52 protein-coding genes and 1 pseudogene (2 of these 53 cut by a window edge) are annotated in these 57671 nt (G+C 61.8%); 23 read left to right on the forward strand and 30 right to left on the reverse strand.

Going from position 1 to position 57671, the window contains the following annotated elements; translation table 11 throughout:
* The 6 genes and pseudogenes from J2045_RS19025 to J2045_RS19050 form a co-directional block, all read right to left on the reverse strand.
* A protein-coding gene (locus tag J2045_RS19025) for an ABC transporter substrate-binding protein (protein WP_307375812.1) crosses the window boundary here: on the reverse strand, window positions 1-454 show its 5' end (the start). It extends 815 nt beyond the left edge of the window; only the first 454 of its 1269 coding nucleotides appear in the window; the start codon lies at window positions 452-454; its stop codon lies off the left edge, out of view.
* Between the two features lie 155 nt (window positions 455-609).
* Complete coding sequence (locus J2045_RS19030; RefSeq protein WP_307375815.1) at window positions 610-1680, reverse strand: LacI family DNA-binding transcriptional regulator; 1071 nt, start codon at window positions 1678-1680, stop codon at window positions 610-612.
* 178 nt (window positions 1681-1858) lie between these two features.
* Window positions 1859-2482 (reverse strand): class I SAM-dependent methyltransferase, encoded by a 624-nt coding sequence (locus J2045_RS19035; RefSeq protein ID WP_307375817.1) that lies wholly within the window; start codon window positions 2480-2482, stop codon window positions 1859-1861.
* A 10-nt stretch (window positions 2483-2492) separates the two neighbouring features.
* The gene (locus tag J2045_RS19040) at window positions 2493-3287 is read right to left on the reverse strand and encodes a sulfite exporter TauE/SafE family protein (RefSeq protein WP_307375819.1); all 795 of its coding nucleotides are present in this window, start codon (window positions 3285-3287) and stop codon (window positions 2493-2495) included.
* Window positions 3284-4153: pseudogene (locus J2045_RS19045) on the reverse strand (MBL fold metallo-hydrolase); the annotation flags it as partial. The pseudogene J2045_RS19045 and the gene J2045_RS19040, both read right to left, overlap by 4 nt.
* Before the next feature lie 324 nt (window positions 4154-4477).
* Window positions 4478-5233, reverse strand: coding sequence for a DeoR/GlpR family DNA-binding transcription regulator (locus J2045_RS19050; RefSeq protein WP_307375821.1), 756 nt, complete (start codon window positions 5231-5233; stop codon window positions 4478-4480).
* A 241-nt stretch (window positions 5234-5474) separates the two neighbouring features.
* Between J2045_RS19050 and J2045_RS19055 the strand changes: the two genes are divergently transcribed.
* The 8 genes from J2045_RS19055 (at window position 5475) to J2045_RS19090 (ending at window position 17782) form a co-directional block, all read left to right on the forward strand.
* A complete protein-coding gene (locus J2045_RS19055) occupies window positions 5475-6437 on the forward strand; it encodes an ABC transporter substrate-binding protein (protein ID WP_370873176.1) in 963 nt (320 codons plus the stop codon).
* Window positions 6438-6557: 120 nt separating this feature from the next.
* Window positions 6558-7574: a quaternary amine ABC transporter ATP-binding protein gene (locus tag J2045_RS19060; RefSeq protein ID WP_307375822.1), complete on the forward strand. Its 1017-nt coding sequence runs from the start codon at window positions 6558-6560 to the stop codon at window positions 7572-7574.
* 7 nt (window positions 7575-7581) lie between these two features.
* Window positions 7582-9597 carry an ABC transporter permease gene (locus J2045_RS19065; RefSeq protein ID WP_307375824.1) on the forward strand — a complete coding sequence of 672 codons (2016 nt, stop codon included), beginning with the start codon at window positions 7582-7584 and terminating at the stop codon, window positions 9595-9597.
* Entirely contained in the window at window positions 9594-10499 is a 906-nt protein-coding gene (locus J2045_RS19070; protein ID WP_307375827.1) for a choline/ethanolamine kinase family protein, read from the forward strand. Before J2045_RS19065 ends, J2045_RS19070 begins: the two co-directional genes overlap by 4 nt.
* Window positions 10496-12937, forward strand: coding sequence for a GcvT family protein (locus tag J2045_RS19075; protein ID WP_307375829.1), 2442 nt, complete (start codon window positions 10496-10498; stop codon window positions 12935-12937). Before J2045_RS19070 ends, J2045_RS19075 begins: the two co-directional genes overlap by 4 nt.
* A 9-nt stretch (window positions 12938-12946) precedes the next feature.
* A complete protein-coding gene (locus J2045_RS19080; RefSeq protein ID WP_307375830.1) occupies window positions 12947-15364 on the forward strand; it encodes a GcvT family protein in 2418 nt (805 codons plus the stop codon).
* Entirely contained in the window at window positions 15361-16293 is a 933-nt protein-coding gene (locus J2045_RS19085) for a choline kinase family protein (RefSeq protein ID WP_307375832.1), read from the forward strand. Before J2045_RS19080 ends, J2045_RS19085 begins: the two co-directional genes overlap by 4 nt.
* A 343-nt stretch (window positions 16294-16636) precedes the next feature.
* A complete protein-coding gene (locus J2045_RS19090; protein WP_307375835.1) occupies window positions 16637-17782 on the forward strand; it encodes a GGDEF domain-containing protein in 1146 nt (381 codons plus the stop codon).
* A gap of 78 nt (window positions 17783-17860) precedes the next feature.
* Here the strand turns inward: J2045_RS19090 and J2045_RS19095 are convergent, their stop codons facing one another.
* From J2045_RS19095 to J2045_RS19125, 7 genes are all read right to left on the reverse strand, one after another.
* Window positions 17861-19480, reverse strand: coding sequence for a dihydroxyacetone kinase subunit DhaK (locus tag J2045_RS19095; RefSeq protein ID WP_307375838.1), 1620 nt, complete (start codon window positions 19478-19480; stop codon window positions 17861-17863).
* Between the two features lie 11 nt (window positions 19481-19491).
* Complete coding sequence (locus J2045_RS19100) at window positions 19492-20487, reverse strand: ABC transporter ATP-binding protein (RefSeq protein WP_307375842.1); 996 nt, start codon at window positions 20485-20487, stop codon at window positions 19492-19494.
* The gene (locus J2045_RS19105) at window positions 20480-21577 is read right to left on the reverse strand and encodes an ABC transporter ATP-binding protein (protein ID WP_307375844.1); all 1098 of its coding nucleotides are present in this window, start codon (window positions 21575-21577) and stop codon (window positions 20480-20482) included. The genes J2045_RS19100 and J2045_RS19105 overlap by 8 nt, the downstream gene beginning before the upstream one ends.
* A gap of 3 nt (window positions 21578-21580) precedes the next feature.
* Window positions 21581-21769: a hypothetical protein gene (locus J2045_RS19110; RefSeq protein WP_307375847.1), complete on the reverse strand. Its 189-nt coding sequence runs from the start codon at window positions 21767-21769 to the stop codon at window positions 21581-21583.
* Window positions 21766-22707: a carbohydrate ABC transporter permease gene (locus tag J2045_RS19115; protein WP_307375849.1), complete on the reverse strand. Its 942-nt coding sequence runs from the start codon at window positions 22705-22707 to the stop codon at window positions 21766-21768. Before J2045_RS19115 ends, J2045_RS19110 begins: the two co-directional genes overlap by 4 nt.
* Window positions 22704-23651, reverse strand: coding sequence for a carbohydrate ABC transporter permease (locus J2045_RS19120; RefSeq protein WP_307375853.1), 948 nt, complete (start codon window positions 23649-23651; stop codon window positions 22704-22706). The genes J2045_RS19115 and J2045_RS19120 overlap by 4 nt, the downstream gene beginning before the upstream one ends.
* 104 nt (window positions 23652-23755) lie before the next feature.
* Window positions 23756-25090, reverse strand: a complete 1335-nt coding sequence (locus J2045_RS19125) for an ABC transporter substrate-binding protein (protein WP_307375855.1) — start codon at window positions 25088-25090, stop codon at window positions 23756-23758.
* Window positions 25091-25391: 301 nt separating this feature from the next.
* Here J2045_RS19125 and J2045_RS19130 point away from each other — a divergent pair, with 301 nt between their 5' ends.
* The 7 genes from J2045_RS19130 to J2045_RS19160 all read left to right on the forward strand — a co-directional run bounded on the left by J2045_RS19130 (window position 25392) and on the right by J2045_RS19160 (window position 35208).
* A complete protein-coding gene (locus J2045_RS19130) occupies window positions 25392-26414 on the forward strand; it encodes a LacI family DNA-binding transcriptional regulator (protein ID WP_307375956.1) in 1023 nt (340 codons plus the stop codon).
* 149 nt (window positions 26415-26563) lie between these two features.
* Entirely contained in the window at window positions 26564-27070 is a 507-nt protein-coding gene (locus J2045_RS19135) for an RNA polymerase sigma factor (RefSeq protein ID WP_307375858.1), read from the forward strand.
* 109 nt (window positions 27071-27179) lie between these two features.
* A complete protein-coding gene (locus tag J2045_RS19140; protein ID WP_307375860.1) occupies window positions 27180-28163 on the forward strand; it encodes a FecR family protein in 984 nt (327 codons plus the stop codon).
* A 132-nt stretch (window positions 28164-28295) separates the two neighbouring features.
* Window positions 28296-31151 carry a TonB-dependent receptor gene (locus J2045_RS19145; protein WP_307375862.1) on the forward strand — a complete coding sequence of 952 codons (2856 nt, stop codon included), beginning with the start codon at window positions 28296-28298 and terminating at the stop codon, window positions 31149-31151.
* A 132-nt stretch (window positions 31152-31283) separates the two neighbouring features.
* Window positions 31284-32003 (forward strand): calcium-binding protein, encoded by a 720-nt coding sequence (locus J2045_RS19150; protein WP_307375864.1) that lies wholly within the window; start codon window positions 31284-31286, stop codon window positions 32001-32003.
* Between the two features lie 108 nt (window positions 32004-32111).
* A complete protein-coding gene (locus J2045_RS19155) occupies window positions 32112-33902 on the forward strand; it encodes a type I secretion system permease/ATPase (protein ID WP_307375866.1) in 1791 nt (596 codons plus the stop codon).
* Window positions 33889-35208 (forward strand): HlyD family type I secretion periplasmic adaptor subunit, encoded by a 1320-nt coding sequence (locus J2045_RS19160; protein ID WP_307375868.1) that lies wholly within the window; start codon window positions 33889-33891, stop codon window positions 35206-35208. Before J2045_RS19155 ends, J2045_RS19160 begins: the two co-directional genes overlap by 14 nt.
* Before the next feature lie 82 nt (window positions 35209-35290).
* On the opposite strand, the gene J2045_RS19165 is transcribed toward J2045_RS19160, so the two are convergent.
* The 4 genes from J2045_RS19165 to J2045_RS19180 all read right to left on the reverse strand — a co-directional run bounded on the left by J2045_RS19165 (window position 35291) and on the right by J2045_RS19180 (window position 39442).
* Window positions 35291-35722 carry a GlcG/HbpS family heme-binding protein gene (locus J2045_RS19165; RefSeq protein WP_307375872.1) on the reverse strand — a complete coding sequence of 144 codons (432 nt, stop codon included), beginning with the start codon at window positions 35720-35722 and terminating at the stop codon, window positions 35291-35293.
* Between the two features lie 78 nt (window positions 35723-35800).
* A complete protein-coding gene (locus J2045_RS19170; RefSeq protein WP_307375874.1) occupies window positions 35801-36889 on the reverse strand; it encodes a substrate-binding domain-containing protein in 1089 nt (362 codons plus the stop codon).
* A 28-nt stretch (window positions 36890-36917) separates the two neighbouring features.
* Window positions 36918-37940 (reverse strand): ABC transporter permease, encoded by a 1023-nt coding sequence (locus J2045_RS19175; protein ID WP_307375877.1) that lies wholly within the window; start codon window positions 37938-37940, stop codon window positions 36918-36920.
* An 8-nt stretch (window positions 37941-37948) separates the two neighbouring features.
* Window positions 37949-39442, reverse strand: a complete 1494-nt coding sequence (locus tag J2045_RS19180) for a sugar ABC transporter ATP-binding protein (protein ID WP_307375880.1) — start codon at window positions 39440-39442, stop codon at window positions 37949-37951.
* Window positions 39443-39592: 150 nt separating this feature from the next.
* Between J2045_RS19180 and J2045_RS19185 the strand changes: the two genes are divergently transcribed.
* The gene (locus J2045_RS19185) at window positions 39593-40588 is read left to right on the forward strand and encodes a LacI family DNA-binding transcriptional regulator (protein ID WP_307375883.1); all 996 of its coding nucleotides are present in this window, start codon (window positions 39593-39595) and stop codon (window positions 40586-40588) included.
* A gap of 15 nt (window positions 40589-40603) precedes the next feature.
* On the opposite strand, the gene J2045_RS19190 is transcribed toward J2045_RS19185, so the two are convergent.
* From J2045_RS19190 to J2045_RS19200, 3 genes are read right to left on the reverse strand one after another with little or no spacing between them, the layout of a single operon-like run.
* Window positions 40604-41494, reverse strand: coding sequence for an SMP-30/gluconolactonase/LRE family protein (locus J2045_RS19190; RefSeq protein WP_307375885.1), 891 nt, complete (start codon window positions 41492-41494; stop codon window positions 40604-40606).
* Between the two features lie 32 nt (window positions 41495-41526).
* Window positions 41527-42561: an L-idonate 5-dehydrogenase gene (locus J2045_RS19195; RefSeq protein ID WP_307375887.1), complete on the reverse strand. Its 1035-nt coding sequence runs from the start codon at window positions 42559-42561 to the stop codon at window positions 41527-41529.
* A complete protein-coding gene (locus J2045_RS19200) occupies window positions 42561-43508 on the reverse strand; it encodes a 2-hydroxyacid dehydrogenase (protein WP_307375890.1) in 948 nt (315 codons plus the stop codon). Before J2045_RS19200 ends, J2045_RS19195 begins: the two co-directional genes overlap by 1 nt.
* A 97-nt stretch (window positions 43509-43605) precedes the next feature.
* Between J2045_RS19200 and J2045_RS19205 the strand changes: the two genes are divergently transcribed.
* From J2045_RS19205 to J2045_RS19225, 5 genes are read left to right on the forward strand one after another with little or no spacing between them, the layout of a single operon-like run.
* A complete protein-coding gene (locus tag J2045_RS19205; RefSeq protein WP_307375893.1) occupies window positions 43606-44361 on the forward strand; it encodes an SDR family oxidoreductase in 756 nt (251 codons plus the stop codon).
* The gene (locus tag J2045_RS19210; protein ID WP_307375896.1) at window positions 44358-44855 is read left to right on the forward strand and encodes a gluconokinase; all 498 of its coding nucleotides are present in this window, start codon (window positions 44358-44360) and stop codon (window positions 44853-44855) included. The genes J2045_RS19205 and J2045_RS19210 overlap by 4 nt, the downstream gene beginning before the upstream one ends.
* Window positions 44852-45739 carry an NAD(P)-dependent oxidoreductase gene (locus tag J2045_RS19215; protein WP_307375900.1) on the forward strand — a complete coding sequence of 296 codons (888 nt, stop codon included), beginning with the start codon at window positions 44852-44854 and terminating at the stop codon, window positions 45737-45739. The genes J2045_RS19210 and J2045_RS19215 overlap by 4 nt, the downstream gene beginning before the upstream one ends.
* Window positions 45736-46071: a hypothetical protein gene (locus J2045_RS19220; protein WP_307375903.1), complete on the forward strand. Its 336-nt coding sequence runs from the start codon at window positions 45736-45738 to the stop codon at window positions 46069-46071. The genes J2045_RS19215 and J2045_RS19220 overlap by 4 nt, the downstream gene beginning before the upstream one ends.
* Window positions 46072-46123: 52 nt before the next feature.
* A complete protein-coding gene (locus tag J2045_RS19225; protein WP_307375906.1) occupies window positions 46124-47140 on the forward strand; it encodes a LacI family DNA-binding transcriptional regulator in 1017 nt (338 codons plus the stop codon).
* Between the two features lie 57 nt (window positions 47141-47197).
* Here the strand turns inward: J2045_RS19225 and J2045_RS19230 are convergent, their stop codons facing one another.
* The 3 genes from J2045_RS19230 to J2045_RS19240 are packed head-to-tail and all read right to left on the reverse strand — an operon-like array spanning window position 47198 to window position 49967.
* Complete coding sequence (locus tag J2045_RS19230; RefSeq protein WP_112241577.1) at window positions 47198-48172, reverse strand: TRAP transporter substrate-binding protein; 975 nt, start codon at window positions 48170-48172, stop codon at window positions 47198-47200.
* 26 nt (window positions 48173-48198) lie between these two features.
* The gene (locus J2045_RS19235; protein WP_307375910.1) at window positions 48199-49479 is read right to left on the reverse strand and encodes a TRAP transporter large permease subunit; all 1281 of its coding nucleotides are present in this window, start codon (window positions 49477-49479) and stop codon (window positions 48199-48201) included.
* Complete coding sequence (locus tag J2045_RS19240) at window positions 49476-49967, reverse strand: TRAP transporter small permease (protein WP_307375912.1); 492 nt, start codon at window positions 49965-49967, stop codon at window positions 49476-49478. The genes J2045_RS19235 and J2045_RS19240 overlap by 4 nt, the downstream gene beginning before the upstream one ends.
* Window positions 49968-50049: 82 nt before the next feature.
* On the opposite strand from J2045_RS19240, the gene J2045_RS19245 reads away from it, so the two are divergent.
* Together J2045_RS19245 and hpaR are read left to right on the forward strand one after the other, a co-directional pair.
* Window positions 50050-51084 carry a LacI family DNA-binding transcriptional regulator gene (locus tag J2045_RS19245; protein ID WP_307375914.1) on the forward strand — a complete coding sequence of 345 codons (1035 nt, stop codon included), beginning with the start codon at window positions 50050-50052 and terminating at the stop codon, window positions 51082-51084.
* Between the two features lie 253 nt (window positions 51085-51337).
* A complete protein-coding gene (gene hpaR, locus J2045_RS19250; protein WP_307375917.1) occupies window positions 51338-51781 on the forward strand; it encodes a homoprotocatechuate degradation operon regulator HpaR in 444 nt (147 codons plus the stop codon).
* Window positions 51782-51963: 182 nt separating this feature from the next.
* Here the strand turns inward: hpaR and hpaI are convergent, their stop codons facing one another.
* The 7 genes from hpaI to J2045_RS19285 form a co-directional block, all read right to left on the reverse strand.
* Window positions 51964-52770, reverse strand: coding sequence for a 4-hydroxy-2-oxoheptanedioate aldolase (gene hpaI / locus J2045_RS19255; RefSeq protein WP_307375920.1), 807 nt, complete (start codon window positions 52768-52770; stop codon window positions 51964-51966).
* 14 nt (window positions 52771-52784) lie between these two features.
* On the reverse strand, window positions 52785-53588 hold the full coding sequence (gene hpaH, locus J2045_RS19260; protein ID WP_307375922.1) for a 2-oxo-hept-4-ene-1,7-dioate hydratase: 804 nt from the start codon (window positions 53586-53588) through the stop codon (window positions 52785-52787).
* Between the two features lies 1 nt (window position 53589).
* On the reverse strand, window positions 53590-54465 hold the full coding sequence (locus J2045_RS19265; RefSeq protein ID WP_307375925.1) for a fumarylacetoacetate hydrolase family protein: 876 nt from the start codon (window positions 54463-54465) through the stop codon (window positions 53590-53592).
* A gap of 64 nt (window positions 54466-54529) precedes the next feature.
* Window positions 54530-55510, reverse strand: a complete 981-nt coding sequence (hpaD, locus tag J2045_RS19270) for a 3,4-dihydroxyphenylacetate 2,3-dioxygenase (protein ID WP_307375927.1) — start codon at window positions 55508-55510, stop codon at window positions 54530-54532.
* Between the two features lie 105 nt (window positions 55511-55615).
* A complete protein-coding gene (gene hpaE, locus J2045_RS19275) occupies window positions 55616-57133 on the reverse strand; it encodes a 5-carboxymethyl-2-hydroxymuconate semialdehyde dehydrogenase (RefSeq protein ID WP_307375930.1) in 1518 nt (505 codons plus the stop codon).
* Between the two features lie 45 nt (window positions 57134-57178).
* Window positions 57179-57565 carry a 5-carboxymethyl-2-hydroxymuconate Delta-isomerase gene (locus tag J2045_RS19280; protein ID WP_307375932.1) on the reverse strand — a complete coding sequence of 129 codons (387 nt, stop codon included), beginning with the start codon at window positions 57563-57565 and terminating at the stop codon, window positions 57179-57181.
* 96 nt (window positions 57566-57661) lie between these two features.
* Window positions 57662-57671, reverse strand: the 3' portion of a protein-coding gene (locus J2045_RS19285; RefSeq protein WP_307375935.1) for a flavin reductase. Its footprint extends 503 nt past the window's final position; 10 of the gene's 513 nt are visible here — the last part of the coding sequence; the start codon falls outside the window, past its right edge — the gene reads right to left on this strand; the stop codon is at window positions 57662-57664.

Below are 57671 nucleotides of genomic sequence, written 5' to 3' on the forward strand. Positions count from 1 at the left end.
CCTTGCGGTAGTAGAGGCCGGTCACGCCGGAATCGAAGGGAACACCATAGACCTGGCCCTCGAGGGTCATCAGGTCGACCTTGTATTTGGCAAAACCGGAATAATCGATCTTGTCGGTCAGCGCAGCGAACGAGCCGGGGAAGGACTGCAGATATTTCTGCGCGCCGTAATCCTCGATAAGAACGATATCCGGCAGCGTGTCGGTCATGCCGGACGCCAGACCCGTCTGCAGCTTCTGTTCGACATCGGCCTTGGCGAAGTCGACGATGTTGAATGTCGTGCCGGGATTCTTGGCCGTATAACGCGCCGCAGCTTCCTGCATGATGGCGACGTTGAAATTCGGATCCCAGCACCAGATGGTGACTTCGCCGGCAAATGCGGCGGAACTTGCGAAAAATGCAACGCCTGCACAGGCTGACGCCAGTGAGCGCTTGAAACCACTCAGATTATCCATGTCTTCCTCCCTTGAAACACTGACCCCGGCAGCCTCTTCCCGCTGCCTTGCGGTCACTATTCCCGAAAACCTGGAGAGTGCCAAGAAAATTTTTACTAAATATTTTGTGCACTGCGGTAAGTACCTGTGATTCCACAACCTGCCGTCGAAAGCGATCAGAAAATCGATGGCTTTTTTGCACTGCCTCGCCAGACCATCTCGGTCGGCAGCGTCACATGCTTGGAATAGTCCCGACCGTTCAGCCGCTCGACCAGGAGATCGACCGCCACCTCGCCGATCAGTTCGCCCGGAATGCGCATGGTGGATAGCGGCGGGGTCAGAAACTGCGCCACGGGAATGTCGTTGAACGCCACGACGGCAATATCGTCGGGAATGGAGAGCCCCGCTTCCTGTATGGCCCGGTAAGCGCCGATCGCCATGTTGTCGTTCGCCGCAACGATCGCATCTGGCCGCTCATCCAGGGCAAGCAGAGATTTCGCCTGTTGGTAGCCCGTTTCCAGCCGCAGATTTTGCCCGAAGCGTTCGCTCTGGCCAAGCGCCATCAGTTCCGGACGGTAGCGCCCTCGCGTCTCGTGCCATTCGATAAAGGCCTTGCAGCGCTGCTCGCCATGCATCAGGGCGTCGTTGTCCATCAACTCATACCCGCCAACGAAACCGATCCGGCGATAACCAGTCTGGTCCAGGCTGTCCAGGATGACTGTCGTAGCCTCACCGAGATCGGCGCGAACGCAGTCGAATTGCGGCATGCGCGGATTGTAGTCGGCCATGACCAGATGCGGACAGACCTTGGCCATCGCCTCGATTTCGGCCTTCGGGTGGTGCCCGACGACGACGGTTGCCGAAATGCCCGTCAGCATGGCCAGATCCACGGGCACATCCGGGTTGAAGACGCGCGCGATCTCGATCTTGTACTCGCGGCAGCGGGCCTCGATGCCAAGGCGGACGCCGACATAATAGGGATCGACCAGTTCCTCCTGCGGCGCAAGGAAATGCACGATGGCGATATTCGCTGGCACCTCCGCATGGCTCGCCATTGGGATTGTCAGCGGGGGCATCTGGGCGTTCTTGCGTGCTCGCGGCGTCGCATAGTTGAGCGCCTCTGCCGTCTCGATGATCGCCTGCCGCTTGGCTTCCGACACCGAAAGTGTCTGGTCATAGTTCAAGACGCGCGACACCGTGCCGGAGGAGACGCCGACCGCCTGCGCAATTTCCTTGATTGTCACCACGGCGGCCTGCCCTCCTCAAACTGCCTCCTCGGAAGGCTGGGTAAAACCTCCGGAAAATATTTACTAGGCCACAGAAGTGTCGGAGACAACCCAAAACCGGCTGTGGCGCTGAACACGCTGCCGGCACCTGAGACGAGAGGGCGAAGATCGAGCAGGGACCTCACTCGAATGGCCAGGCTCAGGGAGAGCGCCTGCGCGCCACGATATAGGGGTTCTGGCGGTGCTTGCCGAAGACCGTTTGGTCGACGATTTCGAAGCCGGCCTTTTCAAGAGACTGACGCAAGCCGGCGACGGTGAAGCCATGGACGGCGGGAAACAGACCCAGGGCTCGCAGCACGGTGAAAAGGCCGCGCCATCGTGTGCCCAGATCACCAAAGCACCAGGTCTTGGTAATCAGCAGGCCACCGGGCTTCAGGCTCGCATGGATGAGGGCCAGAACGGCATGCGGGTCATCAAGGAGATGCAGGACATTAAACGCACAGATCGCATCGAAAGGCGCATCATCAAAGGCATCCTCGGCATCGACGAGGACAAAGCGGAGGTTGTCACCGGCTGGCTTCGCTCTGGCGATCTCGATCATCTGCGCAGAAAAGTCCGTTGCCTTCCACTCCTGCACGCCAGGCGCCAGGCGGATGGCCACTCCACCGGTGCCACATCCCAGTTCAAGCACGCGATCCGAAGGCGCAAGGCGCGCAGCGACATCGGTCAGCATGGCTTCATAGGCAGCGACATCCTGGATCTGACGTGCCGCATAGCGCCGGGCGATCCTGTTCCAGAACCTCTGCTGCCTTTCGTGGCTCATGCGCTGTCCTTCACCCAACGGGAACGATCGCGGCACTGCTCTTGTAGAGAACATAGAGCGCGACGATGACGATAACACCGGCAAAGATGCGGTTGAGCAGGTTTCGACGGGCCGCAAGGCGCGTGGCCAGCAGCATGCCACCGAGCCCGCCGAAAACGCCGCCCAGGACAAACTCTGCAGCGATCTGCCAGTCGATGAGGCCCGAGGCAGCGTAGTTCAGGGCCGTTGCCAGTCCGAAGGTCCCGACGGCAAGCAGGGAAGACCCGATTGCGTTGATCATCGGCATGCCCGTCGCAAGCATCAGCGCAGGCACGATCAGGAACCCGCCGCCAATCCCGAAGAAACCCGAGGCCGCGCCCGCCACCAGTGCGATGCCCGCTGTCTTCAGACATGTCAGGCGATCTGCCCTCGGAGCACCCGAAAGGACAGCCGCCCTCGGACGCAGCATCATGACAGCGACGCCCAGCATCAGCAGGCCGAACAGAAACAGCAATCGCTCGCCGTCGAAGGCTTTGCCGAGACTGGAGCCGATCAGCGCGCCAACGGTGCCTGTCGCTGCGAAGACGATGGCACAACGCCACCATACATGCCCCTTGCGCGCATGGCCGATCAGATTGGCATAGGCATTGATCGACACAGCCAGGGCACCGGTCCCGATCGCCACATGCGGTTGGCCAACGCCGACAACATAGAGGAGAAGCGGCGTCGCCAGAATAGACCCGCCACCACCGATCAGGCCCAGCGAGAAGCCGACGAGCCCGCCCGAACCGATCGCCGCCAGGCTCTGGGGGATGATGTCGATCATTCCCACGCGGCTCCAGACAAGGCATCGAGCGGGATCTTGATGTAGCGCCGGCCGTTCGTTTCCGGCTCCGGCAGGCGCCCACCCCGGATATTGACCTGCAATGCATGCAGGATCAGCTTCGGCATCGGCAGAGTCTTGTCCCGCGCGTCGCGCAACGCAACGAAAGCGGCCTCGTCCTTGCCGGCGACGTGCGGATTGTCGCGCTGCTGTTCGGCAACCGAGCTCTCCCACATGGGTGCCCGCCCGCCCGGCTGGTAGTCGTGACCGGTAAACAGCCGGGTGTCTTCAGGCAGGGAGAGAATCTCCTGAATCGACGCCCAGAGCCGCCTCGAACTGCCGCCGGGAAAGTCGGCCCGGGCAGTGCCGCTATCGGGCATGAACAATGTGTCATGGATGAACGCCGCATCCCCGATGACATAGGTGATCGAGGCCAGCGTGTGGCCGGGGGAAAAGAGCACGCGACCGGACAACTCGCCCACGTAAAACGTATCCCCTGCGGAAAACAGACGATCCCACTGTGCCCCGTCCGCCGGGAAATCGGGCCAGTTGTAGATCTCCTTCCAGAGCTCCTGCACCTCGATCACATGTTGACCGATCGCCGTCGGCGCCCCCGTTCGCCCCTTGAGATACTGAGCTGCGGACAGATGGTCCGCATGCGGATGCGTGTCGAGAATCCACTCAACGGTGAGCTCCTTCTCGGCAATATGGGCCAAGATCGCATCGGCACTGTGTGTATCCGTGGTACCGGCCTTCTCGTCGTAATCAAGCACTGGATCGATGATCGCACATTTGCCCGTTGCCGGATCACTGACCACATACTGGATGCTGAAGGTCCGTGGATCATAGAAACCCTTAACCTCTGGCTTTGCGGTCATGTCTGTATCCTTCTTCTGCCATTCAAACTGAACCGGCGCTTCGACAGCCGACGGGATCTCTGCCATGCCGGCGCTCCAATGCCGATTGCAACGCCGCCGCCCCTCCCGGGCATGGCTCGCCACAAAACATATGTTAATACATATATATTTAACGACGAAGATTGAAAGGGCAAGGGCCGCGAAATGCTGTGATCGCATTGCTCGGAAACCATGATGTGATCGCGGGACGACGCCCTGAGCGCTCGCGCGCACGATCTCCACCTCGCGAACATGGTTGTGGATCAGGCATGACCGGCTCGGCCAGCCCGGAAAGGGTCAGAGGACCAGGAGACTCGCCCCTGCAGCCTCGATCGCCTGGGCGATCTCGGCGGGTGGCGGCTTGTCGGTCGCCAGTTCGGTGATCGCATCGAAACCGCCGACGCGCACCAGCCCCTCTCGCCCGAACTTGCTGTGATCGGTCACCACCAGCGACCGCTTGCCCCGCGTCAGCACCATCCGGGCAAACTCTGCCTCGTCCAGATCGTAGTCCATGATACCGGCGGAATTCACCGCCCCCGTGGAGACGATGGCATGGATGACGGAAAACCGGTTGACGAAATCGATCGCCGTCGTGCCGAAGGCTGCGCCATTGTCGCTGCGCAATTCTCCTCCCGCCATGTACACCTTGTTGCCATTCACCGTTGCCAGTGTGCGGGCAATGTCGGAGGAATTGGTCACCACCGTCAGGCGCCGGTGCTCCAGCAGGGCCCGCGCGAGGAAGCTCGTTGTGGTGCCGGTGTCCATCATGATGGAATCTCCATCACGGATCGTGGCGGCGACCATGGCGGCGATCATCCGCTTCGCATCGCTGTTCTCACGCATGCGCTTCTCGAAGGGCGCCTCCCCGATCGTCGTGGTCAGGCTCACCGCGCCATGCATCTTCACAACACTGCCACTACGCGCCAGCGGCTTGATGTCCCGACGAATGGTTTCGAGGGAAACGTTCAGTTTTCGCGCCAGTTCCGAAAGCGCGACCGTTCCGTCGTGCTGCAGCAATCGCAAGATGTCCCCGTGTCTCTTCGAAGGTGGCACGCCGTTTCTCCTGTCCGTTGCGGCTCCTCTTGATAGCCAAGCCGATCGCATGCAGCAACCAGACACCACAAAATCGGTCACAAAATCACAAAAAACCACAAAACGACATTGACAAGGTCGAGCTCATGACCTGAGATTGCGGCATCGCACGCTCGTCTACAGATACAAAAGTACGGGGAACGACGACCGCGCGACTTGCCAGTTTCGATGATTTTCAACGGGCTCTACTGGGAGAACTCGAATGCTCCACCTTGACCGCATGCCACGGCTCCTCGCCGGGACACTGATGATGGCTGCCACCCTGGCCATACCGGCCGCAGCACAGGAATCCGCAGACCCGATCAAGCTCACGCTGCACGACTGGACGGGCCAGTTGATCACCACACAGATCATGGGCGAGGTCCTGAAGAAGGCAGGATACTCGATCGAATATGTGCAGGCCGACTATCTCGCACAGTTCGCCGGTCTGGAATCGGGCGATCTCCACGTCGCGATGGAGATCTGGGCCACCACTGGCCAGGAGGCGCTGGAGACGGCGGTCGCGACCGGCAAGGTCGAGAATCTTGGCGAGACCGGCATGCAGGCCAAGGAAGAATGGTGGTTTCCCGAATACATGAAGGAAAAATGCCCCGGCCTGCCGAACTGGGAAGCCCTCAAGGAGCCGGCTTGCGCGGAGGCGTTCTCCACCGCCGAAACGGCTCCCAAGGGTCGCTACCTTGGCGGCCCGGTCACCTGGGGCGGCTTCGATGAAGAGCGGGTGGAAGCGCTGGACCTGCCTTTTGAGGTTGTCCACGCGGGAACGGACGCCGCCCTGTTCGCAGAACTGGAGAGCGCCTACCAACGCCAGGCACCGATCATGCTCTGGATCTACGCACCGCATTGGGCGCCGGCGAAATACAAGGGCGAATGGGTCGAATTCCCGACCTACACCGCAGAATGTTACAAGGATCCCAGCTGGGGATCGAACCCCGACCTCGCCTATGACTGCGGCAAGCCCTTCGGCCCGATCTGGAAGGCTGGCTGGGCTGGCGTGAAGGACAAGTGGCCGGGCGCCTACAAGAGCATCAAGGCCTTCAACGTCAACAACGACGAGATGGGCGCAATGATCACCGAGGTCGACGTCGACGGCAAGAAGCTCGAAGACGTGGTCGCTGCCTGGATGGGCGCCAACGAGGCCCGCTGGTCCGAGTGGATCAAGAAATAGTCGCCTTGCAGCTTAGCGGCCGCTCGCTCCTCTCCTCTGTGGCAAGCGGCCGCCCTTTCGTCTGACATGAACGTGCCGGCGGTTTCGCCGGTCCCGTCTCGAACCCTCGACGGAATACTGATGTCATCGCAACCCAAACTCGTCTGCCGCGACGTCTGGAAAATCTTCGGTGCAGGAGCGCACGAAGCGCTTCAGACGTCCAACGGCACACTGACCGCGCGAGCCCTGCATGATGCCGGTCTCGTCGGCGCGGTCAGGGGCGTGGATCTCAAGGTCATGCCCGGGGAGATCTTCGTCATCATGGGTCTCTCGGGCTCTGGCAAGTCGACTCTTGTCCGTTGCCTCTCTCGCCTGATCGAACCGACCTCGGGCGAGATCCTCTTCAACGGCGAGAACCTGCTGACGGCGACCGATGCCCGTATGATCGAGATCCGCCGCCACCAGATGGGCATGGTCTTCCAGCATTTCGCCCTTCTGCCGCACCTGACGGTGCTCGCCAATGTCGCCTTCCCCCTGGAGATCCAAGGCGTAGAGCGCCACACTCGCGAGACCCGGGCACTCCAGATGATCGAACTCGTGGGCCTCTTCGGCAAGGAGCGGTTCTATCCACGACAGCTTTCGGGAGGCCAGCAGCAACGCGTCGGCATCGCCCGTTCGCTCGCCGTCGAGCCCGAACTCTGGTTCCTCGACGAGCCGTTTTCGGCCCTTGATCCATTGATCCGGCGGGAAATGCAGGACGAGTTTCTCCGGCTTCAGTCGTCCTTGAAGAAAACGATCGTCTTCATCACCCATGATTTCGACGAAGCGATCCGCCTCGCGGACCGGATCGCCATCATGAAGGACGGCGAGATCGTCCAGGCTGGCACGCCGGAAGAGCTGGTCCTGCATCCGGCAACGGACTATGTGGCCGAATTCACCCGCAACGTGCCCCGCGCCAAGGCGATCAGGGCCCACACGATCATGCGCCCGGCAGACGGCCTCGTACCCGCCGCAAGGGTGGGCGGCAGAACCACGGTGGCCGAGATGGCGCCGATGTTTGCTTCTGCCACCAGCCTGATTGGCGTCACCGGCGTGGACGGCCATCTGCTCGGCGTCGTCCATCGCGACGATGTCGCCACGCTGATGATGCAGGGCTAGACGTGCCATGAGCCTGTTTCAGCCAGCGACGGAAATCGAAACACCCGGACGGCAGCGCGCCATGCCCCGCCTGCCCGACCTGCTGCTGCTTCTGGCAACGGCTGTCTGCCTCCTTGCCTGGTGGCAGGGACCGGCGATCGGCAAATGGGCTTTCGATTATCCGCGCGCCTGGCAGATCCCGGCTGCCCGCCATATCGGGGAATGGACGAAGTGGCTGGTCAATGATGCGAGTTTCGGCCTCTTCAACTTTACCGATTTGACCCGTTTCATCGCGGATCTGATCGACATTCCCTATCGATTGGCACTCAGTCTCCTCTCCACCGGCTTCCTGTCCGGCCAGGGATCGGCTGCGACTCAGCTTGTTCCGCCGATCTCCTTCTTTGCCGTCATCGCGCTTGCGGGCCTCGCAGGCCTGCACGCCGGCGGCCTTCGGTTGGCAGTTCTCGTCGCGGCCTGTTTTGGCTTTATCGCCATCTTCGGCCAATGGACCAGCGCCATGGTGACGCTGGCTTCGATCCTCGTTGCCGTTCCGATCGGCGTGGTACTCGGTCTTCTTCTCGGCCTAGCCGGCTACCGATGGCCATGGGTCGAACGCGCCCTGACTCCGCTGCTCGACCTGATGCAGACGATTCCCATCTTCGCCTATCTGGTGCCGATCCTGTTCTTTTTCGGCTTCGGCCCGACAGCGGCCATCGTCGGCACGGTGATCTATGCGCTGCCACCGATGGTCCGCATCACCATTCATGGCCTGCGGGCGGTTCCCTCCGAGTTGCGCGATCTCGGCCATATGGTCGGCTGCTCGCACAGCCAGATGACCTGGAAGGTCATGATCCCCTCCGCGGCGGATGCGTTGATGGTCGGCGTCAACCAGGTGATCATGCTGTCTCTCAACATGGTGATCATCGCCTCGATGATCGGCGCTGGCGGCCTCGGCTTCGACGTGCTCGCAGCCCTGCGCCGGCTGGATATAGGCGCCGGCCTCGAAGCGGGTTTCGCCATCGTGGCACTGGCAATCGCACTCGACCGTTTGAGCCAGGCCTTCGCCCGGAAGGCGGGACAGCCTGTCGAAACCACTCGCGAGACAGGGTGGCTGCGGTCGCCCTATCTGGCCGGTAGTCTCGGCCTGCTTGCCGCCGGCCTTGCAACGAGCCTGCTCTTTCCGCCACTCGCGCGCTATCCCGAGCAGCTTGTGCTGTCGACAGGTGTCTTCTGGAACGATGTCGTGCAGTGGATCAACATCAACTTCTTCGACACGATCGAAGCGACAAGGACGGCACTGCTCCTCAACCTGCTGGTGCCGGTGAAGCGCTTCCTCGGCGAACTGCCCTGGATTGGTGTCGTCGCACTCCTGGCTGCAACGGGCTACAGGCTCGGGGGACTGAGACTGGCCGTCACGGTCGGTGGCCTGTCCCTTCTCGTCGCCGCGACAGGGCAGTGGGAAAAGGCGATGGTCACGGTCTATCTCTGCGGCATCGCCGTGGTGATCGCCAGCATCATCGGCATTCCGCTGGGCATTCTTGCGGCCGAACGCGAACGCCTGTGGCGCGGTTTGCAGGTGGTGATCGACACTCTGCAGACCCTGCCCTCCTTTGTCTACCTGATGCCGGCGGTGATGCTGTTTCGCGTCGGAGATTTCACCGCACTGATCGCCATCGTCGCCTACGCGGTCGCTCCCGCAATCCGCTACACCGTTCTTGGCCTGCAGCGCGTGGATCCACAGGTGTTGGAGGCCGCCCGTTCGATGGGCTGCACACCGGTCCAGATCCTGATCAAGGTCAAACTCAGGCTCGCCCTGCCCGAACTCCTGCTGGGGCTGAACCAGACGATCATGTTCGCCCTCTCGATGCTGGTGATCACCGCACTGGTCGGCACCCGGGACCTCGGGCAGGAGGTCTATATCGCCCTGACCAAGGCAGACACGGGAAGAGGTCTTGTCGCGGGCCTCGCCGTCGCCTTCATCGCCATCATCGCGGACCGCCTGATCTCAGCTGGCGCCGCTCGCCTGAAGGAGCAGACGAGATGAGTTTGCTGCCTGAAACATCGACCGAGGATCGCATCGCCGCCCTGCCCTGCTGGAACGGCCAGATAGAGATTGCGCCGCTGAAGGGCGGTCTGAGCAACGAAAGCTATCTGGTCAGAGACTCAGAGGGCGGCCACGTCGTCCGCTTCGGAAAGGACTACCCCTTCCACCATGTATCGCGCGAGCGGGAACTGATGACCGCAAGGGCCGCCTTCGAGGCAGGCTTTGCCCCCCGGATCGAATATGCCGAACCCGGCATCATGGTCTCCGCCTTCCTGACAGCAACGACGCTGACTGCCACGGACGTTGCGGACCAACGGTGCCGGGTGGCGCAGCTTCTCGGCCGTTTCCATCGGGAGATGGCAGGCCATGTCTCCGGCCCAGGCTTCATATTCTGGCCCTTTCACGTCATTCGTGACTATGCGCGAACCCTCGAAGCGGGCGCCAGCCGGATGACCGGCGAGATCCCGACCTACCTGGCACTGGCAGCGGAACTTGAAGCCGCGCAGTCTGCTCTTCCCATCATTTTTGCCCACAACGACCTGCTTCCATCAAACATTCTCGATGATGGCCAGCGTCTGTGGCTGATCGATTTCGAATATGCAGGGTTCTCCACCGCGATGTTCGATCTCGCTGGAGCAACCTCCAATGCCGCGCTGACGCCCGATCAATCCGACGACTTTCTCGTCGCCTATTTCGGCGCAGAGCCTTCGCCGCAGATCCGTCGCTCGCTGGCATCCATGCAATGCGCATCGCTTCTGAGGGAAGCCATGTGGAGCATGGTGTCGGAACTCTACCTCGACGCGCCGGGTGCCGACTATGTCGGCTACACGCAGGAAAACCTCACGCGCCTTCAAGAAGCGCTGGATCACTACCACACAGTCTACGGGAAACACGCGCCATGACCCTGCCCTCCCACGCCCAGATCGTCGTCATCGGCGGCGGCATCATCGGCTGTTCGACAGCCTATCATCTGGCCAGGGACCACAAGGCCGATGTCCTGCTGATCGAACAGGGCGCGCTCACATCCGGATCGACCTGGCATGCCGCCGGTCTGGTCGGCCAGCTGCGGTCCTCCGCCTCCATCACCCGCGTGCTGAAATATTCGGTCGAGCTCTACAAGGGTCTTGAGGCGGAGACCGGGCTTGCGACCGGCTGGAAGATGACCGGCTGCCTGCGTCTCGCCACCAACCAGGATCGCTGGACCGAATTCCGACGTCTGGCCACGACGGCCGGCAGCTTCGGCATGGAGATGCATCTCGTCTCCCCCGAGGAGGTCAAGAGGATGTGGCCGCTGATGAATGTCGATGATCTCGTCGGCGCGAGCTGGCTGCCGACCGATGGCCAGGCGAGTCCCTCCGACATCACCCAGTCGCTCGCCAGGGGCGCCCGCATGCATGGCGCAAAGATCGTCGAGAATGTCCGCGTGACAGGCTTCGAGATGAAGGACGGCCGCATCACTGCCGTCAAGACCAGCAAGGGTGATGTCAGCTGCGAAAAGGTCGTCAACTGTGCCGGGCAATGGGCGCGGCAGGTGGGCGACATGGCCGGCATCAACGTACCGCTGCAGGCGGTAAAGCATCAATACATCATCACCGAGAAGATCGACGGGCTCTCGACCGACGCCCCGACCATCCGCGACCCGGACCGGCGCACCTATTTCAAGGAGGAGGTCGGAGGTCTCGTAATGGGCGGCTACGAGCCTAACCCGCAGCCCTGGCTGACCGGCGACCTGCCAAACGACTGGGCCTTCCGCCTGTTCGATGATGACTTCGACCATTTCGAACAGCACATGATGCAGGCCATGGAGCGCGTTCCGGCCCTGGAGAAGGTCGGCGTCAAGCAGATGATCAACGGTCCGGAAAGCTTCACTCCAGACGGCAATTTCATCCTTGGTGTCGCCCCCGAGTGCAAGAACATGTTCGTCGGCGCAGGCTTCAACGCCTTCGGCATCGCGTCGGGCGGCGGGGCGGGCTGGGTGCTCGCCCAATGGGTCATCGACGGTGAGGCGCCGCTCGACCTCTGGGTCGTCGATATCAGACGCTTCGCCGGCATGCACCGGGATCGCCAATGGGTCTGCGACCGCACGCTGGAAGCCTATGGCAAGCACTACACGATCGCCTTCCCGCACGAGGAATATGAAAGCGGACGACCGCGTCTGGTCTCTCCCCTCTACGAACGCTTGAAGGCATCCGGCGCCGTATTCGGCTCAAAACTCGGCTGGGAGCGACCGAACTGGTTCGCCCCTTCGGGCACGGAGCCGAAGGATATCTATTCCATGGGGCGACAGAACTGGTTTGCGGGCGTGGGAACCGAACACAACCATGTTCGCCAGGCAGTTGGCATCTTCGATCAGTCTTCCTTCTCGAAATACGAACTGACCGGTCCGGATGCGCTGAAGGCGCTGGACTGGATCTGCGCCAACGATGTCACCAGACCCGTCGGCCGCCTGACCTACTCCCAGCTCCTCAACACCCGCGGCGGCATCGAGGCGGATCTCACCGTTGCACGCCTTGCCGACGAGACCTTCTACATCGTCACCGGAACAGGCTTCCGCACCCACGACTTCGGCTGGATTGCCGACCATATTCCAGACGGCCTCGACTGCAGGCTGACCGACATCACCGAGGATTGGGGCACGCTGTCGCTGATGGGCCCGAAGGCACGAGATGTACTTGCTGCCGTAACCTCGGCGGACGTCTCCAACAGTGCCTTCCCCTTCGGCCATGTCAGGGAAATCCCGATCGCCAACACCACCGTCCGGGCACTGCGGGTCACCTATGTCGGCGAACTCGGCTGGGAGCTGCATATCCCGATCGCCGCACTCGGCGAGGTCTACGACGCACTCATGGCAGCCGGGAGACCGCACGACATTCGGCCGATCGGCTATAGGGCACTGGAATCCCTGCGCCTGGAAAAGGGCTATCGCGCCTGGAGCTCGGACATCACGCCGAACGACACGCCATTCGAGGCCGGCCTCGGCTGGGCGGTAAAGCTGAAGAAGAACACGGACTTCCTAGGTCGACAGGCACTGGAAGCCACCGTCGGCCAGCCGCTGAAGAAGCGCCTCATGGGTTTCACCGTCGATGATCCGAACATCGTGCTGGCCGGTCGCGAGACGATCCTCAGAAACGGGGAGCCGGTCGGCTATCTCACCAGCGGCGGCTATGGCTACACGCTCGGCAAGAACATCGGCTACGGCTATGTCCGCAACCCGGACGGGGTGAGCGATGACTATCTCTCAAGCGGCAGCTACGAACTCGTCGTCGCGGCAGAGAAAACACCGGCAACCATCCACTTCGGGCCGATGGTCGACCCGGCCATGGACAAGATCAAGGCCTGAGGTTTCCAGATGTCATTCCGCGCTGATCGTCATGTCCACATTCTCATCATCGGCGGCGGCGCCATCGGCACCTCCGTCGCCTACCACCTCGCCCGCGATGGAGCGAAGGACGTCCTATTGGTCGAGAAAGCCATGCTCACCCACGGCTGTACCTGGCACGCGGCCGGCCTCGTCGGCCAGTTGCGCGGAAAGCGCAACCTGACCCGGCTGATGCAGAACTCCGTGGCCGTCTTCGACCGGCTGGAGGAGGAAACGGGGCAGCATATTGCCTGGAAGAAGGTCGGCTCACTCCGGCTTGCAGGCAGCCCCGAGCGCTGGAGCGAGATCCGCCGCTCGATGACCCAGGCGAAGAGTTTTGGTGTCGAATGCCACTCCCTGTCCGCCGAGGAAGCCGCGAGCCGTTTCCCTTACATCGTCAAGGACGGCATTGAGGGTGCGGCCTACATCCCTGGTGACGGCTACATCGACCCCTATTCGCTAACCATGGCCTATGCCAGGGGCGCGCGCATGAACGGAGTGAAAATCGAAGAGGGCGTCACCGTCGAGGAGATCGCCATCGAGAACCGGCGCGCCGTCGGCGTGGTGACCAACGGAGGCAACATCTCCTGCGATATCCTCGTCAACTGCGCTGGCCTCTGGGCAAAGCGAGTGGGAGAGATGGCCGGCGTGCCGCTGGCAGCAGGTGTTGTCGAGCATCAGTATTTCCTCACCGAAAAGAAGCTGACCCTCCCGCCGGATCTCACCACGCTGCGCGACCCGGACAACAATTTCTACCTGAAGCCGGATACCGGCTCCTTTGCCATCGGTGGCTGGGAAGACGGAACGAAAGGCTGCTGGCGTGGCAAGCCACCGCTCGATTTTGGCCGGGAGCTGTTCGAGCCCAACTGGGACAGGCTTGAACTCTTTGCGCTTCCAACAGCTACCCGCATCCCCGCTCTGAACGAGATCGGCATCCAGACCGTGATCAACGGCCCGATCCCGGTGTCCTTCGACGGCGAGCCGATCATGGGGCTTGCCCCGGAACTCGACAACTTCTACGTCGCCTGCGGCTTTACCGCCGGCATCGCGGCCTCTGGCGGCGCGGGCCTCGCACTCTCGAACCTTATCCTCCACGGCGATGCCGGCATGGATCTCTGGCCCTTCGATGTCAGGCGCTTCGGAGCTGTCCACGCCCAGGGCCGCTATCTGGAACAGCGCGCCATCGAGGCGTATGGCGCCTATTACAAGGTGCACTGGCCAGGCGAGGAGGCGCAGGCTCTGCGCGGACTGCGCCGTTCTCCCCTGCATGACAGGCTCGCGAGGAACGGCGCCGTATTCGGTTCAAAATTCGGCTGGGAGCGGCCCAACTGGTTTGCGATAGAGGGTTCACCGGCGAAGGACATCCCCTCCTTCGAGGGAAAACCGAACTGGTTCGATGCCGTCGGGGAAGAAGTGAAGGCGATCCGCCAGCGAGCCGCACTGATTGACCAGTCCTCGTTCTCCAAATTCGAGATCACCGGCCCGGGTGCCCTGCAGGCCCTTCAGGTGATTGCTGCCAACGATCTGTCCGGACCACCGGGAAAGGCGGTCTACACCCAGCTGTGCAACACGCGCGGCGGCATCGAGGCCGATGTCACGATAATCCATGTCGACGACGAGCGGCTCTATCTGGTCACCGGCTCCGGCTTCGGTATCCGCGATGGCAACTGGGTGTCCCGCCATCTGCCAAAGGGTATCGTTCTGCGCGACGTCACCAACCGCTTCGCCACGCTCAACATCTGCGGCCCTTCTGCACGGGACGTTCTGCAGAGTGTGACGGACGACGACCTGTCCAATACGGCCTTGCCCTTCCTGTCGGCAAAGACGATCGAGCTCGGCGGCGCCACGGTTCTCGCCGTCCGCATCGGCTATGTCGGCGAACTGGGCTACGAGCTTTATGTCGATCAGGAATACGCCGCCCATGTCTATGACACCCTGAAGGAGGCAGGAGCGCCCTACGGCATTGCCGATGCCGGCTACCGGGCGATCGATGCTGCACGCATGGAGAAAGGCTATCTCTACTGGTCGGGCGATATCACGCCCGACTACAACCCGTACGAGGCAGGGCTTGGGTTCTGCGTAGCCCTGAATAAGGGGGATTTCTTCGGTCGCGACGCCCTTTCCGCAATCAAGACCGCAGGCGTCAAGCGTCGGCTCGTTTCCTACACGGTGGAGGGCTTCGCCCCGTTCCACGGCGGCGAGGCTGTTCTGTTCGACGGGAGGGTTGTCGGCTCTACCGCAAGCACCGGCTATGGCTACACCCTTGGGAAAACCATTGCCTTTGGCTATCTGCCGACGGAACTGGCCGGTGAGGAGAATTTCGAAATCGAGGCCTTCGGCAGGGCCTACAAGGCCCATCGGGGACCACGCACCCTCTACGATCCCGGCATGGCGAGGTTGAAGGTATGAGTGACGAAGTAGACACCGCTCTGGCGCGGCAAACCATCAATCACATACCGTTCCTCTCGGCCTATGACGGCCCGATCGAGCGGCTGGGCGGGCTGACCAATCTGGTTTTCCGGCTCGGCGAGTTTTGCCTTCGCATCCCCGGAAAGGGCACCGAGGAATACATCGACCGGTCCAACGAAATGGTAGCGACCCGGGCCGTGGCCGAGGCCGGTGTCGGACCTGAGGTACTGTACACAGCCCCCTCGACCGGCGTCTTCGTCTCGCGCTTCATCGACGGTGCGGCGACGATGTCACCGGTACGCTTCGCCGAAAGCCCGGGCGCAGCCGCCCGCGCCGGAAAGGCGTTCCGCCGGCTGCACGAAAGTGGCGCGGTCTTTCCAGCCCGCTTCGAACTCTTTGCCATGATCGACAGCTATCTGGCTGTTCTGGCGACAAAGGATGTCGCGCTGCCGACCGGCTATCATGACGTGCTCCGGGACGCCGAAAGCGTGCGAGCCGCCCTCTCGGCGCATCCCCTGCCGTCGGTCGCCTGCCATTGTGACCCCCTGTGCGAGAACTTTCTCGACACTGGCGAAAGGATGTGGATCGTCGACTGGGAATATTCCGGCATGAACGACCCGATGTGGGACCTCGCCGACTTGTCGGTCGAGGCAGCCTTTGACCCGGATCGCGAGGAAGAAATGGTCCACGCCTATTTCGAGGCAGAACCCGGCCAGGCAGAACGGGGCAGGATCATGATCTACAAGGCGATGTGCGACCTCCTCTGGACCCTCTGGGGCCTGATCCAGCTGGCGAACGAAAACCCGGCCGACGATTTCCGCACTTATGCCGAAACGCGCTTTGCGCGGTGCCGGACTTTGATGGGCACGGAGGAGTTTACCCGGGCAGTGCATGCTGTCGCCAACGGTTCTGGACATGCTCCGGCCTGAGCGCATGCCATTCTGCGACGGTCACGCGCCATCGGGGAAGCGGCAATTGTGGCGCCCTCTGCATCGTCAGTCCGGAGCAAGGAATGTGGCCAGCATCCCGGCCTGTTCAATGGCATTGTCATTGAACAGGCCGGGAATAATCGAATGATAGGGCAGTCGGTGGAATTGTACGGCAATTGGCGTCTTTGCCGGCTGGTAGGAACAAGCGAAATCGACGGTCCAAAATCCACCAACGGGATCCACCAGCCGAGAGCCATCGACGTGTGCAAAACCAATGATTTACACCTATGCTATACGGTGAGCCCCATCGGCGCGCATAGGAGCAAATAATGGCAGCGAAGGAATGAATGGCGCAGCGTTTTTCCTGGTGGTCAATTTTGTCGTCGCCATGTCATTCAGTGCCGTCTTTGCAATCGTTGCCCGCCGCAATCAGTCCCGCCGGGCGGCCTTGTGGTTCGCGGCAGGCTTTGGTGTCGCCTCGATCTCCGCCATCTGCGAACTCCTGGTGGCCTATTCAGGGACGCCTAAACTCTGGGCGATCGGGGCCTTTGCGAGCGTCCTTGCCGGCATGGTCATGTTGGCGGTCGGCATAGGCAAGCTGTTCGGGCAACGGATAGCACCCTGGATCATTGCCATCTTCATGGCCGCGAGCCTTGCCGTATCCTACGTCATCTATGACCTTCCACGCGGAACACCCATGCAGGCCCTGCTTTATCAGAGCCCCTTTGCCTTGGTCATACTCACCAGTACCGGCATCGTGTTCCGGCACGGGCGAAGTGTGGTGGTAGACCGCTTCCTCGGCGTCTTGTTGCTCGTGACCGGCCTCCACTTCCTCGCAAAGGCGGGACTAGCAATGCTCCTTGGAGCTGGCACTTCCGCCCGGGACTATGTCAACACCGACTACGCCTTGGTCTCCCAAAGCCTCACCGCGGTCCTGATGGTGGCCGTTGGGTTGACCCTGCTTGCCACGCTCGTTCTGGAAATCATGACGGCCCAACGCACTGAATCCGAGCTCGACACACTGTCGGGCCTCACAAACAGACGCGGCTTCGACCGCGGCGTGCAAGCCTTGCTCCGGGAAGCACCCGACGGACCGCACGCACTCATTCTCTGCGATCTGGATCACTTCAAGCGCATCAACGACACCTACGGGCACGACATTGGCGATCTCGTCATCAAGACATTCGGCAAAGGCCTGCGCCAATATGCACCACCCGGGGCAGTCATTGGCCGTCTGGGGGGAGAAGAGTTTGCGATCTTCCTGCCCGGCATGCCCATTGAGACCGCCGTACAGCTCGCCCAGAGGCTGAGGCTGGAGGTCATGTCACTTGCCGACTTGCCGAGCGAAATCGGTGTCACCGCAAGCTTCGGCGTGGCCCCCGTTCCTTCTGAAGCCGCTCTGACAGAGGCCTATCGCCAGGCCGACCAGGCGATGTACGACGCCAAGAATTCCGGGCGAAACAGGGTGAAGCGCGCCTCATCCGGCTGATGCTCAGCCGACCGCAGACGACATTTCCCCCGCCATGATCGCAGGCTGCCGGCGCGACGAACTCGCGTCTTTCCCCGCTCAACCAGCAAGATGTTCAAACAATCGCGCGACTGCCTCTGCCCCCGGATCGGCATGACCCTGCAACTGCTTGGCATTGATATAGGCGGCTCGCCCCGCATTGGCCCTGGCAAGCGTTGCCGTCCGGTCTGCGCCGGCCCGTGCAGCACTTGCGGCGGCCTTCAAGCCACCATGAAGCGCGTCGAGCGCGGGAGACAACGCATCAATCATGGTGCGGTCGCCGACATTGGCTCCGCCGATTTCCTGCATGCGGGCAAGGCCCGCCTTCAGAGCATCGCGGATCGGAAGCCCGCTCGAGGCACCATCGCCGGCGGCGGCAAAGAAGATCGCCAACAGAACCCCGGACGAGCCACCCATGGTCTGGCTGAGTTCGAGGCCGATGGCGCGGAACAGCTGGGTGTGATCGGACAGCGGCAGGCGATCCATCGCCTTGACCAGTGCGCGCGCAGCGCCTGCCAGTGTCGAGCCCGTGTCGCCGTCACCCGATTTGGCATCGAGAGCGTTGAGATCCTGTTCGGCGGTAATCATCACATTGCAGCAGCCGATCAGGAAGTCGCGGGTCGGTTTGTGCTCGGAGGGCAAAGGCATGATCGGGGTCAGCCCATCCGGCAGCGCCACCACCGACACCGGATGCACCCTCGACAGGCCCGGCCATGAGGCGGGGCCGACCGGCTGGCCGAGTGCTGCCAGTTCCTCGCGGCTTGCCGGATAGAGCGAGATCGAAAAGCCGCGCATGTCGAGCGAGGTCATCATCGAGGCCGGACCGACCACGTGGCTGATATGCGCGCCAATGTCGGAGCGGATCAACTCATGCGCCAGAACTGACATTTCGAGCACCGAGGTGCCGCCGAGATTGTTGATCAGCGCCACATGCGGGGTCTCCCCGATCGTCGATTTCAGCTTGGCGGCGACCGCCGCCATGGCAGACCGCGCACCGGAAAAGTCGACCTGCTCAACACCCGCCTCGCCATGGATGCCAAGGCCGAGTTCCGCCATGCCCTTGGGGATGCGGTCTTCCTTCGGCGAGCCCGGCACCGTGCAGGTATCGAGCGACATGCCGATGCTCTTCGTTCCGGCGATGACGTGACGTGCCGCAGATGTCACCGTATCGAGATCGGCGCCGTTTTCGGCCAGCGCGCCTGCGATCTTGTGGACAAACAGCGTGCCGGCCACACCGCGCGCCTGGGGCAGATCCGGAAGCGCGATGTCGTCGTCGACAACAACCATGCTGACATTGAGACCGAAGGCGCGGGCACGCTCGGCGGCAAGGCCGAAATTCAGCCGGTCGCCGGTATAGTTCTTGACCACAAGCAGGCAACCGGCGGGTCCGGTCACGGCAAGTATCCCGGCAAGCACCGCATCCACGCTGGGCGAGGCGAAGACATCGCCGCAGACGGCGGCGGTCAGCATGCCCACCCCGACGAAACCGGCATGCGCCGGTTCATGGCCAGAGCCGCCACCCGAGACCAGCGCCACTTTCGACTTGTCCCAATCGGCGCGCACGACGACGCGGATATGCGGATAACCATCCAGCCGGGCCAGCGGCACGCCGGAGGTGGCAAGCAGCCCCTCGACGGCCTCGATGACGACGTCTTCCCGTTTGTTGATGAACTGTGCCATTGGAAACTCCCTCACGTCAGCCGAAGACCGTCGGCGTCGAAATAAAGCGGATTGCTGGGTTCGATCTGGACGATGTCACCGCTGCGAAGCCCGGTATGCGGCTCCGTCACCGTGACAAGGCTTGTGCCCCGAAACGACAGATGCAGGCGGGTCTGGTCCCCGAGCCGCTCGACCCGGTGAACGAGACTGTCCTCACCGCTGCCCTGACGGATATGCTCGGGGCGCAGGCCCATCGACACTGCACGCGGCGGCGCGCCGGGAAAGAGGTCCGCCGGCAGGATATTGATCCGCGGCTGGCCGAGACGGGCGGCTGCATAGATGCTGACCGGCTCCTCATAGACCTCGCGGGGCGAGCCGAACTGCACGAGCCGTCCATGATGCAGGACGCCAACATGGGTGGCCATGGTCATGGCCTCGACCTGGTCATGGGTCACGTAAAGCAGCGTCGCACCTGACATGGCCTGGATGTTCTTCAACTCGATGCGCAGGTCCGCCCTGAGCTTGGCATCAAGCGAACTCAATGGCTCGTCCATCAGGTAGATCTGCGGATTGCGCACCAGCGCGCGCCCGATCGAGACACGCTGCATCTCGCCGCCTGACAGTGCCGTCGCCTTGTTGTCGAGCTTGTGGGCGATCTGCAGGGTCTCGGCGATCGCCTTCACCTTGCGCTCGATTTCGGCAGGCGGTGTCTTCAAGAGCGGCGACTTCAACGGAAAGGCGAGGTTTTCCCGCACCGTCAGATGCGGGTAGAGCGAATATTGCTGAAAGACCATCGCGACATTGCGCTCTGCCGGCGTGAGCCCCTTGGTCGGCTGTCCGCCGATCAGGATCTCGCCGCTGTCCGGCTGATCAAGACCCGAAATCAACCGCAACGTCGTGGTCTTGCCGGCACCCGTGGGTCCGAGCAGCACGACGAAGGAGCCATCGGGCACCGTCATCGAGACCTTGTCGAGCGCGACATGGTCGCCGAAACGCTTGGTGACATTATCAAGAATGACCTCAGCCATGGCGCAGCACTCCTTCATTGCCAGCCGAGACAAGCGCATGTCCGCGTTCGCCGGCAAAGACGGTCATCGTGCGGCTGTCAAAATCGAGCCCAACGGTTTCGCCGGCCTTGACGGTGGCAGCGGACGAAATGCGCGCCTTGATGTCACCGTTCGCGGTCTTCAGCGTCACGATCTGCGTCGTGCCGAGATATTCGGTGGCGATGACCTGTCCCCGATAGGCTGAGGCATCCGAAAAGCAGACATGTTCGGGCCTAACCCCAAGCGTCAACCGGCCCTCGGCGCCCTGGCGGGACACAGGGATGGCAAGCCGATGGCCGTCGAGCGTGACATGATCGCTGCCGATGCCGACCATGCCGTCGAACTCCATAAAGTTCATCGAGGGCGAGCCGATGAAATTGGCGACGAAGCGGGTTGCCGGCCAGTCATAGATCTGTTGCGGCAGCCCGAACTGCTCGACCACACCATGGTTCATGACGACGATCTTGTCGCCCATCTGCATGGCCTCGAGTTGGTCATGGGTGACATAGACGGTGGTGGCGCCCATACGGTCATGCAGCGCCCGCAGCTCTTCGGCCATGTGCTCACGGAACTCGGCATCGAGGGCGCCGAGTGGTTCGTCCATGAAGAAGGCCTTGGGGCGGCGCACGATGGCGCGGCCAAGGGCCACGCGCTGGCGGTCGCCGCCCGAGAGGCCGCCGACCGGTTTGTCGAGAATGTCCTCGATCTTGAGGATGCGTGCGACCTCCTCGACGCGGGTCCTAACCTCCGGTTTCGGCACGCCCTGGCTCAAGAGCGGGTAGGAAATGTTGCGGCGGACATTCATGTGCGGATAGAGCGCGAACATCTGGAAGACAAAGGCGATGTCGCGCTGGCTGGCCCGCTTCATGCCGACCTCTTCGCCATCGATATAGATCTCGCCGCTGGTTGGCAGCTCGAGGCCCGCCATCATCCGCAGTGTCGTGGTCTTGCCGCAGCCGGAGGGGCCGAGCAGCATGAAGAACTCGCCGTCTTCGACGGTGAACGTGGAGGACTGGACAGCCGTGAAGCTGCCGAATTCCTTGCGCACGTTCTCGATACGGATCTGCGCCATCGGTTACTCCGGAAAATGACTGACGATGATGAACATGACGGTTCCGATCAGCGTCACGATGAAGGAATAGGAGTAGAGCCAGAGCGCGACCGGCTGCATCATCATGACCACGCCGAGCGCAATGAGCACCGAGGCCACCAGTTCCCATTCATTGCGCCTGAAACGGCGCAGTCCCTGTAAAAATCGGCTCATTTGCGAACGGCTCCGAAGGTAATGCCCCTGAGCAAATGCTTGCGCAGCAGGATCGTGAAGACGACGACGGGCACAAGAAACAACGTGGCGCCTGCGGCAACAGCCGGCCAGTCCTGGCCGCTCACCCCGATGATCGTGGGGATGAAGGGCGGCGCCGTCTGGGCAGTGCCAGAGGTCAAGAGCACGGCAAAGGCATATTCGTTCCAGGCGAAGATCAGGCAGAAGATCGCGGTCGAGGCGATGCCGGTGACGGCCTGGGGCAGCACAACCTTGTAGAAGGCCTGGAAGCGGGTATAGCCGTCGATCAGCGCCGCCTCCTCATACTCGATCGGGATCTCGTCGATGAAGCCCTTCAAGAGCCAGACCGAGAGCGAGAGATTGACCGCCGTATAGAGGAGGATCATGCCGAGATGCGTGTCGCTTAAGCCCAGTTCGCGGAACATCAGGAAGATCGGGATGGCAACGGCGATCGGCGGCATCATCCGGGTCGAGAGGATGAAGAAGAGGAGATCGTCCTTCAGAGGCACCTTGAAGCGCGAGAAGGCATAGGCCGCCGCTGTTCCCAAGACGATGCAGAGCAGCGTCGAGCCAAAGCCGATGATCACCGAATTGGTGAAGCGCTCACCGAAGCGCGAGGGTCCGGCGATAACAAGGCCATCCTCGCGCACCAGCCGTTCATACCAGGTCGTCGGCTCGCCGAGTGCCTGAAGATCGACCTCTGACACGCGTGTTCGCGTGGTGAAGAGGTTCACATAGCCTTCGAGGGTTGGCTCGAACAGGACCTTCGGCGGATAGGCGATGGAATCAGACGGGCTCTTGAAGCCAGTGGTGATGATCCAGATCAGCGGCATGATGGTGACGACGGCATAGAAGATGACGAGGACGCCGGCGAACCATTTCTGGCGGAGCGAAGGCTCGGTGACGGAATAGCTGCTCATCGTTCTTTCACCTTGTTCAGTGCTTTCACGTAGATCGAGGCAAGGCCGAAGACCGTGACGAAGAGAATGACCGCGTAAGCCGAGGCATAGCCCGTGCGCCACTTCTCAAAAGCCTCGCGCTTGAGGTTGATCGAGGTGAGTTCGGTAACCGAGCCCGGGCCGCCGCCGGTCAGTTGCACGACGAGGTCGAACATCTTGAAGTTCTCGATGCCGCGAAACAGGATGGCCAGCATCAGGAAGGGCAGAACGAGCGGAATGGTGATCGTCCAGAACTGCCGCCATTTGCTGGCGCGGTCGCATTCGGCGGCCTCATAGATGCTGTCGGGGATCGAGCGCAGGCCGGCCAGGCAGATCAGCATGACGAAGGGCGTCCACATCCAGGTGTCGACGATGATGATCGCCCAGGGCGCCAGCGACACGTCGCCGATCATCGAGAAGCTGGAGGGATCAATGCCGGTGAAGAAGCTGACGACGTAATTGAACAGGCCGATCTGCGGCTGGTAGAGGAAGGTCCAGAAATTGCCGACGACGGCGGGGCTCAGCATCATCGGCAGGACGATGATGGTGGTCCAGAGATCATTGCCGCGAAACTTCTTGTTGATCAGATAGGCGAGCGCAAAACCGATCAGAACCTGCAGGACAATGGTCCAGAGCAGGAAATGTGCGGTCGCCTGCATGGTTTGCCAGATGTCGCTATCGGTCAGGATGCGGGCATAATTGCGCAGGCCAACGAATTCGGGTTCTTCATTGGGCCGGTTGACCCGGAAATTGGTGAAGCTCAGCCGGATCGTCCAGATCAGCGGGAAAATGTTGACGGCGAGCAGCAAAAGGATCGACGGCGTAACGAAAAGCCAGGCAATCGCGCGGTCGGAGAGACCGGATACCCGTTTCGCCATTTGCGGCGGGGTCGCCCGCGCAAGGCGGTCGATGGCGTTCTCGGACATTGGGGGCACCCCTATCACAGGCGTTGCATCTGGCATGGCCGATCGGTGAGGACCGGCCATACGATTGCATCAGATCCGCACGAGAGCGGACGGGAAGATTGCGATCAAAGCTTGCCTTCGTCCTCGAAGACTTCGGTCCAGTCCTTCACCAGACCATCAAGCGCTTCCTGCGCAGTCCCCTGCCCTGCCACGACATAATCATGGAAGCGTTTCTGCGAGGCCTGGAGGAGCGAGGCGTAGGAAGGCTCGGCCCAGAAGTCCTTCACGATCGCCATGGAATCGAGGAAGGTCTGCGCATAGGGCTGGCTGGTGGCAAAGCCCGGATCCTCGACGACGGAGCGCAGCGCCGAATAGCCGCCGAGCGACCACCACTTGTTCTGGATTTCCGGCTGGGCAAACCACTTGATGTATTCAAGCGCCGCATCCTGCTTGGAAGAGGCTGCAACCACGGAAATGCCCTGGCCGCCGAGCTGGGCGAACTGCTTGCCATCGGGGCCGGCCGGATTGGGGAAGTAGCCCGACTTGTCGCCACCGACATTGGCGTCGGCATGGATGCCCGGCCAGATGAAGGCGAAGTTCATCTGCAGTGCGACCTGGCCCGACTTATAGGCGTCGATATTCTCGGACATGTAGGTGTCGGACGAGCCGGGCGGCGTGCAGCAATCATAGAGTGCCTTGTAGAATTCAAGGCCGGCAACGGATTGCGGCGAGTTGACGAAGCCTTCGAGTTCATAGGGCTTGGCCGGATTGTCGTACTGGAAGCCGAAGGAATAGAGCACATCCATGGCGCCCATGGTGATGCCTTCCGAGCCGCGCTCGGTGTAGATCGCGGCGCCATAGACCTTCTTGCCGTCGATATCACGGCCCTGGAAGAATTGGGCGATGTCCTTCAATTCAGCGAAGGTCTTCGGCACGGCGAGGTCGCGGCCATACTTGGTCTTGAACTCCGCCTGCAGCTCGGGACGCGCGAACCAGTCCTTGCGATAGGTCCAGCCGACGACATCGCCGAAGGCCGGCAAAGCCCAGTAGTTCGGCGAATTCTTCGGCCATTCGGCATAACCGACGACGGTCGCCGGAATGAAGTCCTCCATCTTGATCCCTTCCTTGGCGAAGAAATCATTGAGCTTCACATATTGGCCATTCTCGGCAGCACCACCGATCCACTGGCTGTCGCCTATCATCAGATCGCAAAGCTTGCCGCCGGAATTCAGTTCGTTGAGCATGCGGTCGGCGAAGTTCGGCCAGGGCACGAATTCGAATTTCATCGTGTGGCCCGACTTGGCCTCGAAATCCTTGCTGAGTTCGACCAGCGCATTGGCCGGGTCCCAGGCGGCCCAGCACAGGGTCAACTCTTCGGCCTTGACGGCATTGGCACCCGACAGGCTGGCAAAGACCAGCGCGCCAGCGGCAACCGTTGATTTCAGAATGACTGACTTCATGACGTTCTCCTCCCAATGTTCGTAATCCCGACCTCCATCGGGACAGGTGCGACGCCCCCTCCAGGGCAAAAATGCACTGCCAGACTGTGTGAGCAGGCGGCCTTCCCTCCTCCGGCTCCCGCATCGGGACGGCGGCGCGGCAAACGCGCCACGGCAATATCCCGAGACAGGAAGAGCTATAATTGAGGTGCGCACCTCAAAGCAAGTTAATTTTGAGGTGCGCACCTCATTTTCTTGCGTTTCGTTTGAATTTGTTGGAAAAGTCATTTTCCCATCACCGGAAAAATGACAGGCCGCCTTGATCAGACCAACCGCAAAGGACCTCGCAGAAGCAGCCGGCGTCAGCCTGGCCACGGTCGATCGCGTCCTGAATGACCGACCCAATGTCAGCGAGAAGGCGGCGCGCAGGGTCAACGAGGCGATCGAGCGGATCGGCTTTGTTCGCAATCCGGCGGCCATGAACCTGGCGCGCAACCGGATCTATCGTTTCCGCTTTGTCCTGCCGCTTTCCGGCGACCAGTATCTGCGGCAGATCCTTCAGGAGGTTGCCGATGCGCGGGAAGCGCTGCGGGCAGACCTCACCGATATCGATTCTGTGCAGATGCCGATGTCCGACCCGCATGCCGTCGCGAATTATCTGGCGGGCCTTGCCGCCGACGATATCGACGGCGTGGCGGTCATGGCGCCGGAATCACCCCAGGTTCGCGATGCGATGGCGAGACTGATCGAACGCGGCATCAAGGTGGTGCAGTTCTTGTCCGGCCAGGAAAAACTGCCGGCTGCCGATTTCGTCGGCGTCAACAATTTTGCAGCAGGCGCCACGGCAGGCAAGATCATCGGTCGTTTTCTGGAGCGCGGGCCGGCAAAGATCATGGTCGTTGCCGAAACCATGATGGCGCAGGACAGCATCGAGCGACGGCTCGGTTTCGACCGGATCATCAATGGCCAGTTCCCGCATCTGACGTCCCTGCCCTCGCTTGAAACCTATGGCGACGAACGCCGGGCAGGCCTCGTCATTGCCCGCATGCTGGAACACAATCCGGAGATCAAGGCCGTCTATGTGCTGAGTTCCGAGGCACGCGTGCCTGTCTCGGCGATCGAAGCCGCTGTCGATACCCGGGCACTGACTGTCGTCGTGCACGAGCGCACGCCATTCAGCGAAGACGCCCTGCGCGACGAACGGATCGACGTGATCATCGCACAGAACCCCGGCCATGCCGTGAGAAGCGCGGTGCGGATCATGCGGGCGCGGCTTGAACAGCGTGAGCCGATCGCCTCCCAGGAGAAGATCCGGATCGAGGTTCTTCTGGGTGAGAATATCTAGGGCCGACTGGAACGCGCATTTCCCCCGACTAGTCCCGGACCTTTGCAGATCTCGATCGATCGAGCGTTATGGAAGGTTCAGGCATCGACTTTAAGAAGTGCTTCCAATAAACATGATTCATATTTTCAAGTTTATTGCTCGAGCTGCTCATGGTCATTGGCGACAAGAACGCCCGGTATCGAATGTACCTGAAGGCACGCAAGGCATTGATCGACTATGCGACACCGATCGCCGGTTCGCGCGATGATGCCGAGGATATCGTCCAGGATGCCTTCCTGAGATTCGTCAACACCGCCGACGAACCGGCTCCACCGAAAACCTACCTCTTTCGCATCGTGCGCAACCTGTCCTTCAACAAGAAGCGCAGGCGCAAGCTGGAGGTTATCGACGAGCCGGACGACATCCCATGGTGGGGATGGCCTCAGGGAAGGCCCTCCCCGGAAGCCGATCTCTTGCTGCAGCAACAGATAGCCCTCGTCGCCAGGGCGATCGAACGATTGCCCGATCGCGAACGTCGGGTGATGGAGATGTATCGCTTCGAAAAGAGAACCCTGCAGGAAATCGCCACGAAGATGGAGGTTTCCGTTCCGACGGCGCATCGCCTGCTCAACGCAGCCATGCAGCGCCTGCGTGAAGAGACACGGGACATTCTGTGATGGGACGCTTCGATCTGAACGATCTGCTGAAAACTGCGGCGGGCTCGCGTGTCTATAAACATGACTCACATGCGATCCTGCAATCGCCTTCTCCAACGGAGCCGGTCCCATGAGCCCTGAAGCACACGACAACCGACCTCACCTGTTCGATGAGGCTGCGGCTTGGCTGATCCGCATCAGGGAAAACCCCCAATCCGCAGAGCTCCGCGCGCATTTCGACATCTGGCGGCAATCGTCCCCGGAGCATGAGCAGGCATGGAGCGAGCTCTGTCTCCTCTGGCGCGCGACGGGAAAGGCCGAAGCCTTTTATCGTCCGCTAGCCTCCACGCGGATCCGGATCCTGCCCCGGCGTCCTGTCTCCGTTCCCCGGCTTGCTGCCGGACTGGCGACCGCTTTCGCCGTCGCCTGTGTGCTCTGGCTCGCCGCTCCCTCCGTGATCGTCCGCTGGACCGCAGACCACCGGACGGCCATCGCCGAGATCCAGAGCATAACGCTTGAGGATGGGAGTTCGGTGGAGCTTGCCCCGGACAGCGCGTTCAGCGCTCAGTTTACCGGTCAACTGCGCCAGGTGACGCTTCTGCAAGGGGAGGCATTTTTCGACATCCGCAAGAACCCGGACCGCCCCTTCCGTGTCATCGCCGGCGGTACCGAGGTCGAAGTGCTCGGCACCGCTTTCGAGGTCGAGCTCACCGAGGACGCCACGCACGTTGCCGTGGCGCGAGGCTCGGTCTCGACATTGAGCCGCGCCGCTGTCTCCGGTGCTTCGCGAGCCACCCTGAAACCAGGTGACGCGATTTCCATCGATGCCCGGAGCGGAATGGAAACGAGGACACTCGTCGACGCAGACAACATCGGTTCATGGCGTGAGGGACGTCTCGTGGTCAGCAACGCAACCATCGCATCGGTTATCGATGTCATCCGGCGCTACGACCCGGCCTGGATCACGCTGGCAGACCCGTCGCTCGGCGAGGAACGGGTCACGGGCATCTACGATCTGACATCCCCGGCACTTGCGCTCGGGGCACTCGTGGATCCCTTTGGCGGCCGGGTCCTGAATCTGGGGGATTCCGTGCGCGTGATCACCCGCCACTAAAAAATATGATAGTATTTATCAAGATTTAACAGGAAAGAGAAAAACTCCCTGAAAATATCGACTTAGCCACGTGTCTTTCTGTCAGCAACCCGGCGTGGGCGGCGTTGAATGGCGTAAGGGACAAGTGGGTAAATGGTACGAAGAGTAGAATGCAGGCGGGTTCATCCGGGAAGAAGTAGCGTCTTCAGGACGGGTGTCCTGTTGAGTTCGGTGGCACTCGGCGCGGTCATCTGGACCGGACCGGGCCAGGCGCAGACATCACCGGCAGCACCGGCGCAACAATCCCCGCAAGCGGATCTGCGTGAGTTCGATATTGCCGCCCAGCCATTGTCCCGCGCTCTCGCCGCGTTCAACCGCCAGTCCGGCATCCAGGTCAGTCAGGCCTCGGGCAGCGCGGCTGATGTCGGCGTCAACGCGGTCAAGGGCCGCATGACGCCGGAAACGGCGCTTGCGACCATGCTTGCCGGCACGGGCATTCCCTTCCGCTTCACCGGCAACCGGGCCGTCGTCGTCGGCGCCGACCAGATCGGCGATGACGCAGCACAAGCCCCGGATGATGGCTCGACCGTCCTCGACACGATCACGGTTGCAACCGGCGGCGCCAATGCCACAACGGGTAGCGGCTATCAGGGTACGCCGGATTGGGTTTACGAGACCCCGAGCAGCCTGAGCGTGGTGGGTCGCGAAGCGATACAGGCAGCCGGCGTCCGCAACACCCGCGACCTGTTCAACCGGATCTCCGGCGTCTATGCTGGCGAAGGCAATGGCAGCTTCCCGACGGTTTCGCCCAACATTCGAGGTCTGCAGGATTCCGGCCGTGTCATCGTCTCCATCGATGGCGCCCGACAGAATGCACAGCGCGGTGCCGGATTCGGTGGCAGCAATTATATCTCGAATTCGGGCCAGGCCTTCGTAGACAGCGCGTTTATTCGCGCCGTCGAGGTCGAGAAGAACACCAGGGCAGCGTCCGGCAGCGCCGGTTCACTGGGCGGCAAGGTAGAATTTCAGACCGTTGGTGCGGACGATCTGATTGCCGATGGTAAGCAATGGGGTGTCGAGACCAACACCGGGACCGGCACCAACAATACGTTCTACCAGGGGTCCTATCTCGCCGCGACACGCCTCGGCGAGACCCCCTTCTCGCTCACCGGCGGCTTCAGCAGCTCCAATCTCGGCGAATACGCGGTCGGGAAGAACGGGGACCAGACGACCACCGAAGACCTCATGAAGAACATGCTCGGCCGGAGCAACTGGAGTTCGCTTGCCAAGCTCGAAGGCGACTTCGGCGATGTCGAGACCTCCCTGTCCTGGATGCATCAGGACAACTCCTTCGTCTACGGCACGTCCGGTGGCGGGAGCCTCAACCACGAAAACGCACGCAACGACAGCGTTACCGCCAAGTTCACATGGGATCCGGAATCCCCGCTGATCGATATGAAGGGCCTTCTCTGGCTGAATAATTCCAACATGACTGAGGTTCGCGAAGCGCGAACAATGGATACATTGGACACCAGCGATGACATCCCCGAAACCACGATCGATATGGGCACGAAAAGCTTCGGCGCTTCGCTCGATAACACCAGTGTGCTCGAAACCGTCGCCGGTCCGCTGACCCTCAACTACGGCGCCGAAGCCTTCCGCGATATCGCCACGTCGTCGGCCAGCAGCACCAATATTACTTCAAATCCGAACTGGGAGAGCAGCTATACCGCCTTCAGCCCGCCCGGTCGCCGCGACATGGCAAGCCTCTTCGTCAACGGCACGCTGGAACCGGTGGACTGGGTCAGCCTGACAGCCGGGCTGCGCTATGATTGGTCAAGGCTGAAAGGCACCGCACGCTATCAGAACCGCGTCATTTCGTCTGTGACGACACCGGGCACCTATGCACAGGCGGTGACCACCTGGGCCGCCTATGGGCAAATCTATTCCGTAGCAACTTACAATCTGCGCACCGCGATCTGCAACACGGGCATCCATCCGACAACAGGCACCGTCTATAACGCTGATCAAAAACAACGCACCTGCGATGCGCTCACCGCCACCGGGGAGATCGTCAACGGCCGCTGGTATAGCACCGGTCAAGCGATCATCGCCCCCGTCACCACTCCCGTCACGACCTATCCGGAATACGAGTTCGAGGTCGACCGCATCGACAGCGCCTGGCTTCCCTCTGCCACGATCGAATTCAAGCCGGTGGACTGGTTCCGCCCCTATGTCAGCTATTCCGAAAGCTATCGGCCGCCAACCATCCTGGAAGCATTCTTCACCGGCGGACCACCGACCGACAACGTCGGCGTTGCCTATGCGCCCAATGAAGATCTGCGGTCAGAAACGGCCACGACCTACGAAATCGGCACCAATGTCAGTCTTGACGACGTCCTGACGGGCGGAGACACCCTCCGCCTGAAGGCCTCGGCATTCTACCGCGAGGTGGAGGACTACATCGTACTCGGCACGATCTACACGGCGGATGTCAGCTCAAAGACCTATCAGAGCTTCGTCAACCTCGACGGGACCACCCGTATGAAGGGCGTCGAACTGGAGGGCAATTACGACGTCGGTGGTTTCTGGCTCGGGGGCACGGCTTCCTTTCTCGACACGGAGTGGCCGTCGAAAACCCAGGTCTTCTCCAACGGCACCACAACCACCTCGGGAGACATCGTCGCGACTGTCGGCTCGGTGCCGCCGAGACTAAAACTGACCGTCGATGGTGGCATGCGGTTCTTCGATGAGCGCCTTTCCCTTGGCGCGCGCCTCAACCACGTCACGGCGAACCAGAGCTACCTGCTGGACACCGATACGGGCAACCTGTTGAAGCTGACAGACGTCTACACCACTGTCGATCTCTATGGCTCGTTCGAGGTGACAGAAACCGCTACGCTGCGCTTCGCCGTCAACAATGTCACGGATCGCAATTACATCCCGGCCAACAGCGACTACACAGCGCCCGGCCGCACCTTCACCGCAACGCTGAAGATGAAGTTCTGATCGCGCTCGCCTCTGCGCGCCGTCTGGCACGCCAAGCAGGAATTCCCCGGGTCGGGGTGATGGCCCGCCCGGGGATACACTGTCCGGACATTCGTCCGGGCCAATGTCAACAGCCACTCAAGGAGAAACCCCATGGCTGCAGTCATCCAACTTAGCTCCGCCTCTTCCAACATGGAAGGCTACCTGAACGGTTGGGCGAGCGGTTACAGCTCGACCTACGGCGCCTTCTGGGACGAGGGCAACGGTCTTGTCACCAATCCGCTCAGCACCACCGTCTACGAACAATGGGGCAATGGTGCCACCGGTGGAAACGGCATCTACATGGAAGGTGAGTTCCAGTATTCGCGTGGCAACCTGACCGGCACGGTCGACAGCATCACGCTCGGCAGTGGCTTCAGCCAATCTGCCTCGACCGGCTTCAGCGTTTCCGCCGATCTGGTGATCACGCCAGATAGCACCTTCCCGAGTGCGACCACGGACGTGTTCGATTGGGCAATCTATGACCTCACCGTCAACAGCTCGCTTGACAGCCTCTACGACTACCTCGCCGCCGTCGGCACAGAGATCCACGACACCGCCGCGTCCGATGTACTGGTCGGCTTCGGTGGTGCAGATACCTTCGTCTTCACCGCAGGCAACGACATCGTGAAGGCCGGCCCCACCGGCACCTCTGGCTTCCAGGATGGTGTGGACGTTCTCGACATCTCCGCCTGGGGCGTGACCGACTTCAGCGAACTGCAGATTTCCGATCTGGGCGGTGACGCCGTCATCGAGAGCGTCCTGGGCGACACCATCACGCTCAACGGCGTGTCATCAAGCGTTCTCGACGCGTCGGACTTCCTCTTCGCCTGAGACTGAACCGGTCGCGCGCAGCCATGCGCGCGACCACCTTCCAAGACAGCGGAGCAGACGAGCAGCATGCGGACCAGAGCCAGCACACCCGAGCCTCTTGTGAGCAACATGACTGACATGAGCGGCGCCCTGTTGGCCATCGCTTTGCTCAGCGGTGTCGTCAACATCCTGGCCCTGACCTCGCCTTTGTTCATGATGCAGGTCTATGACCGCGTGCTGTCCAGCGGCAGTATCCCGACACTGATCGGCCTCGCGGTGCTGGCCATCGGGCTCTACACTTTCCAGGCTGTGCTCGACGCAATCAGGGCGCGGGTCTTGCTGCGCATCGGCGAGAAGTTCGATCACGACCTCTCGCCACGCGTTCACCACGCTGTCATCCGCCTGCCGCTTCTGGCGCCTGCGTCCGGCGACGGCCTGCAGCCTCTGCGAGATCTCGACAATATCCGCGGCTTTCTCTCCGGCAGCGGCCCCACGGCCTTCTTCGACCTCCCCTGGATGCCGCTCTATCTCGGGATCAGCTTTCTCTTCCATTTCTGGATCGGCGTGACCGCGCTTGCCGGCGCGGTCGTGCTGGTATCCCTCACGCTCCTGACCAACCTCCTGTCTCGCCAGGCTGTCCGGGACCAGACCACGGCCAACATGGCCCGCAATGGTCTTCTGGAAGCCACACGCCGCAATGCAGAAGTCGTCCAGGCCATGGGCATGGGTCCCCGCATGGCGGGGCGATGGCAAGACGCCAACCTCGACTATCTCCAGGCCAACCGCAGATCAGGGGATGTTGTGAGCGGGCTCGGCTGCCTGTCGCGCGCCCTGCGCATGATGCTGCAATCGGTGCTGCTCGCTGTCGGTGCCTGGCTGGTCATCACACAGGAAGCAAGCGCAGGCGTCATGATCGCAAGCTCGATCATGATGGGCCGCGCGCTGGCGCCGGTAGATGCGGCCATTGCGGCCTGGAAACCCTGGCTGATGGCCCGGCAAAGCTGGACGAGGCTCCAGGACCTGCTGACCCGCCTGCCGGCAGACGCAAGCGTCCTGTCGCTGCCAAAGCCGCGCCGTGAACTGAAGTCGGAAGGCCTCGTTGTGGCGCCACCCGGCACCAAGGTTCCGACAATTGCCGGCATCACCTTCACAGTCACCGCGGGCGAGGCCCTCGGCATCATCGGCCCCTCAGGTTCCGGCAAATCAACGCTCTCGCGCGCGCTTGTCGGCGCCTGGTTGCCGTTGGCCGGCAAGGTCCGCCTGGACGGCGCAAGCCTGGACCAATGGAACCGGGAAGAACTTGGCGCCCATATCGGCTACTTGCCACAGGGGGTGGAGCTCTTCGACGGAACCATCGCCGATAACATAGCCCGCTTCGAAGAGGACCCGGACCCGCGTGCCGTGGTCGCCGCAGCCGAAACAGCCGGGGCCCATGAGATGATCCTGCGCATGGAGCATGGCTACGAAACCCGCATCGGCGAAGGAGGCTCAGCGCTGTCTGCCGGCCAGCGCCAGCGGATCGGGCTCGCACGGGCGCTCTACCGCGATCCGTTCCTCGTGGTTCTCGACGAACCCAACGCGAACCTGGATGCCGAAGGAGAAACCGCCCTGGTGGAGGCGATCCGCGCAATCCGCGCCCGCAGCGGCATTGTCGTCGTCATCGCCCATCGCCCGAGTGCGATCGGGGCCGTTGATCTGGTCCTGATGGTCGAGGCTGGTCGCCAGAAGGCCTTCGGCCCGCGCGACAAGGTTCTCGCCGAAGTACTCCAGCCACGCGCGGCAGCGGCGAGGCATGCTCTTTCCCCGCAGATCGCACCGTATGGCAGCACGTCGCTCCGCGTGGTCACCTCCCCCGGGGGCGACCAGACAACCGATCGCCCGGGCACCGCCACGAAGGGAGACGCAGATGCAACTCTCTGAACGACAGTCAGCCGTCCGCCGTTCAATCGGCCTGCATGCCCGCCTTGGCCTGCTGGTCTGCCTGCTGCTGGTCGGCGGTGCCGGTACATGGGCGGCAATCACCCGGATCTCCGGCGCGGTCGTTGCCGGTGGACATTTCGTTGTCGCCGGCAACATCAAGAAGGTCCAGCATCCGGCGGGGGGCGTCGTCGGCGAGATCCGCGTTCGCGAGGGTGACAGGGTCGTGGCCGGAGACGTGCTGCTGCGTCTAGACGCGACGCAGGCGAACGCCAATCTCGCCATGGTCGCCAAGCGGCTGACGGAGCTTCTGGCACGCCAGGCCCGACTGGAGGCCGAACGCGACGACCTCGAACGGATCATCTTCCCCGAGGATCTTCTGGAGCAACAGCGGCAGGGACAGGTCGATGCGCTCGCAGCCATGGACAGCGAGTCGCGATTGTTCCGCTTCCGAAAGGCCTCCCGTGACGGACAGAAAGCCCAGCTCGCAGAGCGTATCCGGCAATACAGCCACGAGATCGAGGGACTGCGGGCGCAGGAAGTAGCCTATCGCGAGGGAAGCGAAGTGCTGCGGCAGGAGATATCAGCGCTCACCGGGTTGCGCAGACAGGGTGCAGTATCAGATCAACGCCTCAATGGCCTGAAGACGGAACTGGCAACATTCGGCGGGGAACTCGGGGAGAAGATCGCCTATCAGGCTCAGATCGCAGGCAGGATCACGGAAACCAGGCTGGCCATCCTCCAGATCGATCAGGATCTCAAGTCGGAGGTGGGCCGGGAGTTGCGGGAGGTCCAGGGGCAAATCGGCGAATTCGTCGAACGTCGGATTGCCTCCGAGGATCAGCGCCGCCGAACCGATATCATCGCCCCGTTGTCGGGCGTGGTGCATCAGTTGGCCGTGCATACAGTCGGCGGCGTCGTCACAGCGGCAGAAGCCATCATGCTGATCGTTCCCGAAGGCGACGCGCTCTTGCTTGAGGCGCATGTTTCGCCGAAGGACATCGATGTGATCCGGGAGGGACAGAATGCCAGAATTCGCCTCTCGGCATTCAGCCAGGGCACGACGCCGGAACTCCAGGGCCGCGTCAGTCATGTGGCCGCGGATCTTACGGTCGATCCGTCGACCGGCCTTTCCTACTACGTCATCCGGGTCGCCACCGAGCCCGGTATCGCAAGGACGATACCGGACATCACACTCGTTCCCGGAATGCCTGCGGAGGTCCTCGTGCAGACCGGCGAACGAACGGCGCTCTCCTATCTGATCAAGCCTCTCGCCGACCAGCTGGCGCGGGCATTCCGGGAACAATAGGTGAAAAGCGCAAGGCAACTGCCTGGCATACGAGACACGTCCGACGCCCTGGGCCTGACCATGGCCGGCAGGACGGCCGGCCTCAGGCGCTGGAAACCAGGTCCGCGCCGACCGCCTGGAGGGCGGCACGCGCCACCTCCTCATCCTGGTCACCGCTGCCCGAACCAATGCCGATGCCGCCAACAAGAACGCCGCCGAAGCGGATCGGAAGACCGCCCTTGAGCCCGGTCACTTCGCCCTGGGTGGCGCCGGAAATCAGCAGCCGCGCCTGTTCGGGAATAGCCGTCGTGGGCGCATTGATGGATGCGGTCGTTCGCGCCTTGGCAAGAGCGCTCTTCAGGGAGAGGAACCGCGCCCCCTTCATGCGGAAGGACCCGAGCACGACACCGCTCTGGTCGACAACCACGATGCATTGCGGCTGCCCCATGGCCGAAGCCTTATCGATAGCGGCGTGCAGCATGGCGAGCACGCCCTTGTCCGTCAGTTGCGCTGAAGGCTCGAAGAAGTCGCTCATGCACGGGTATCCTGTTCATCCGTTAGCGTGGTCGCAGCCGGCACAGAGGAGACTGCGCCGGCCGCTAGGGAGCAGCTCTTACTTACCCCAGATCTTGGCATACTGATCGCGGTAACCGTTGCCCGGATCGAAGATATTCTTGTCACCGCCATCCGCGTTGATGTTCGCTTTGGTCACGACATGCAGAGGCGAGGTGTAACCCGACCATTCTACCTTGCTGACGGCGCGGTTCAACTCATCGATCAACTGCCAGCCCTGCAGGTTGAGCGGTTCGGCGACCGTCACGGCCTGATACTGGCCGGAGCGGATACGCTGATAGGCGGACTCGGACCCGTCACCGGCGGCAACCGCCTTCGGTGCACCATCGCCCGGAACGCCGGCTGCGGCGAGGCTCGGCCCCATGAAGTCGAAGTAGATGTCGTTGATCGCCAGCGCATGGGTCCAGCTTGCGCCGTATTTCTGCAGCAACGAAGTCGTCAGCGTCGGCATGCGGCTTGAGGTGTCGGCGATCGGCGTGTCGACATATTCGAGCACCGTGCCGCCGAGCTTCTCGATCGTCTCCTTGATCTTGTCGGCCTTGGCAATCGCGATTGCATAGGTCGAGTCCGTGAAGATCACGACGCCCGGCTTGCCACCAGCATCCGCAAAGGCCCATTTACCGGCAGCGGCAGAGACTTCCATCGCATCCGTCGAGACATTGGCGAACAGGCAATTGGCCGGATCAGGGCCGATGACCGGGCCGGCATGCCAGCTGACCATCGGGATGCCGGCGTCGCAGGCCTGCTTGAGAGCTGCCTGCTGTTCGACGGCATCAAAGCCATTGATGATGATGCCATCCGGCTTCAGCGCAAGCGCCTGACCGAAGGCGCCAGCGCGGCTCTGCACGGAACCAGCGCCATCAAGAACGGTAACCTCCCAACCGATCTTGGCCGCCGCTTCCTGGATACCGTTGGTGACGCCGAGAATGCCGCCATTCTTCATGTCGGCGGCGAGCACGACGATCTTCTTCCCCGCAGCGGCGGTCGGGCCGCTGGTCGGACCATCCCAGGTGGTCTTCTCGCCGGCATATTTCTGGACTTCTGCCATCGCATCCGAAATCGCGTCGGCATGGGCAGGCATGGCGGCCGTCAGCGCCAGGATCGATACGGCAAGAGCTCTCTTCAGCATGGTTTCCTCCCAAAGTAGCTGAATGGACTTATTTGGACTTCGCGCCTTTCTTTCTTTGCGCGTAACCGGCGATCCCGATGGCGATCAGCAAGGTCGTGCCGTTGAACAGCGGCTCGACCCAGAAGCTCCCGCCGAATTGCTGGATGCCGGAAATACCGACGGCGAGGATCATCACGCCGACGATGGTGCCCCAGACATTGACGCGTCCGGGTTTGATGGTGGTGGAGCCGAGGAAGGCGCCGACAAGCGCCGGCAGCAGGAATTCCAGACCGACCGAGGCCTGGCCGATCCTGAGCTTCGAGGCGAGTAACACGCCAGCGAGCGCTGTCATCAGGCCGGATGTGACAAACGCCCCGATCACGAACTTGCGCGTCGGAATGCCGTTGAGTTCGGCTGCGCGCTGGTTGGCGCCGATCGCATAGAGATACCGGCCGATCGGCGTGTATTCGAGCGCGACCCAGAGCACGACCGTGATGACAAGCACATAGATCGCAGTGATTGGCAGGCCGAAAACAAAGGTGCCGTTGATCGCGTAGAAGGCATCTGGAAGCGCGCCGACCATCTGGCGACCGCCGGTATGCCAGAGCGCGAGGGCGTACAGGATCGTGCCGGTGCCAAGGGTTGCTATGAAGCTGTCGATACGCGCGACCTCGACAAGGAGACCATTGAGCGCGCCGATCACGACACCGAGCACAAGCACGATGGCAACGGCCACCGGCCAGGGGAAGCCGTAGAGCGTCTGCAGGCTAATCGCCAGAATATGCCAGAGCACGATGCCGTAGCCGACCGTCAGATCGATACGGCCGGCGACCATCGGGATCATCGCTGCCAACGACAGAAGCGCGATGATCGCCTTGTCGGACAGAATGGCCCTGACATTGAGCATGGTCGGGAATGTGGTCGGCAGCAGGATCGAGAACAGCAGGATCAGGCCGAACATCAGGATGACGAGACCATAGGTGGGCGCGAGGCGCACGAGCTTGCGAGCGGGCGACAGGCCCCGCAATTCGTCCTTGGTGGGTTCGACGGCGTTGGATTGGATACCGGGCATGGCGGTCCTCAGGCGGCTTCACCGGCCGATGCGGCCTGGATCAGGGATTCGGTTGACAGTTCGACGCCACTCAACTCGGCCACGGGCAGGCCGCGGCTGAAAACGATGGCACGGTGGCAGATATTGGCGGTCTCTTCGAAATCGGTGGACACCACGAGGACGCCCATGCCGCTTGCGAGAGCCTGGTAGAGAAGATGGTAGATCTCGGCCTTGGCCCCGACATCGACGCCGGCGGTCGGATCTTCCGCAATCAGCAGGCTGCGACCGGAATCAAGCCAGCGGCCGACAACCACCTTCTGCTGATTGCCACCCGAGAGCGCCTCGATGGCGAGCGTCGGATCATTGGGTGACAAGCCCACACGACGGCCGAGTTCATGGGCAAGTTCATCTTCCGCCTTCGGCGACAGCAGGCTCAGCAGACGGCGCCCCGTGGCCGACGGATTGAGAAACGCGTTTTCGCGGATGGAGAGTCCAGGCGCAACACTTTCGGCGACCCGATCGCGTGCCACAAGACCGATGCCCGACCGCATTGCGGCTCCGGCATCTTTCAAGTCCGGCGCAACGCCGTTAAGCGCAATCTTGCCCGCATGCGGGATGAGGCCGAAGAGCGCCCGGCCGACATCCTCGTGACCGGCACCGCGAAGGCCCGCGAGACCCAGCAGCTCGCCGCGTCGGATCTCGAAGCTGACAGGGCCGACAGCACCCGTTGCGAGACCTGAAACTTTCAGGATCGCCGGCCCTTCAAGAATGGCAGGACGGGCAATCTCACGCGCCTTTCTGCCGACGATCAGACCGACCAGTTCCTCCGGCGTCGTATGTTCGATTGCGCGCATGCCGACCATCTGACCGTCGCGCAGGACTGCCACCCGATCGGCGATACGGAAAATCTCATCCAGCCGGTGGCTGACATAGATCATGCCGACGCCACGCACCTTCAGCGGGCGAAGGGCGGCGAACAGCCTCTCCACCTCATCGGCGGGCAAGCTTGCGGTCGGCTCGTCGAGCACGAGATAGTCGCAGTCGGCGGCCAGCGCCCGGGCAATGGCGACCAGAGACTTTTGCGTACGGGTGAGACTGGAAACCCGCGCGGTCGCCGAAAAATCGGCTTCGACCAATGCCAATGCCTTGTCGGCCAGAGCCTCGGTCGCGGACCAGTCGATCCGACGGCCCTTCTTCACATAGCCAAGCGACAAGGCAATGTTTTCGGCAACACTCATCCACTCGATCAGACCGAGGTCCTGGTGGATGAAGGCGACCTTCTGGCCGCCGGCCTTGCCGGCCTGATGGGCGTAAGGCACGCCATCGATGAAGACGCCGCCCTCGTCGGGGCGGTGGATGCCGCCGAGGACCTTGATGAGCGTCGATTTGCCGGCTCCGTTCTCGCCGAGCAGGGCGACGATTTCGCCACGCTCGACCTTCAGCGAAACTCCCTTGAGGGCTTGCGTGCCACCAAAGGACTTCACGATTCGATCGAAAAGCAGGCCGTCTGCGGACGGTTGCATACTGTGTCTCCTCCCATGCCGGATCCAGATCTTGCGTCAGGTTTACCGGTAACGTAACTAACGTACTTGCATCATTTGCCGAGTCAAGAAAAAAGTTATCGATAACATGCCGCGTGTTCACCGCCCTGTCTCATCGTGGCAGAAGCCCCGATGAAGGCCAATCTCGAAGACATCGCCCGTGCCGCTGGCGTATCGAAGATGACGGTCAGTCGCGTCCTGCGCGACGGGTCCGGCTTCTCCGACGAGACGCGCCGGAAGGTCATGGAGATCGCTGCACAACTGGGCTATGTCCCGAACCGGCTTGCTGCCGCCTTTGGCTCGGATCAGGCGGAAACTTTGGTCGGTATGTGCGTCCCGCGCCTGACATCAGGGCTGTTCGGCCATGTGCTGGATGGCGTCGACCGGGCGCTTGGACGTCTCGGCTATCAGCTGATCATCGGCGCCAACGATCATTCGATGATCGAAGAGGAAGCGTGGATCCGGCAAGTGGTGAGCTGGCGTCCGGCAGGCCTCATTCTCTCCGGTCGCCACCACACGCCCGGCACGATCGAGCTTTTGCGCAGTGCCGCCGTGCCTGTCGTCGAAATCTGGGACCTGACCACAAGCCCGATCGACATGGCCGTCGGCTTTTCCCATGCCGATTGCGGCGCCGAAATGGCCCGGCATCTTCTCGCGCGTGGCCGTCGCAAGGCTGGCTATGTCGGCGCACTCGCCCGCTCCGACGTGATGGGACAGGCTCGTTTCGAAGGGTTCCGCGACGCACTCGCCCGTGCCGGACATCCGCTCGTCGATGCCGAGATGCTGCACGATGCGCCGGGCTTCTATGCCGGCTATTATGGGCTGGAGACGCTGCTCAGCCGAAAGAACGACTTTGACGTCGTCTATTTCCACAATGACGAAATGGCGATCGGCGGTCTTGCCTTCTGCCAGTCACGCGGCTTGAGTGTGCCCGAAGACATTGGCATCGCCGGCTGGGGCGGGATGGAGGCGGCCTCCATCCTGCAAAAGCGTTTGACCACGACCGTCGTGCCGACGACCAGCATCGGCAAGGCTGCCGCCGAAGCACTTGTCGCCAAGCTGAAGGGCGAGCCCGTCCAGACCGTCACCTTTGTTCCGACACGCCTTGTGCCCGGCGAGACGGTGTAAGGCACCAAGTCCGCCTCAAGGGGCCTGGATACCGCGCCGATTCAGCACCACCGAGTAGACACTCGTGGTCGCCGTGATGAACAGCCGGTGCTTCGAATGACCGCCAAAGCAGAGGTTCGACACCATTTCAGGCACCAGGATCTTGCCCATCAGATGACCGTCCGGCGCGATGCAATGCACGCCATCGGCTGCGGAGGACCACAGGTTTCCGTCGGTATCGACCCGCATGCCATCGGCGCAACCAGGCGTGACCACATGGAAAATCCGGCCATTCACCGGTCGGCCATCGACCATCTCGAACACATGGATGTGCTGAGGATCGGAAGAGAACATACGCCCTGTATCCGCCACATAAAGACGGCTGCCATCCGGGCTGAAGGCGAGGCCATTAGGCCCCTGCATGTCGGTGATCACGGCCTCGATCCCGCCATCCGGCGACACACGATACACCGAACAGGGCAGCTCCTGCGCTGCCTTCGCTCCCTCATAGTCCGTCATGATTCCGTAATGCGGATCGCTGAACCAGATCGCGCCATCAGGCGCAACGATGACGTCGTTCGGACTGTTGAGGCGCTTGCCTTGATAACTGTCTGCGATGACCGTGATCGATCCATCCCATTCGGTGCGGGTGACCCGACGCGTTCCATGCTCGCAGCTCACGAGGCGACCCTGACGGTCTCGCGTATGGCCGTTCGCATAGTTCGAGGGCTGACGATAGGTGGTCACGCCATCTTCGCTCCAGCGGACGATGCGGTTGTTGGGAATGTCGGAGAACAGGAGGCAGCCGGCATCGCCGAACCAGACCGGCCCTTCCGTCCAGTCAAACCCGGTCGCGAGCCGCTTGACCGGCGCATTGCCAAGCACATAGGTGGCGAAGACCGGATCGATGACTTCGAAAAACGACATGAATGAAACTCCTCCCTGAACCTTCGCGCCACTCAGGCGGAAAACGCGATCTGCGCCTTCATTGCCTGGCTTCGATCCGAAGCCAGTAGAAAACCCTTCTCGGCTTCTGCCAGCGGCACCGTATGCGTGATCAGCGGCTTCACGTCGATCAACCCCTTGCGCATCAATTCAACGCCGATGGCAAATTCCTGATGGAACCGGAAGGAGCCTCTGAGTTCGAGCTCCTTGGCCGTGATTGCCATCATCGGCAGTGTCATGTCGCCACCCAGACCAAGCTGCAGGATGACACCCCGCGGCCGGAGTGCCGGAATGGCGCCTGCAAGCGCTGCGGCAACACCGGTGCACTCATACAGCACATCAAAGGTACCCTTGTCGCCCGCATAGGCCGAGAGCGCATCCGGCTCCTTGGCCGTGTTGATCACCCTGTCAGCCCCGACCTTCGCCGCCAGCGCCAGCGTGAAATCGGAAAGATCGGTGGCAACGATTTCCGCTGCCCCGGCCCGGCGGGCCGAGAGGATCGAGAGAACACCGATCGGTCCGCAGCCCGTGACGAGAACACGCTTGCCGAACAGGCTACCCGCCCGCGTCGTGGCGTGCAGGGTCACCGCCAGGGGTTCGGCCATCGCCGCCTCGCCGGCAGAAAGCCCCGTGGCATCGACGCATTGATAGGCGTCTGCCACCAGGCTTTCGCGGAAAGCGCCCTGAATATGCGGGAAGGGCATAGCGCTCCCGTAGAAACGCATGTTGAGGCACTGGTTCTGCAGTCCCTCGCCGCAGTAGCGGCACTGGCCGCAGGGCCGCGAGGGCGAAACGGCCACAAGCTGCCCGATCTCGAAGCCGGAAACATTGGGCCCGATGGCCTCGACCCGGGCCGAGACTTCATGTCCAAGGATCATCGGCTCCTTCAGCCGCACCGCGCCGAAGCCGCCGTGATTGTAATAGTGCAGGTCTGACCCGCAGATCCCGCCGGTCGCAAGGCTCAGTCGCAGCTGGCCGGCTTGCGGCTCTTCCACCGGGCGGTCTTCGATCCGGAGATCACGGGCAGCATGAATGACGATGGCTTTCATCAGAGCACCGGAGTGAGGAGGGCTTCACCGGCGAAATGCGCGGTGAGATTGTCACGGACGAGCTTGCCCATCGCCTTGCGGGTCTCGATGGTCCCGCTGGCATGATGCGGCTGGAGCAGCACGTTCGGCAGGGCCAGAAATCGCGGATTGAGATTGGGCTCACCTTCGAAGACATCGAGGGCAGCCGAGCCGAGCTTGCCCGTTTCAAGCGCTTCCAGCAGGGCTTCCTCATCGATGTTGGAGGCGCGGCTGATATTGATCAACATGCCCTCTGGCCCCAGCGCCTCGATCACCTTGGCACCGACGATATGCCGGGTCGCAGCGGAGGCAGCCAGCGTCACAAAGAGGAAGTCCGAGCGCTGCGCGAGCGCCACAGGATCGGCAATGAATTCCCAATCCTTGGCGAAATCCTTGGCCGAGACATCGCTGTAGGCGATTTCCATGTCGAAGCCGGCGAGCCGTTTGGCGACCTCGAAGCCGATGCGCCCGAGACCGAGCACCCCTGCCCTGCGCCCCCAGACTTTACGCTTCAAGGGATAAAGCCCCTTGGCCGCCCAGGACCCGTCCTTCACCCAGGTCTCAGCACCAATCATCCCGCGTGACTGGACCAGCATCATGGCGACCCCGAGATCGGCCACGTCATTCGTCAGCACGTCGGGCGTGTTGGTGACACGGATGCCGCGCTCCCGGCAGGCGCCAAGATCAACCGCATCGAAACCGACGCCATAGACCGAGATGACTTCGAGATTGGGGCAGGCAGCGATCACAGAAGCATTCGCTCCGAGCTCGCCACGGGTCGCAATACCGCGAACCTTCGGACCGACTTCCGCCAGGAAGGCAGCCTTGTCGGCGGCCTCGAAGTAGCGATGCATCTGGAAGCTCTGCTCCAGCGGCATCTGGTCCCAGTCCGGATAGGGGCCCATCTGCAGGATGTCGGGCTTGGTCATGATGTCTCTCCCCAGGGATGCTTGACTTTCGATTGTTATCGATAACATATACAAATCATCTGACGCTTGTCGAGAGCGAAACTGAAGGGAGTAAACCGTGGCACTGAACCTGTTCGACCTGAGAGGCAAACGCGCCTTGATCACGGGATCGTCGCAAGGGATCGGCTTTGCGCTGGCAGAGGGTCTCAAGGCCGCCGGGGCCGATATCGTCCTCAACGGTCGCGACGCGGCGAAACTCAAGGATGCGGCCGCACGGATTGAGGGCGCGGACCAGCTCGCTTTCGATGCGACGGACCACGATGCGGTGCGCGCGGCCGTCGATGCCTACGAGGCCGCCGGCAAGGCAATCGACATCCTCGTCAACAATGCCGGCATGCAGCACCGCGCGCCGCTTGAAGACTTTCCCGCCGACGCTTTCGAACGCCTGCTGCAGACCAATATCGCCAGCGTCTTCCATGTCGGCCAGGCGGTCGCCCGCCACATGATCGCCCGAGGTCGCGGCAAGATCATCAACATCGCAAGCGTTCAGACCGCACTCGCCCGCCCTTCGATTGCCCCCTACACCGCGACCAAGGGGGCGGTCGGCAACCTGACCAAGGGCATGGCCACCGACTGGGCCAAGCACGGCCTGAACTGCAACGCGATTGCACCCGGCTATTTCGACACCCCACTGAATGCTGCCCTGGTTGCCGATCCGACCTTCTCCGCCTGGCTCGAAAAACGCACGCCCGCCGGCCGCTGGGGCAAGGTCGAGGAGCTGCAGGGCGCCTGTATCTTCCTCGCTTCCGACGCATCCAGCTTCGTCAACGGACATATCCTCTATGTCGACGGCGGGATCACGGCATCGCTATGAGCTTGCGTCTGGTCATCATGGGCGTGGCGGGCTGCGGCAAGTCGACCGTCGGCGCCGCTCTGTCAGAACAGCTCGACATTCCCTACCGGGACGGCGACGATCTCCACAGCGTCGAGGCCGTCGAGAAGATGCGGGAGGGTATACCGCTCAACGATGACGATCGCTGGCCTTGGCTGGATCGGATTGCCCACGCACTCAGGAGCGAGGCGCCGCTGATCATCGGATGTTCCGCCCTTCGACGCGCTTATCGTGACCGCATCCGTGCCGGCGCTGGTGGAGACGTCACTTTCGTACACCTCGCGGGCGATCGGGATCTCATAGCGTCCCGCATGGCCTCCCGCGCCGGCCACTATATGCCGCTGTCACTGCTCGACAGCCAGTTCGCCACCCTGGAGCGACCGGGACCGGACGAGGCCATCGAAGTGACAATCGACCAACCGATGGACGCCATCGTCGGACAGGTCCTGTCCCATCTTGGAGGAAACCCACAATGACAGACAAGATCGCCCTGATCGGGGCCGGCGCCATGGGCGGTGCCATCGGTGCACGCCTCGCCGAAACCGGAACGGATCTGATCGTCTACGATCGTGACCCCGAAAAAATCGCCGCCCTTGTCGCCAAGGGCGCAGTGGCGGCCTCGTCCGCCGCAGATGCGGCAAGCCAGGCAAAGGCCGTGATCCTCTCGCTGAATTCCGCAGCCATCGTCCGCGCGGCCGTCTTCGGGCAACAGGGCGTTGCCGATGGCGCTCGCACCGGCACACTGATCATCGACATGTCGTCGATCGATCCGGAGACGACCAAGGCGCTCGCGACCGAAGGCGCGACCCGTGGCTTGCGCTGGGTGGACAGTCCGCTGTCCGGCGGCATTCCGAAAGCGGCGATCGGCCAGTTGACGTTGATGCAGGGCGGCACCGAAGCTGATGTGCAGGAAACGCAAAGCATCTTGTCAAAGCTTGCCGGCAACCAGACCCATATGGGCGGCCCGGGTGCCGGCCAGACGACCAAGATGATCAACCAGGTGCTCTGCGGCCTCGGCTTCCTAGCCGTGGCGGAAGCGACGGCGCTTGCCGAAGCAGCAGGCGTCGATGTTGAGAAGATCCCGCAGGCGCTCAAAGGTGGCCGCGCCGACAGCGCGCTGCTGCAGGAATACATGCCGCGCTTTGCCGCCAGAGATTATCGCCGTACCGGCCGCATCGACAACATGGTCAAGGATCTGAACGCCGCCCAGGATCTGGCACGGATCACCCACACCTCAATGCCACTGACGGCGATCTGCGCCGAGGTGCATCGCATGCTGACCGCCGCCGGCCTCGGCGGCGAGGACCAGGCCGCGCTGATGGAATATTTCAAGGGACCCAACAAGGAGATTGCCCCATGATCACCCGCTACGCACTGTTCGATGGCAAGATCCATGAAGGACAGACGGATGCTTTCCGCGCCGCTGTCCTCGCCGAAATCCTGCCGAAGTGGCGCCAGTTTCCCGGCGCGCTATCCGTCCGCGTGACCTTCGCTGAAAGCCGCGATGACGGCGCGCCGGAATATCCGATGATCCTCGCTATCAGCTATCCGGATCTGCCGAGCGTGGAAGCGGCCCTCGCAAGCCCTGTTCGGACCGAGGCACGTGCCGCAACGGAGGCTGTTCTTGCCCGCTTCTTCACCGGCAAGATCCATCACCACGTCACGACCGCGCACGAATACGCACCCTTGTGAGGCTTCTCCGGCGACACTGGATTTTCGCCAGAGATAACGATAACAAAATGGTATGAACACGCCCCGCAAAACACCGACCATGGCCGATGTCGCCCGCCTTGCGGGCGTCTCGCCCATGACGGTGAGCCGGGCGTTCAAACGTGACGCCTCGGTGAGCGATGCGACGCGCAGCGCCATCCTCGAAGCCGCCGATACGCTCGGATACGTATTCGACAGCACCGCATCGAACCTGCGCTCGCAGCGCACCGATTTTGTCGCCGTGACGATCCCCTCGATCAACAATGCCAACTTCGCCGATACCGTGCGCGGCCTGTCGGAGGGGCTGAAGGAGCGCGGCCTGCAGATCCTGCTCGGCTATACGGATTATGACATCCAGGAAGAAGAGCGACTGGTCGAACAACTGCTGCGCCGCCGCCCGGAAGCGATCGTCGTGACGGGCGGGCGCCACACCCCACGAACGCGGCGTCTGTTGGAAAATGCGGGCATACCTGTCATCGAGACCTGGGACTTGCCTGATAATCCCGTCGGTCATGTCGTCGGCTTCTCCAACGCGGCAGCGGTTCGCTCCATGGTCGACCACTTCGTCTCGGTCGGGATCACCCGGATTGCCTTCATCGGCGGCGATGCCGATCGCGACACCCGTGGCACGGATCGCCGGGCCGGCTTCATCGCGGCCATGCAGGCACATGGTCTGGATCCCGATCGACTGATCGCGGCCGGCACACCGCCCATCTCCATGCGGGAAGGCGCCGACGCCATGGGCCGATTGTTGGACACGCTGCCGGACACCCAGGCCGTCATCTGCGTGTCCGACCTGTCAGCCTTTGGCGCCCTGACGGAATGTCAGAGGCGCGGTGTGAATGTCCCCCAACAGATCGCTGTCGCCGGCTTCGGCGACTACGAGATCGCCGGGATTTGCGTGCCGTCGCTTACCACGATCAACCCGCTGCCCCGCGAGATCGGCAAACGCGCGGCCGAGCTCATCCTTGATGTTCTGGATGGCACGCAGGAAGGCCCCGCGACCATTGCTCTGGAACCCATCCTGATGCGTCGCCAATCGAGCCCGTAATGGCATGAAAAAAGGGCGCTGATTATGCGCCCTTTCTCTTAGCCAGTTTTCAGACTGTTACTTTTGGGTGGCGAGCACTGCATTGACGACTGCGTCGCCATTCGCCGCAGTATAGCCATCCCAGACAGGCTTGACGGCAGCCTGGAAGGCAGCAGCATCCACGTCCGTGTTGACCTCCATGCCGGCGGCCTGCAGCTCAGCGATCATCGAAGCCTCTTTCTCCTGTGCCAGCTTGCGCTGCATGGCGATGGCTTCGGCGGCCACGTCGAGGATCACCTTCTGCTCGTCAGCGGTCAGGCCGTTGAACTTGGCGTCGTTGATGGCGAGCGCCAGCGCGGAATAGGCATGCTGCGTCATGCTGAGATACTTCTGCACTTCATTGAACTTGAAGGACAGCACGATACCGATCGGATGATCCTGCGCATCGACCACACCCGTCTCGAGCGCCGTGTAGAGTTCGGCGACAGGCAACTGCGTCGGATTGGCGCCGAGTGCCGCGAACATGTCGTTCAGGGCCTTGGAATTGTTGACGCGCATGTTGAGCCCGGAAACATCAGCCGGCACGCGGATCGGACCGCGATTGTTGGTCATGTTGCGGTAGCCGTTTTCCGGATAGCCGAGCATTTTCAGACCATGCTGGGTAAACTGGGCGGATACACCCTGCCCAACCTCACCGTCGAGGACCTTGTAGGCAAGTTCCCGGTTGGGGAACATGAAGGGCAGCTCGAATGCACCGGCATCCGGCACCAGCCCGGTCAGGTTGTTGAGACCCGTCATCACGATGTCGATGATCCCGGAACGGGCTCCGTCGATCATCGCCTGATCGTTGCCGAGCTGCCCCTGGGGGAAGATGGTGACCTTGACCGAGCCGTTCGTGCGCGCTTCGACCTGCTCCTTGAAGAACACGGAGAGGGTCTGCTGCAGATCGGTATCGGGGGCGGCATGCGCGAGTTTCAGCTCTGTTTCGGCATGAGCCGAAACGCCGGTGAAGGCGATTGCGGTTGCCAGTCCAAGCACTTTCAAGATTTTCATGTCAGGCTCCTCCCTGTTGTGAAGTCTCAGCCGCCAAGGAATTTGGCGGGTACGGTGATGAGTTGCGGAAAGATGATGAAAAGGCCGAGCAGCGCGGCATAGGCGAAGAGAAACGGCACCACGCCGCGCACAGCCACGCTCATCGGAACGCGTCCGACCCCGCAGATAACGTTGAGAACGGTGCCGACCGGAGGTGTCAGAAGGCCGATCGAGCAGTTGAGGATGAACATCAGCCCGAAATAGACCGGATCGATGCCCGCCATCTTCACCACCGGCATGAACAGCGGCACCAGGATCAGCACGGTCGGAGACAGGTCCATCACCATGCCGACGGCGAGCACGATCAGCATGATGACCAGCATCAGCAGCCGCGGACTGTCGATAAGGGGCTGGAGCATTTCTGCCAGCTGTTGCGGCAGTTGGGCGACGGTAATCAGCCAGGCGGCGACCATCGCCGCACCGACCAGGAACATCACCATAGCCGTCGAACGACCAGCCGTGACGAGCACTTCGAGCAGGATCTTCCAGGTCAGAGCGCGATAGACAACGGTCGACACGATGATCGCATAGACTGCGGCCACCACGGCAGCTTCGGTCGGCGTAAAGGCACCGGAGCGAATGCCGCCGATGATGATCACCGGCAGGAGCAGCGCCCAGATACCGTCCTTCAGCGCTGCCAGCCTTTCCTTGCCACTCGCCTTTGGAAGGGTCTCGATCTGTTCGTTGCGCATGATGTAGGACCAGACGACCATCAGCGTCACGCCCATCATCAGGCCCGGCGCAATGCCGGCCATGAACAGCTTGGCGATCGAGATATTGCCAGCAACACCGATCAGGATCAGCGGCAGAGACGGAGGAATGATCGGCGCAATGATGCCACCCGATGCGAGCAGGCCTAGGCTTCGACCTTCCGGATAGCCGGCCTTGCGCATCATGGGATAGAGGATCGCCACCAGTGCTGCCGCATCGGCAACGGCTGATCCTGACAGTCCTGCCAGAACGATCGCGGTCAGAATGGCAACATAGCCAAGGCCACCGCGCTTGTGGCCGACAAGCGTCATCGCGAGGCGGACGATGCGCTCCGAAAGCCCACCCTTGGACATCACCTCGCCGGCCACGAGGAAGAATGGGATGGCGAGCAGCGGGAAGCTATCCACGCCATTGATCAGCCCCTGCGCCAGGATATCGGGGCTGAACGTGCCCAGATGCAGCATGAGCGCCATGGCGGAAAGCAAGAGAGCAAAGGCGACGGGAAGCCCAGCAAGGATCGCGACGAACAGAACGCCGAGGAACAGGATAAGAGTCATTCCTTGGTATCCTCTGCAATGCGAGCATCTATGCTCATCGGATCGATGAAGCGAACGATGGCGATCGAGGCCATCAAAACAGACGAGACGACGCCGGCGAGGTAAAAGAGACCAGACGGCAGCCCCGTCAGAGGCGACAGGTTGTTCCAGTTCGCCATGGTCTGATTGAGCGCGCCGATGAACAGCATGCCGACAGCAACCATGACCACGACCCAGCAAAGCCGGCGCAGGATTGGGACAGCCCGCGGCATCATCGCTTCGGAAAACTCGGCAACGGCGAGATGCTCACCACGGCGCAAGACGACGGCAGCACCCAGCATGACGATCCAGACGAACCACAATCGGGCCAACTCGACCGACTGTCGTATGCCCGACGAAAAGCCGTAGCGCAGAACCACATTGGCAAAGACAAGAGCGATCATGGCTGCAAGAATGACCGCCATAAGGATGTCGATCATCGACCAGATCGCCTGAAACAGACGTCGCATGAGATCCTCCTCCCCGAAGACTCGTTGCGTCAAACCCGACAATGGGTTATCGTTAACCCAAATTGGTATCGATAACATTGCTATGAGTCAAGTCCCGCATTTCCCCCGTACGATCACGATCGCCGACGTGGCCAAGGCCGCCGGCGTCAGCAGCATGACCGTCTCGAAAGTCTTGCGCGGCACAGGTAGAATAGCGACCGAAACGCGGGCTCGCGTGACGCAAATCGCCGAGGAGCTGGGTTATGTTCCCAACCGGCTGGCCGGGGCGCTCTCGTCACAGACGAGTTCTCTGATCGGCATCGTCATCCCGTCCATTGGCGACCAGGTCTATGCGGGTGTGCTTGCCGGAATAAACGAAGTCCTGAACGCCGAAGGCTATACGGCCTTCATCGGAGAGAGTTTCTTCGATCCGGAAAGCGAGTTGCGCATCGTGCACATGATGCTGACAATGAAGCCGGCCGCACTGATCCTGACAGGAGGACTGGCGCGCGACGAACGGACCGCGCAACTGCTGCGCCGGTCCGGCATCCGCGCCATCCATCTGTGGGACGGCGACCACCCGGACCTCGACGCAACCGTTGGCCTCTCCCACCTCAGGGCAGGCTGGCTGGCAGCCCAGGTCTTTATTGAGGCTGGCCTCACCGGCTGCGCCTATGTCGGATCACAACTCGACCGTGACCTCTGTGCTGCCTGTCGGCTCGAAGGATATTCGGTCGCCCTCTCCGGAGCCGGCGCCACCTTGCAGAAACTGACGGATTCCAGCCTGCCGCGGACTGCGGAAACCGGCTACGTCCTGACCAGGAAACTGATCGAACAGGGCGAGATGCCGCAAGCGATCCACTATCTCAACGATGCCATGGCGATCGGCGGCTTGCGCTTCATGATCGAGGCGGGGATAGCAGTGCCCGATACGATTTCGGTCAACGGCTTCAACGGCACGGCACTGCCCCATTCCCTGACAACAAGATTGACCACCATTGAGGTACCGCTGATGGAAATCGGTCGCAGGGCAGCCAAGGCCGCTCTCGCAACCTCCCCGCCCGACGCCCAACGTCCCGTCGATCTGATCGACATCTGCCTGACCATGGGAACCACCGTGGCGGGACGGAGCAGCTAGCGCCATCCCGGCCGACCATCGCGCTCGGCATCCCCCCCCGGCAGAGAGAGTGAGAACCGCTCTGGGTATCATCGAGATGATCGTGTTGCGGCTCTGAGGCCTGTCCACTTCACCTTGGCGGGATGGGCAGCGCGGCCATCCACAAGAGTGCGACGCCCGCCACGACAAACGGACTGCTTTTGATTGAACAAACATCGAAAATACCGGATAAAACAGCGAAGTATAATCCTGCCCCGCCAACAGATGTGAGCCATTGACCAACCCACCTGCCCCCACGCCGGAGCGGCGCCGATCGCTGACAATCGGCCTTCTCAGAGCCCGTGAAGCGGTCATGAGCCATTTTCGCCCTATCCTCGCGCAGCATGATCTGACCGAGCAACAATGGCGCGTGATCCGTGTATTGCATGGCGCGGGCGAACTGGATGCCAGCGAGGTTGCCGAGAAGGCATCGATCCTCGCACCAAGCCTGACGCGGATGATCAAGTCGCTCGAACAGCGTCGCTTCATCACGAAGCACAAGGATGCCTCGGATGGCCGCCGCGTGCTGCTGCGCCTCGCGCCGGCCGGCATTGCGATGTTCGAAACGGTCATGCCCGACAGCCGCCGCGTCTATGCGGAAATAGACGCGCAATTCGGCCGCGAGCGGGTGGACGCATTGCTCGACATGCTGGACGAATTGGCTGAACTACGCCTGTAGCGCGTCGCCGCGCCAGGTTGATCCCCGAAACCTCGGGCATCTCGAACGGGTTCACGCGAGATGAGCCTTGGACAGAATCTCAGCTTCCCCGACTCGTCTTGGGTGATGCCCCGCGATCTCGATCGCCACCCGCACACAAGCACGTCCACGCACGAGCGCGGTACGAACGCCTTCAGACTGCCTCAGTAGACGTTGAGCGTCGGGGTCGGCCTCGCCGGCTCCGCGTCCCGGAAATCCTTGAGGAGACGGGAAGCCGCGGTGCTGAGCAGGCCGACATCATTGCCAATCCCGACAAAAAGAGCCCCGAGCTCCACATAGCGTTTGGCCAGGCCCAGATCGCCGATCAGGATCCCGGCGGCCTTGCCGGAGGCGACGATACGAGCAATCGACCTCTCCACGACCTGCTGCACCTCAGGCGCACCGGGTCTGCCGAGAAAACCCAGGTCGGCGGCAAGATCGGCGGGTCCGATAAACACACCATCGACACCCTCGATTGCACAGATGGCATCGAGATTGTCGATCGCAATCCTGCTCTCCACCTGCACAAGCAGGCAGATCTCGTCGTTTGCCGTCTGCAGATAGTCGGGAATGCGGTTGAAATCTGAGGCGCGCGCCAGTGCGGCCCCTACCCCGCGCACGCCCTGCGGCGGGTAACGCACGGCCTTCACCATCTCGGCGGCCAGCGCCGCATCATGGACCATGGGCACAAGGATCGTCTGCGCGCCGATATCCAGCATCTGCTTGATCACCCATGTCTCGCCAATCGGTGGGCGGATGATCGGATGCGACGCCGAACCCCGCATCGCCCTCAATTGCTCTGCCAGTCGAGGCACGTCATTCGGTCCGTGCTCGGCATCGAGCAGCAGCCAGTCGTAACCGGCACCGGCGCAGATCTCCACGGTGTTCGGGCTGCCGAGCGCCTGCCACAGGCCGATCTGGACCCGGCCCTCTTTCAGGCCCTGTTTGAAGACATTGCGGGGTGCTGGCATGAGATCTCCATTCCCTATTCGAAGTAGAGGCTGACGGTCCCGTAAGGCCCGAAATCACCGATGATCGTATCGCCATGCCGCGCTTCGACCGGCCGGATGAAGGAGCCCGCGAGCACGATCTGCCCGGCCTCGATACCATCGCCATATTGGGCAAGCCGGTTGGCCAGCCAGGCCACACCGCGGGCCGGCTGGTTGAGAACACCGGCGCCAAGGCCGGTCTCTTCCACTTCCGCATTGCGCGAAACGATGGCACCCATCCAGCGCATGTCGAGCTGGTCCGGCCGCATAGCGCGCCCACCGGTGACGATGCCGGCATTGGCGGCATTGTCGGAAATCGTGTCGAAGACATTGCGTGCCTTCTTCGTTTCGGGATCGATGCGCAGGATGCGCGTATCGAGGATTTCCAGTGCAGGCGTCACGTAATCGGTGGCGTTCAGCACGTCGAAGACAGTCACATCAGGCCCTTTCAGCGGCGCCTTCATGACGAAGGCGATTTCCGCCTCAATGCGCGGCTGGATGAAGCGGTCCTTCGGCACGGTCGCGCCGTCCTCGAATACCATGTCGTCGAAGAGCACGCCGGAGTCAGGGATATTGATGTTCAACGCATATTGCATGGCCTTGGAGGTCAGCCCGATTTTCCAGCCGATCACCTTTCGACCAGCTGCCACTTTCTTCTGCACCCAGGCGGCCTGAATGGCATAGGCGTCGTCCATAGTGATGTCCGGATGCTTCAGCGACAACAGCCCGGTCTGAACGCGCGTACGCTCGGCCTCATCCAGGCTCCCGGCAGCAGCGGCGATCTGGTCCTTCGTCAGCATGTCACAGCACCTCGTCGGCAATCGTGTTGCGCAACAGTCCGATGCCTTCGGCTTCCACCTCCACCACATCGCCCGGCTTCAGCCAGATCGGCGGATCGAAGCGAGCGCCGGCGCCCGTCGGCGTGCCGCAGACGATCACGTCGCCGGGAACCAGCGTCGTGAAGGTGGAGACGTAGTTGATGATCTTCCGGAAAGAGAAGATCATCCGGCTGGTGCGGTCGCTCTGGCGCACCTCACCATTGACCCTGGTTTCAAGCTTGATATCGGCAAGCTGGCTTTCATCGGTGTAAGGCACTAGCCAGGGGCCGATGGACCCGGAGGCATCGAAATTCTTGCCCTGGGTGACGTTGAACTTGGCATGGCGCACCCAGTCGCGCAGCGTGCCTTCGTTGCACAGCGTCAGCGCCGCGATATGGCTGAGTGCTTCGGCTTCCGGAATGCGGCGACCGCCCTTGCCGATGACGATGGTGATTTCGCCCTCGTAATCAAGCTGGTGACTTTCCGGCGGACGGATCAGTGGCCGGTCATGGCCGGTAAAGGAGCGCGGAAAGCGGATGAACAGCGAGGGGTTGCTGGGTGCCGCCTGCCCGTCCTTGTATTCCTCGTTGCGGTCGGGAAAGTTCACGCCGACGCAGATGATCTTTTCCGGAGCCGGAACAGGGATGCCGAATGTCACCTCGTCCACCGGAAAATCCGCAGCCACGTCACCGAATTCATCGGCCAGCCGCAGGAGCGCGCCATCCTCGATCACCTCCCGAAGGCTTGGATAGCGATCCCCGAGGCGCGCCGAGAGATCGACGACACCATCGCCGCTGACAAGACCATAGCCGGGGCGACCGGCGGACGTGGAGAAGCTGAGGAAGCGGGGATGGGTCATGGCTATGCCTTCTCTCGCGGAATGGGACGGGCAACCTGGCTGCAGGCTGCCCATGAGTGCTGCCTCAAGGGGCGATGATCGGCGACGCCTTCAAAAGAGAGGCGGTCGGCTCAACGCCAGCAAAGACGCTTCCGTGCTCGAACCAGGACTTCGGCGCCGGTGCGCCCCAGAGCGTCTGGCGCTGCGGATCCTTCAGGTCCCACTTGATCGGCTCGAGATCGGGATCGACGGTCTGGTAATCCGAGCAATAGATCTCGATACGGTGACCGTCGGGATCGAGGATATAGAGGAAGAAGGCATTGGAAATGCCGTGGCGGCCCGGACCGCGCTCGATATTGGCAAGATAGCCTGACGTCGACATCAGGTCGAGCAAATCGATGATGTTGAGCGGCGTCGGCACCCAGAAGGCGGTGTGATGCAGGCGCGGGCCAAGACCATTGGTAAAGGCCATGTCATGCACGCCGCCCTTGCGGTGCATCCAGGCGGCCCAAAGCTTCTTGCTTTCATCGTCTTCGGTATATTCCGTCACCCGGAATCCGATGTCGTTGTAGAAGGCGACCGAGGCGTCAACATCCGGGGTGAAGCAGTTGAAGTGATCAATGCGCAGCGGCTTTACGCCGTGATAGAGCGCATATTTCTGATGGATCGGCGCCAGGCGGTCCATTTTGTAGTAGAATTCCAGCGGAATGCCGAAATTGTCCGTGGTGCGCAGCGTGCGGCCCTGGAAAGGACGCTCGACCCAGGCGGTCTTGTGACCTTTCGCCTCGAAATAGGCCTTGGCCTTGTCGAGATCGGCCTCGTCATAGACCTTCATGGCCAGATAGTTCACCGCCGAGACATCGCCCTTCTTCAGGATGATGCAGTGATGGCCGCGCTCCTCCAGCGCCCGCAGATAGACGGTATCGGCATCCTCATCCGTGACCTGAAGGCCGAGAAGATCGGCATAGAAGGCGCGGCTGGCAGCCAGATCCTTCACCACGAATTCGACGTGGCTGAGACGCACGGTGTTGAAGGCCGGGTAGAGATTGAATTGCGGCAGCGGCATGGTTTCCTCCTCGGGCACCGGAACGGACATTGCCGACCGGTCAATGACTGGGGTGATGGCCGCGCGGCCCTCCGCCGCGCGCCTGTAATGGATTCGAAAGCCTGATCAGCCGCCCAGCTTCTGGATGGCATGCGGCACCGTGGCAAAGGCGACGTTCTTGGTTTCCATGTAGAAATCGAAAGACCAGTCACCGCCATCACGGCCGATGCCGGAATTCTTGACACCGCCAAACGGGGTCGGCAGGTGGCGGACATTTTCCGAATTCACCCAGATCATTCCGGCTTCGAGATGATCGGTGAAGCGGAAGGCCCTAGTAACATCCGAGGTCCAGAGATAGCCTGTCAGACCATATTGAACGTCATTGGCGATGTTGAGCGCCTCCGCTTCATCCTTGAACGGAATGGCCGTGAGCACCGGGCCGAAAATCTCTTCCTGGGCAATGCGCATCTGGTTGTTGGCGCCGGTAAACAGTGTCGGCGAAACATAGCAACCGCCGCCCGGCCCTGCGAACTTCGCGCCGCCGGCGGCAACCGTGGCGCCCTCCGACTTGCCGATCTCGATATAGTCGAGAACCTTCTTCTCATGCACCGGATGGATCAGCGGGCCGATCACGGTTTCCGGATCAAGCGGATGACCAACCTTGATACGCTTGGCCTTTTCCGCCACCAATGCGGTGAAGCGGTCATAGACGCCCTCTTCGACCAGGAGACGCGAGGACGATGTGCAGCGCTCGCCGTTCAGCGAGTAGATCATGAAGACGGCAGCATCGGCTGCCCGCTCCAGATCGGCATCGGCAAAGACGATCACCGGGTTCTTGCCGCCAAGCTCGAAATGAACGCGCTTCAGCGTATCGGCACCCTGTTTCATGATCATAGAGCCGGTGCGGCTTTCGCCGACAAAGCCGATCGCCTTGATCAGCAGATGTTCGGTCAGCGCCTTGCCGGCATCTTCGCCGAAGCCGTTGACGAGGTTCCACACGCCCTTCGGCAGACCGGCGCCTTCGGCAATTTCCACCAGAAGACGGGCGGTGAGCGGCGAAAATTCAGCCGGCTTGTGGACGATGGTGCAGCCGCTCGCAAGCGCCGGTGCAATCTTCCAGGTCGACAGCATGAAGGGCGTGTTCCACGGCGTGATCACGCCAACCGGACCGATCGGCACGCGGGTGGTGATGTTCACCTGGCCCGGCGCACGAATGCTCCTGCCATCGCGCGCTTCCGGGGCACGGTCGGCGAAATAGCGGAAGTTTTCCGCACCGCGAAGCGCTGCCTTGGCCATAAATTTTAGCGACTGCCCGGTATCCATCGCCTCGACAAAGGCGATCTCTTCCGCGCGGGCCTCGATGGCATCGGCAATCTTGTGCATCAGCTTCTTGCGCTGATCGCCCGGCATTGCGGCCCAATCGGCAAACGCAGCCTTTGCCGCCTTGGCGGCCCGGTCGATATCCGCAGCCTTGCCACGCGCCACTTTCGCAAGCGGCTGCAGATCAACCGGCGAAATGGTTTCGAACGTCGTGCCATCGGCTGCAGCCACATCTTCGCCGCCGATGCGGTTCAGCACGCCAGCCTCTTTGAAGCGAGCCAGATAGGCTTTCGCCTTCTCGATATTTTCCTGCAGTTTGGACATGCAATGATCCTCGAAGCCGGCCCGAAAGGCGGCGTTTCCTGGTTGTTACTGGCCGCGCAGACGCGGATGGATGGCATTTTTCTTCCAGCTCAGATCCGCATCGATCTCGCGGATTTCGAGTGACAGCGCGAAATGCGGGGTCTCAAAAAGCGGCGAAAGCATCCGGGTGGCGCAGGCAAACAATGCCTCGCCGGTGCGCTTCTTCTCGTCATCCGAGCGCCCCTTGCCGATGCGAAGATTGAGATCGACGAAGGCATTTTCCGGCAGCCGGTCTGCGATGGCATAGACCTCAGATCTCAGCGCCCGCACACGCACGGCCCCGACTTCGAACAGGCCCGTCTCAATCAGCGTGGCGAGAAGAGCGTCACACAGCCGAGCGAGATCGGCGCGGCCATCCAGATTGGCCGAGTATTCAACGGTGAGATGGGGCATGTCTCCTCCAAGACTTTCATTTAACATGTTAAGCATATGGGCGAAAGTCAAGCCCTTTTTTACAACCGCGCAAGGGACGATCCGGGAAGGCCTGGATCAACCGCCA

This window comes from Peteryoungia aggregata LMG 23059 (genome assembly GCF_030814435.1).
Classification (GTDB): Bacteria; Pseudomonadota; Alphaproteobacteria; order Rhizobiales; family Rhizobiaceae; genus Allorhizobium; species Allorhizobium aggregatum.

Bases quoted from the DNA above. Each gene is read 5' to 3' on its own strand.
- J2045_RS19035 (WP_307375817.1), bottom strand. From the start codon at position 2,482: ATGAGCCACGAAAGGCAGCAGAGGTTCTGGAACAGGATCGCCCGGCGC.
- J2045_RS19040 (WP_307375819.1), bottom strand. From the start codon at position 3,287: ATGATCGACATCATCCCCCAGAGCCTGGCGGCGATCGGTTCGGGCGGG.
- J2045_RS19055 (WP_370873176.1), top strand. From the start codon at position 5,475: ATGCTCCACCTTGACCGCATGCCACGGCTCCTCGCCGGGACACTGATG.
- J2045_RS19060 (WP_307375822.1), top strand. From the start codon at position 6,558: ATGTCATCGCAACCCAAACTCGTCTGCCGCGACGTCTGGAAAATCTTC.
- J2045_RS19065 (WP_307375824.1), top strand. From the start codon at position 7,582: ATGAGCCTGTTTCAGCCAGCGACGGAAATCGAAACACCCGGACGGCAG.
- J2045_RS19070 (WP_307375827.1), top strand. From the start codon at position 9,594: ATGAGTTTGCTGCCTGAAACATCGACCGAGGATCGCATCGCCGCCCTG.
- J2045_RS19075 (WP_307375829.1), top strand. From the start codon at position 10,496: ATGACCCTGCCCTCCCACGCCCAGATCGTCGTCATCGGCGGCGGCATC.
- J2045_RS19080 (WP_307375830.1), top strand. From the start codon at position 12,947: ATGTCATTCCGCGCTGATCGTCATGTCCACATTCTCATCATCGGCGGC.
- J2045_RS19085 (WP_307375832.1), top strand. From the start codon at position 15,361: ATGAGTGACGAAGTAGACACCGCTCTGGCGCGGCAAACCATCAATCAC.
- J2045_RS19090 (WP_307375835.1), top strand. From the start codon at position 16,637: ATGAATGGCGCAGCGTTTTTCCTGGTGGTCAATTTTGTCGTCGCCATG.
- J2045_RS19095 (WP_307375838.1), bottom strand. From the start codon at position 19,480: ATGGCACAGTTCATCAACAAACGGGAAGACGTCGTCATCGAGGCCGTC.
- J2045_RS19100 (WP_307375842.1), bottom strand. From the start codon at position 20,487: ATGGCTGAGGTCATTCTTGATAATGTCACCAAGCGTTTCGGCGACCAT.
- J2045_RS19105 (WP_307375844.1), bottom strand. From the start codon at position 21,577: ATGGCGCAGATCCGTATCGAGAACGTGCGCAAGGAATTCGGCAGCTTC.
- J2045_RS19110 (WP_307375847.1), bottom strand. From the start codon at position 21,769: ATGAGCCGATTTTTACAGGGACTGCGCCGTTTCAGGCGCAATGAATGG.
- J2045_RS19115 (WP_307375849.1), bottom strand. From the start codon at position 22,707: ATGAGCAGCTATTCCGTCACCGAGCCTTCGCTCCGCCAGAAATGGTTC.
- J2045_RS19120 (WP_307375853.1), bottom strand. From the start codon at position 23,651: ATGTCCGAGAACGCCATCGACCGCCTTGCGCGGGCGACCCCGCCGCAA.
- J2045_RS19125 (WP_307375855.1), bottom strand. From the start codon at position 25,090: ATGAAGTCAGTCATTCTGAAATCAACGGTTGCCGCTGGCGCGCTGGTC.
- J2045_RS19135 (WP_307375858.1), top strand. From the start codon at position 26,564: ATGGTCATTGGCGACAAGAACGCCCGGTATCGAATGTACCTGAAGGCA.
- J2045_RS19140 (WP_307375860.1), top strand. From the start codon at position 27,180: ATGAGCCCTGAAGCACACGACAACCGACCTCACCTGTTCGATGAGGCT.
- J2045_RS19145 (WP_307375862.1), top strand. From the start codon at position 28,296: ATGGTACGAAGAGTAGAATGCAGGCGGGTTCATCCGGGAAGAAGTAGC.
- J2045_RS19150 (WP_307375864.1), top strand. From the start codon at position 31,284: ATGGCTGCAGTCATCCAACTTAGCTCCGCCTCTTCCAACATGGAAGGC.
- J2045_RS19155 (WP_307375866.1), top strand. From the start codon at position 32,112: ATGACTGACATGAGCGGCGCCCTGTTGGCCATCGCTTTGCTCAGCGGT.
- J2045_RS19160 (WP_307375868.1), top strand. From the start codon at position 33,889: ATGCAACTCTCTGAACGACAGTCAGCCGTCCGCCGTTCAATCGGCCTG.
- J2045_RS19165 (WP_307375872.1), bottom strand. From the start codon at position 35,722: ATGAGCGACTTCTTCGAGCCTTCAGCGCAACTGACGGACAAGGGCGTG.
- J2045_RS19170 (WP_307375874.1), bottom strand. From the start codon at position 36,889: ATGCTGAAGAGAGCTCTTGCCGTATCGATCCTGGCGCTGACGGCCGCC.
- J2045_RS19175 (WP_307375877.1), bottom strand. From the start codon at position 37,940: ATGCCCGGTATCCAATCCAACGCCGTCGAACCCACCAAGGACGAATTG.
- J2045_RS19180 (WP_307375880.1), bottom strand. From the start codon at position 39,442: ATGCAACCGTCCGCAGACGGCCTGCTTTTCGATCGAATCGTGAAGTCC.
- J2045_RS19185 (WP_307375883.1), top strand. From the start codon at position 39,593: ATGAAGGCCAATCTCGAAGACATCGCCCGTGCCGCTGGCGTATCGAAG.
- J2045_RS19190 (WP_307375885.1), bottom strand. From the start codon at position 41,494: ATGTCGTTTTTCGAAGTCATCGATCCGGTCTTCGCCACCTATGTGCTT.
- J2045_RS19195 (WP_307375887.1), bottom strand. From the start codon at position 42,561: ATGAAAGCCATCGTCATTCATGCTGCCCGTGATCTCCGGATCGAAGAC.
- J2045_RS19200 (WP_307375890.1), bottom strand. From the start codon at position 43,508: ATGACCAAGCCCGACATCCTGCAGATGGGCCCCTATCCGGACTGGGAC.
- J2045_RS19210 (WP_307375896.1), top strand. From the start codon at position 44,358: ATGAGCTTGCGTCTGGTCATCATGGGCGTGGCGGGCTGCGGCAAGTCG.
- J2045_RS19215 (WP_307375900.1), top strand. From the start codon at position 44,852: ATGACAGACAAGATCGCCCTGATCGGGGCCGGCGCCATGGGCGGTGCC.
- J2045_RS19220 (WP_307375903.1), top strand. From the start codon at position 45,736: ATGATCACCCGCTACGCACTGTTCGATGGCAAGATCCATGAAGGACAG.
- J2045_RS19225 (WP_307375906.1), top strand. From the start codon at position 46,124: ATGAACACGCCCCGCAAAACACCGACCATGGCCGATGTCGCCCGCCTT.
- J2045_RS19230 (WP_112241577.1), bottom strand. From the start codon at position 48,172: ATGAAAATCTTGAAAGTGCTTGGACTGGCAACCGCAATCGCCTTCACC.
- J2045_RS19235 (WP_307375910.1), bottom strand. From the start codon at position 49,479: ATGACTCTTATCCTGTTCCTCGGCGTTCTGTTCGTCGCGATCCTTGCT.
- J2045_RS19240 (WP_307375912.1), bottom strand. From the start codon at position 49,967: ATGCGACGTCTGTTTCAGGCGATCTGGTCGATGATCGACATCCTTATG.
- J2045_RS19245 (WP_307375914.1), top strand. From the start codon at position 50,050: ATGAGTCAAGTCCCGCATTTCCCCCGTACGATCACGATCGCCGACGTG.
- hpaI (WP_307375920.1), bottom strand. From the start codon at position 52,770: ATGCCAGCACCCCGCAATGTCTTCAAACAGGGCCTGAAAGAGGGCCGG.
- hpaH (WP_307375922.1), bottom strand. From the start codon at position 53,588: ATGCTGACGAAGGACCAGATCGCCGCTGCTGCCGGGAGCCTGGATGAG.
- J2045_RS19265 (WP_307375925.1), bottom strand. From the start codon at position 54,465: ATGACCCATCCCCGCTTCCTCAGCTTCTCCACGTCCGCCGGTCGCCCC.
- hpaD (WP_307375927.1), bottom strand. From the start codon at position 55,510: ATGCCGCTGCCGCAATTCAATCTCTACCCGGCCTTCAACACCGTGCGT.
- hpaE (WP_307375930.1), bottom strand. From the start codon at position 57,133: ATGTCCAAACTGCAGGAAAATATCGAGAAGGCGAAAGCCTATCTGGCT.
- J2045_RS19280 (WP_307375932.1), bottom strand. From the start codon at position 57,565: ATGCCCCATCTCACCGTTGAATACTCGGCCAATCTGGATGGCCGCGCC.